We start from the raw sequence: 57671 nt of genomic DNA on the forward strand, positions 1-57671 counted from the left end.
GATTGCCTGTTGCTATTGTAAACCCTGGGGTTATTTTTGGCTTTGGTATGTGGCATGCAAACACGAGCAATTTGTTTGTAAAAATTAGCAAAGGGTTTCCTTTTTACACCAAAGGAGTTACTGGGGTTGTTGCTGTAGAGGATGTCGTAAAAGCGATGGAATTGCTTATGGAAAGTTCGCTAAAAAACATTCGTTTTGTGTTGGTAAATCAGAATTTAAGTTTTCTGCAGCTTTTTACTTTAATTGCTAATAGTTTACAAGCAACACCGCCAAAATTACACGCAAAAAAATGGTTAACGGAACTTCTTTGGAGAATTAATGAAGTAGTTTCTCTCTTAACTTTTAGAACCTATTATAGTGCTTTGAACAAGTATAGCACACGATCTTCTCATCAAAAATCGTTTTACAACGGAACACTTATCAAAAAAAGTGTAGCTTTTAACTACACTCCTTTTGAACATTCTATAAAAACAATTGCTAGTAAACTACTTAAGTCTAACAATTCTTAATCCATTTTCTTTTGTGTTTTCTACCGTATTGATGAATACCGTTTGGTTTCCGTTAATTGGAAATCCATTTTTATGATAATAAAACGCTTGCTTGTATCGGTGTGAAGCTCCAGAAACATCATGTTGTTTTCTTAGCAATACGCGAATTACGGCATCGTAAGTAACAGAAAAACCTCTGACTGCAAATTCACTTGGCAAGGCATTGTTCTTTTTTAAATATTGATTCTCAAAAGTTGATGCTAACAAAGGCTCGTACTCAACTTCATCCGTGGCGTAGGTATATTGTTGTTTAGCCAAATCTACATAAGAAAGTTTGTTTACAAAATTTAGTTTTTCAAACGATAAAATTCTAAAATCTACATTCAACTCTTCATCTTTGGCCAGTCCACTTACATTACTAAACACGTCATTGGTTATTACATTGTTGTTTTCGGCAATTAAAATCCAGTTGGTCTTATTAGGCTTCACTCTTGTAGAAAAATCATCGGGAGTAAAATATCCTCTAGAGGATAGGGTTAACAAAGTTATGTCCTCCTGCAAGTTCATCCCTAAACTGTCTTTTTTAATCAAAGCTTTTTGATACGATTTTAAAGTATTTATATGTTCTTGTTTTCCTACAATAATTAAATGTTCGTCTTTTCTGTGATCTTTGATAAAAGACAACATCTGATCTTTTAGCAAATCTTTACTTGCAGCAGTTTTTATCAAATTAAAATTAGTAAACCCAGATTGTTTACTAGAATACACAGGATAATAAACAGGCGTGCTAGGAAAGTTAGTGGCCACAAACATAGCATTGCCACTGTACAGCGGTCCTACAATTACATTGGGATTTAACGCTTTTAAAGAATCTATTTTTGAATGAATTGCATTTACTGATTTTTCTGTATCAATTACATCCACCTTCAATTTTACACCTTGCTTTCTTAAAGAATCGATGGCCAACTCTGCTCCCATATAAAAATCTGACACAATATTTGGCAAGCTATTAGGACTAGAAAATAAATCATTTTCCTTTAAAGTATCATTTTGTTTTAATTGAAAAGGCAACATTAGCATTAAAGACAAAGATCGATTGGTTACTATAGAATCTTTTAGTTTTTGATGTTCGTCGAATAGATAAAATTCTTTATCAAAGCCTAATAACAAATCTCCTCCATAAAAAAGAATAGAATCTAAATTTGGATTGATAGAACTTAACGAATCCATTGAAACCCGATAATCTTGTAAAATATTGTAAATACTATCTTGTTTGGGTCTGTAAAAATATTTAACAGGCTTTGCTTTGTACATAGGAGCAATGCTGCTTTGCATATACACAGAGGACACTTTGTGATAAGGCAAATCCAAAGCAGTACCTACTACTAGACTATCTAAAACTATCGAATCGTTTGCTCTTAACAATTCTGAAATAGCAACTCCATGTTGCTTGGCAATGCTGTATAGTGTTTCTCCTTTGGTTACTATGTGCTTTTCACCACTTATTTTTATTTTTTTCCGAACCTTGGTTTGTGTTTTTAATTGAGTTTCGGTTACAAAGACTTCTCTTACTGGTATTATTAAAGTTGTTCCTATTTTTAACCCTTCAATTTCTATAGTAGGATTATTATTTTTAATCGCATCTATAGAAACACTGTACATTTTGGAAATTCCATACAAGGTTTCTTTAGGTTGTACTAAGTGTTGCTTTTTTACAACAACTCTTTTTACTTCTGGCTGATGTACTTCTTGTTTTTTGGGAACTTTTAGAACTTGTCCTATTTTTAAACCATCTTTGGCCAACACGGGGTTTAGCTGAATTAAATTTGACATAGATATTCCATATTGTTTGGACAAACTATACAGTGTTTCTTTAGGCTTTACCTCATGCAAACCATATGTTTTTTCTCTAGGCAGTTCTGATAATCGATTTTCTTTATCTTCCCTAAAATCTATGGGTTGTAAATCTCTACTATTTAGTGTAGGTGTTAGCTTAAAAGGTATTTTTAGAATGGTATTTTTTTTAGGTTTTTCTTTTACATCAGGATTGGCTTTTAACAATGCTTTGTAATTTACCTTAAACTTTTCTGCTATTTCTTTTAGCGTTTCTCCCTTTTGTGTTTTGTAATCTTTTGTTTTTTGAGCAACTAAAGAAGTTGTTATAATCGCAAAAAATAAAAAGAATAAAAGTTTAGATTCCTTCATAATTTAAACAAGTTTTCAATTGGCAATATTACATATATTATACCAAATAACAGTATTAGAACGATTGAAACTGATAGGTATTATACAATCAGTAGCTAAAAAAAACACCAACCGAAATTTCGATTGGTGCTGTTCATTTTTTTATTCCCACTCAATTGTTGCTGGTGGTTTAGAGCTAATATCATACACTACTCTATTAACCCCTTTTACACTATTGATAATTTTATTAGAAATTTCTTGCAAAAAAGGATAAGGTAAATCCACCCAATCGGCTGTCATTCCATCGGTAGACTCTACCGCTCTTAAGGCTACAGCTTTTTCGTAGGTACGCTCATCTCCCATTACTCCTACAGATTGTACTGGCAACAGAATAGCTCCTGCTTGCCAAACAGAATTGTACAAACCATGATCTTTTAATCCTTGAATAAAAATATGATCTACCTCCTGTAACATGGCAACTTTTTCGGCAGTAATATCTCCTAAAATACGAATTGCCAATCCTGGACCTGGGAAAGGATGACGTCCTAACAACTCAGGGTCAATTCCCATAGACTTTCCTGCTCTACGAACTTCATCTTTAAAAATCATACGCAATGGCTCTACAATTTTTAATTTCATAAAATCTGGTAATCCTCCTACATTATGGTGTGATTTAATCGTAGCCGACGGTCCTCCATCTGCAGAAACAGATTCGATAACATCAGGATATATAGTACCTTGTGCCAACCACCTTACATCTGTTATTTGATTTGCTTCGTCATCAAAAACATCAATAAATACTTTTCCAATTGCTTTACGTTTTGCTTCTGGATCTGACAAACCAGCCAATTCTTTTAAGAATCTTTCTGATGCATCTACTCCTTTTACGTTTAAGCCCATTCCCTCGTATTGTTTCAATACTCCTTCGAACTCATTTTTACGTAACAATCCGTTGTTTACAAAAATACAGTATAAGTTATCTCCAATAGCTTTGTTTAACAATACTGCTGCTACGGTAGAATCTACTCCGCCCGACAATCCTAAAACGACTTTGTCGTTTCCTACTTTGTCTTTGATTTCTTGAACCGTAGTTTCTACAAAGTTATTTGGTGTCCATTCTTGAGCAACTCCTGCTATTTTTACTAAAAAGTTTTCTAACAATTTAGTTCCATCGGTAGAGTGATATACTTCTGGGTGAAACTGGATTGCATAAGTATCTTCGCCTTTTATATGGTATGCTGCATTCTTTACATCAGGAGTACTTGCAATACACTCGTAGTTTTCTGGTAGATTTAAAATGGTATCAGAATGGCTCATCCACACCTGACTTCCTTCTTTAATTTCATCAAATAATGGATTGGTATGATCTAAGAATGATAAGTTAGCTCTACCGTATTCACGTGTGTTTGAAGCTCCTACTTCACCTCCAAAAAAGTGAGCTAAATATTGTGCTCCGTAACAAATTCCTAATAATGGTTTTTTACCTTTTACTTCAGATAAATCGATTTTAGGAGCATTTTTCCCTCTTACTGAGTGTGGAGATCCTGATAAAATAACTGCTTTGTAATCAGCAAAATTGTATTTTTCGCTGTTGTAGGGGTGAATTTCACAATAAATGTTTAATTCTCTCACTCGACGAGCTATCAGCTGCGTAACTTGAGATCCGAAATCTAGAATAAGTACTTTTTGTTGCATGCACAAAAGTAAACTTTTATTTACGGACTTAAAAGCCTAATTTCTGCAAATAAATCATAAAAAAAAGCTCTAAAAACAAAGCATGTAACACACTAAATAACAACGCATTACAACACTACCTGTTTCGTTTTTAAAAAACGTCAATTTCTTTTTTTCCTTATTACACAAATCTTAACATCCCTATTATTGCCTGTTAACTACCGAATTACTATCTTTTGATTCGTTTTACAGACTTTCTATAAGAATTGTTATGAAATCAATTTTATTAACCTTTTTTGTTTGTATTGTTACTTGCACAACACTTTTTTCTCAAGAGGATCATCCTTACGACAAATTTGAGCTGCTAAACGACTCTTTAACTTCAAGTTCTATAAAACAAACGCTTTTATACTATAATCAACAAAAATTCAACAAACCTTTTGGGCACAAAATATACCACCACATCCCTAAAGGCAAAACTTTTTGGATGCATTTTTCTTTACCTAAAACCGAAGAAAACTACTATTTTACTATTGGAAATTCTTACTTACCACACGGAAAAGTATACAGCTATAGCAATGGTACACTAGATAGTTTAGAAACATTGCATTACATTACCAACAGAGGTTACAAACAGGTTTTTTACCGACAACCTACTTGGTTGTTAAAAGCTAAAAATCATAAAACAGAGTATTTTGTAGAAATAAAGGATGTAGAATCTAAAACTAGATTGGCACCGCAACTGAACACTACAAATGACTTTTTAAAATTGGTAGAAATTGAATATTTCTTAACCGGAGGCACGCTTACCTATGTATGTTTACTGATTTTAATTATTTTGATTTTGTTTCTGGTAGAAAAAAAATATTCTCTTTTATGGTACGGTTCTTTGGTGTTTTTTATGGCAATGGCTATGTTGGCCAACAAAGGTATTGGACCACAATACTTTTGGGGAGAGTCTGAATTTTTAATCACATCTACCAAAAGCTTTTCGCATACGATGATGGCTTTGAGTTCGTGTTTTTTTTATGCCAATTTTTACCCTTTTCCGAAACGTCTTTTTTACTTAAAAAAAATCTTAACCATTTTTGGATATATTTCTGCGGGCTTAGGGGCTGTGTATATTTACAAAATGTTTTATGGAGGTTTGTACGACTGGTACATTGTAGTATGGGCTGTGCTAAAGCCAATGGTGTTTATAGTTGGCATCATCCATATTATTCTTATTTTTCATAAAGTGATTCCATTTTATTTGGGATTTGGTTTTTTAAACTCTATTATTGGAATTTTTATTTTTGTATACAACAACCCCACCTATCAAGATTCTATTTTAAAAAACTTTTTCTTTTCAGAACTATTTAATTTGGGCTTAATTTTAGAAATGACTCTAATGTTAGTTTACATTATATCCTCTAATGCCAATGCTAAAAATTTAGCTTCTAAATTAGAAAACGAAAACAACACGCTAAAAAGATCATTCAATCAAAACTTAAATGAACAAACCAACAACTTGGTAAACGATGTTCACGATACTTTTGGAAGTTATATAGAAGCATTGAACTTACAAATTAAAAACAATAGCGATCATCAATTGCTACAAACAACTATTAAAGCTTTTAGAAACGATTATAAAATATTACTTAATAACAATTTTTTGCCCAATATAGATACTCATAATTTTTATGAAGCTTTGTCTGAATATTGTAAAAAAATCAATCAAATTACAACGGTACATGTTATGCTAGGGTTTTCTAACCCCAACAACACATCTATTCCTAAGCCATTAACACTAGAAGTTTACAAAATTGTTTGCGAGCTAACCACTAATGTTATCAAACACGCCAAAGCAAACACAGCAACTATAAAGGTTTATATTGATGAAAACACTATTGTGTTAAACGTAAAAGATGATGGAATTGGTATGAAAAAAGAACAACAAAAAGGATTTGGTATTAACTCCGTTAAAAAGAGAGTCCAGTTTTTACAAGGTGTTTTTCAGTTAACTTCAGAATTAAACAAAGGAGTTTCCTATAAAATTAGCATTCCAATACAATCTACTGTAACCGAACAATTGTATTATTTATAAGAGCAATCAAATATTCCCATCTATTCTTATAATTTCATCAAAAAAATAAAAAAGAAGCCTAACAATCTTTTAAAGTTAGACTTTATGTTTGATTAAATTATTAACTATCTTCGCATCCATAAATTTTAAAATAAAATGATTCAAATTACTTTACCCGATGGAAGTGTAAGAGAGTACGAAAAAAATAGTACTCCAATGGATGTTGCCAAAAGCATTAGTCAAGGTTTGGCCAGAAACGTGATTTCTGCAAATTTTAATGGAACCACCGTTGAAACCAAAACCCCATTAACTACAGACGGTAATTTAACCTTATATACTTTTGATCAACCAGAGGGAAAAAAAGCTTTTTGGCACTCTTCTGCACACGTATTGGCACAAGCCATTCAAAAACTGTATCCAGGTGTTCACTTAACCATTGGACCTGCTATAGAAAACGGTTTTTACTATGATATTGATTTTGGAGAACATAAAGTTTCTGAAAACGACTTTCCAAAAATTGAACAAAAGTTCTTAGAATTGGCCAGAGGAAAACACGAATTTAATATGCGTGAAGTTTCTAAGGCTGATGCTTTGGCAAAATATAAAGAAGAGGGAAACCCTTTTAAGATTGAACTGATTGAAAATTTAACTGACGGAGATATAACTTTCTGTGACCACGATGATTTTACCGACTTGTGTCGTGGTGGGCACATTCCAAATACGGGTATAATTAAAGCTGTAAAGGTAATGAGTGCTGCAGGTGCTTATTGGCGTGGTGATGAAACCAAACCCCAGTTAACTCGTATTTATGGAATCTCGTTTCCAAAAGCCAAAATGCTAACGGAGTATTTGGAAATTTTAGAATTGGCCAAACAACGCGATCACCGTAAACTTGGAAAAGAATTAGAATTATTTACTTTTTCTCAAAAAGTAGGTCAAGGATTGCCTTTGTGGTTACCTAAAGGAGCGGCTTTAAGACAACGCTTAGAAGACTTTTTAAAACAAGCATTAAAAAAAGGAGGATACGAAATGGTGGTTACACCACACATTGGTCAAAAAGACTTGTACGTAACTTCTGGTCATTATGAAAAATACGGAGAAGATAGTTTTCAACCTATCAAAACTCCTAAAATGGATGAGGAGTTTTTACTAAAACCAATGAACTGTCCGCACCATTGTGAAATTTATAACTTTAAACCTTTTTCTTACAAAGATTTACCAAAACGTTATGCCGAATTTGGTACGGTTTACCGTTACGAACAATCTGGAGAATTGCATGGAATGACACGTGTACGTTCTTTTACACAAGATGATGCACATATTTTCTGTACTCCAGATCAGTTAAAAGACGAATTTAAAGCAACCATCGACTTGGTATTGTACGTATTCAGTTCTTTAGGGTTTGACGATTTTACAGCACAAGTTTCATTGCGTGACCCAGAAAAACCAGAAAAATACATTGGTAAAGATGAAAACTGGATAAAAGCTGAAGCCGCTATTATAGAAGCAGCAGAAGAAAAAGGACTAACAACTGTAGTAGAAACTGGTGAAGCAGCATTTTACGGACCTAAGTTAGACTTTATGGTAAAAGATGCTTTAGGAAGAAGCTGGCAATTGGGAACCATTCAGGTAGACTATAACTTACCAGAACGCTTTGATCTTACTTACAAAGGAGCAGATAACGAATTGCACAGACCTGTGATGATTCACCGTGCTCCATTTGGGTCTTTAGAACGATTTATTGCGGTATTACTAGAGCACACAGGAGGAAATTTTCCGCTTTGGTTAATGCCAGAACAAGTTATTCTACTGCCTATCAGTGAGAAATATCAGAAATATGCCGAAAAAGTTTCAAAATTACTAGAAAATTCCGAAATTCGCACCCTCATTGACGATCGAAATGAAAAGACAGGTCGTAAGATTAGAGATGCCGAAGTTAGCAAGGTTCCTTACATGATTATTGTTGGAGAAAAAGAAGAAAATGAAGAAAGCGTATCTGTAAGAAAACACGGAGAGGGAGATTTGGGAACTTTCTCTATTACTGATTTTATCGAATTGATAAAAAAAGAAATTGCAAAAACTTTGGTTCAGTTTTAAAATAAGAGTTTAATTTTCTTATGTAAAATACCTACATAAGAGCAAAATATAGATAGCCATAGCAATTAAAAGAAGAAGGTCAAGAGGACCAGCAAGAGTCATTAAGGAAAATCCACACAGAATAAACGAGCAAATTCGTTATGTGGATGAAGTTCGTTTGGTAGGAGACAACGTAGAAATAGGTGTATATCCTATTTCTAAAGCCAAACAGATAGCGCGTGAACAAGAATTAGATTTGGTAGAAATTTCTCCCAAAGCAGTTCCTCCTGTTTGTAAAATTATAGACTACAAAAAGTTTCTATACGAGCAGAAAAAACGTGATAAGGTTATGAAAGCGAAAGCAACAAAAGTAACCGTAAAAGAAATACGTTTTGGACCACAAACAGACGAACACGATTATGAGTTTAAAAAGAAACATGCTATTAAATTTTTGCAAGATGGTGCAAAACTAAAAGCTTATGTTTTCTTTAAAGGTCGTTCTATTATTTTTAAAGATCAAGGTCAAATTTTGTTATTAAAATTAGCCCAAGAACTAGAAGAATACGGAAAAGTAGAGCAAATGCCTAAATTGGAGGGAAAACGTATGATTATGTTTATAGCTCCCAAAGTAAAAAAATAAAAAAGGTTAAAAAGTTACAAGTTTGTAAAGTTTTTAAGTAAAACTCTTTTTTTAGAGTTTGACAAAAACCTTACAAACTTTTTAGACTTTACAACTTAAGAAGATTATATCAAGCAAGGAATAAACTTATTAGAGATGCCTAAATTAAAAACAAAATCTAGTGCTAAGAAACGTTTTAAAGTTACTGGTACTGGAAAATTAAAGAGAAAGCACGCTTTTAAGAGTCACATCTTAACAAAGAAATCTAAAAAGCGTAAATTGAAGTTAACTCATGACGGATTGGTACACAAGAGTGATGAAGCTAACATCAAAAATCAATTAAACTTAAAGTAATTTTAAGTTTATAGGGAATATTAAATTATTAACCATGGAGTGGGCAAACAACAATTAACAATAGACAATATAGCAATTACAATAATATTGCTAATTGAAAATTGAAAATGGCCTTACTACAAAAAACATTGAAAACATGCCTAGATCAGTAAATTCAGTAGCTTCAAGAAGAAGAAGAAAAAAAATCTTGAAGCAAGCAAAAGGTTACTTTGGAAGACGTAAAAACGTTTATACGGTAGCAAAAAATGCGGTTGAGAAAGCAATGGCTTACTCTTACCGTGATAGAAAAAACAAAAAGAGATCATTCCGTGCTTTATGGATAACTCGTATTAACGCGGGTGCTCGTATTCATGGATTGTCTTATTCAGCTTTCATGGGGAAAGTAAAAGCTAACAACATCGAATTAAACAGAAAAGTTTTAGCAGATTTAGCAATGAACCACCCAGAAGCTTTTAAGGCTATCGTCGAAAAAGTAAAATAATTAATTAGTAAATAACAACCTTGCTTTATATAAAGCCCTTTGCATTTCTGCAAAGGGCTTTTTTTATGTACTTCATCAACACTCTTCCTAAAAAAAATATTCCTACTACTATTTCATTTTTACTATAAACAAAACATTTTTTTAATCTGTTTATTAACAAACCCTTTCTTTTAAGCAATTTATACTAAGTATATGTGAATTCTATACTGATTTATAACAAATCTGCTCACTATTTTTGGATTGCATTATTATCAATAAAACAACCAAATCACTAAAATATTCAAAACTATAAGATTAAAAAACTAATAAACACGAATTCATCATCACATAAAACTAACGAATCAAAACACCAAGACCAAATTTATTAACTAACGAATCATACTAAATATGAAGAATTACAACTACAAAAGGAACCAATTCCTTGATGCATTCCCTGCAAAAATTAGTTTTTTGTTTTGGGTCTTTAGCTTAAGTACTTTTTTAACTTTTGCTAAAAATAAACCCAAAATACAAAACGAAGCAAAAACAACCATTACTGGTACTGTTTCTGATAAAACAGGACCTTTACTTGGAGTTAACATCCTTGTTAAAGGAACTAGTATTGGTACCCTAACAGATTTTGACGGAAACTATAGCATTGAAGTAGAAAATGCCAGCAGTGCTACTTTGGTTTTTTCGTACGTAGGTTACAAATCAAAAGAAATTGTAATTGGCAATCAAAAAAATATTAACGTAGAACTGGAACAAGAAACTTCTGAATTAGAAGAAGTTGTACTGCTAGGGTATACTAGCAGAAAAAAAGGAGAATTAACAGGCTCGGTAACTACTATTAAAGAAGATGTAATAGAAAAATCATCTAGTAAAGACATTGCAAAATCGTTAGCTGGTAGGGCTTCTGGATTGATAATTAATGACCGTGGAGGATATCCTGGTGCTAATGGAGGTACGTCAATCTTAATTAGAGGATTAAGCACTACAGGTAATAATGCACCTTTAATTTTAATTGATGGAATTCAAGCTGGTTCTTTTTCTCATTTATCTCCTCAAGACATTGCCTCTTTAACAGTTCTAAAAGATGGTGCTGCTGCTATATACGGGTCTAGAGCTGCCAATGGTGTTATTTTAATTACCACTAAAAGAGGAAAACAAGGGGGACCTAAAATAAACTTTACAACATCTTACAGCTCCTCTACATTTTCTAGAACTCCTAGCTTAATGAGTTCTGAACAATACGCTATTTATGAAAATGAAATTGCCGAAAGAATAGGACAACCATTGCCTTTTACTAACGAGCAAATAGCAGCTTACAAAGCAGGTAATGATCCTTTAAACTTTCCTAATACAGATTGGTCTTCGTTGACTTTGGCAGACAATACTCCAGAATCTAGAACAAGTCTAAGTATTTCTGGAGGTGATGAAAAAACAAAATACTTTGTTAGTGGTGATATTTTTGATCAACAAGGATTATATCGCTCTGGCGACTTAGGGTTTAAACAAAAACAAATTAGATCTAATATTGACATCAAAGTGTTTGATAAACTTAAAATAGGAGTAGATTTGTTAGGTAGGTTTGGAAACAGAAAAGAACCAGGAGTAGATGATGGATTTATTTACAAACACATTTACACCAATTTACCAACAGAAGTAGCTGTATACCCTAACGGACTTCCTGGGTTTGGTGGTGAAAATGGTGCAAACCCAATTGTAATGTCTAGTTCAGAATCTGGATATGTAAAAAGAAAAGACAACGATTTAAGAGGTAAATTTTCTTATGATTTAAACCTTGATAAAATTGCCCAAGGCTTAAGTATTAAAGGTTTTGCAGGAATTAGAAAAATGAGTAATGATGAAAAATCTTGGTATACACCATGGACTTACTATTCTCTGCAAGGAGTCGATGATTATGTTCCACAAACAGGTTTTTCTCAAAGAGGACAACAAAGAATTTTAAGAAATTCTTTTTGGAAATACGACGAGACCTTGTTAAACTCAACCATCCACTACTCCAACTCTATAAACGACCATCAGTTCTCTGGATTTGTAGGAGTAGAATCTTTAACTAGTAATACAAGTTCTTTTTGGGCACAAAGAATAGGAGCCTTCCCTACATCAACATCTACAGAACTGCCATTTGGAGATCAAGAGCAACAATCAACCTCTAGTCAATCTACAGAGTTTGCTAGGTTAGATTATTTTGGATCTTTTTCTTACAACTACGCAAAAAAATACTACGTAGATCTTACTTTACGTAGAGATGGCTCAAGTAATTTTTACTCAGGAAACAGATATGGAACTTTTCCTAGTGTAGCTGTAGGTTGGGACATTACCAAAGAATCCTTTTTAGACGATGTAAAAAACTTAGATCAACTAAAACTTAGAGCTTCTTGGTCTATTATGGGGAATGATAGAATTGCTCCTTTTCAATGGTCTTCTGGTTATATATCGGGAAATACCAACTTAAACACAGCGTTGCCTAGATACTACGTTTTTGGAACTTCTGGAAGCTTGGTAAACGCTTTTGGCTTGCCTGTTTTGGCTAACAGAGATGTAACTTGGGAAACAGCGTATATGAAAAATTTAGGGGTAAACGTTACTTTGTTTAACAAACGTTTCAATGCAGATTTAAACTACTTTCATCAAAATAGAGAAGACATCCTTAGACAAAATACTGATGGATTACCAGCTATTTCTGGAATCGCTTCATCTCAAATTCCAGATACAAACTTAGCAAAAACAAAAAGCTGGGGGTATGAATTTGAAATGTCTTGGAATGATCAGGTAGGGGAAGTTACTTATAACATAGGGATGAACTACTCTTTAGCTAAAAATGAAGTACTTGACATTAATGAAGCAGACGGAGTGCCATCTTATCAAAAGCAAGAAGGAAAACCTATCAATTCTTTTTTAGTATATCCAACCAACGGAATTTTTAAAGATCAGGCAGAAGTAGATGCTACTGAAGTAAAGCTAGAAAATACGGTTGAAGGAGAACCTATTTATGTAGACACGAATGGAGATGGTAAAATTACAGGTGCCGATAGAATTAGAGTAGACGAGACAAACATTCCACAAGTACAATATGGTATTTATGGGGGATTGGAATACAAAAAATTTGAATTCAATTTCTTGTTGCAAGGTCAAGCTGGGGCAAAAACACTTGTCTTTTTCGATCAAGTAGGAGCTAAACCCGATTTTGTGTTTCATAACAGATGGACACCAGACAACAGGAACGCAAGTTACCCTAGGGCTTTTGGGCAAGGAGATCCTTTTAGTGGAAATCAAAGTGGTGATGTTGCTAATTTTGAAGGTGCAGACATCTACTTAAAAGATGCTTCTTTCTTACGATTAAAGGAAATAGAACTTGCATACACCTTTACCAAAGAAAAATTAAAATTTGGAAATATTAGAGTGTTTGCTAGAGGTTTTAACTTGCTAACCATGTTTTCTGATATATATGACTTAGGATTGGATCCTGAAGCAACAAGTTTCAACAATTTTAGAGAAGCCACTTACCCTTCTTTAAAAACCTATACTGTTGGAGTAAATGTTAACTTTTAAAAGACTATAGAAATGAAAAATATAAAAAAATACAAATTATTATGCTTAGGTGCTTTTACTTCTGTGCTAAGTTTAACCAGCTGTGAAGATTCTCTAGATACCCTACCTTCGGATAGAACTGATGCAAGTGTGATTCTTTCGGATCCGAAATTAGTAGAAAACCTATTGTTTAAAACTTACAATAGTACCGAAACATGGGGATACAATAATAGCATTTGGTGGTCTAGAAGATACAATTTAGAAAACGGTTCTTTTGAAGCTAAATTCAACTTCAGGGATTTAGATAGACTTAGACTAAGAGCTGGATGGACTCCAACAAACATCGGTGATTTTAGATTAAAATGGGAAAACTATTGGACCTACATAAGAGAGGCAAATGACTTTATTGAAAAAGTAAACGAGAGCCCAGCAATGCAAGAAGATCCTGATGGAGTTGCTGCTTTAGTAGCAGAAATGCGATTCTTAAGAGCCAATACTTATTTTAAATTAATCAATCTTTGGGGTGGGGTTCCCATTATTCAACAAGCATTAGGCTTAGATGACAACTACGATTTGGTAAGAAACAGCTATGAAGAATGTGTAGATTTTATTGTTTCTGAATTAGATCAAGCAATTGTTGTTTTACCTGAAACTAGACCTGATGATGAATTTGGACGAGCTACAAAATTAGCAGCTATGGCTGTAAAATCTAGAGTTTTACTATATGCAGCAAGCAATCTACACGATTCTAGCACCATACCCAACGGTCCTTTGTACGACTACACAAAACCAACCAAATGGCAAGATGCTGCCAATGCTGCAAAAGATATTATTGATGCTGTAGGAGACCGAGATTTGATTTCTGTATCTAATGCACAAGAATACCACAACTTATTTTTATCTGTAAACCAAGACTTACTTTTTGGACGTGCTTTTGGAGGGACTGTTTATGGTTTTGGTACAGATGTTAACTCTCTACCTGATCAGACACAAAGCCCTAGTGGATATGGAGGATGGGCTTTGTCTTCGCCAACACACAACTTTGCTCTTGAATTTAATATGGCCGATGGAAGCACTACAGATGCACCCGCAACAACATATGACCCAACAAACCCTAATGAAAACAGAGAAATTAGGTACTATGCCAACTTAAACTTTAACGGAGCTATTTTTAGAGGTAGACCCGTAGATTATGCCCTTTCTGATGATCCTGATACTCATCCACATGGTTTAGATTCTCCTGAAGGATTAGGTAATGTACTTCACTCATCCAAAACAGGGTACAATATGAAAAAATTCTTAAATGAAAATGTTGGACTAACAGACCCTACCCCTGGTAGACCTTATATACTATATCGTTTAGCAGAAGTATACCTAAACTATGCCGAAGCACAATACCACTTAGGTAATGAACCCCTAGCTAGAACCTATGTAAATAAAGTTGCAACTAGAGCATTACTTCCTGAAATTACTTCGTCAGGATCAACGTTATTAGAGGCTATTAAAAGAGAAAGACGTGTTGAACTGTGCTTTGAAGGACATAACTTTTTTGATGAAAGAAGATGGATGAATACCGAAAACTTAGGATTCGACATCAAAGGGCTTAAATGGAAAAAAGATGCAAGCGGAAATGTTTCTCACGAAGAATATACAGTCGTTACAAGACCTTGGTTTGAAAGACATTATTACTTACCAATTCCACAAGAAGAAATGAACAAAATTCCTTCTTTTGAACAAAACTTTGGTTATGAATAATCACCTTTTTTAGGTTAGGTTTTTTGATTGGTTTGGCACTAGAATATTCTTCTAGTGCCTTTTTTTATTGCATAACGTAAACTTATTTTGACCAACTACAATCCATAATTTCTAAACTCAGTTTAGTTTATTTTTATGCCATATCTTAGTCGTTGGCTTTTCCTTCTTTTATGCTCAACATCCAACATTGGATATGTAAAAAATCAATCAAACCAAAAATGACAAATAAATGAAAACACAAAATTTTGGATACAAAAAACTGTATGTAGATGGACTACTGCTAGATGCATATAGTGGAGAAAAATTAGACGTAATTTGTCCAGCTACAGGAAAATCAATTGCTCAAGTCGCTAAAGCTGGTAAACAAGATACTCAAAAAGCACTGATAGCTGCACAAAAAGGTTTTGCATATTGGTCCAAACTCTCGCTAGCAGAAAGAACACAATGGATGCAAAAACTACGTACTGCTATTCTAGAAAAAGAACAAGAGCTAAGAACTGCTATGGTTCACGAAATGGGAAAAACTTATGCAGGAGCTTATGAAGATATTGAGGCTTTAGTAAATGCCTTGGAATGGTATCCTAATGCCATGAAAAATTTACGTGAAGAGCAAATTCTAGACTATGAAAATACCCATACTCATAAAATGATCTCAAAACCAGCAGGAGTAGCTGTTGCGTATTTGGCCTGGAACTTTCCTTTACTAAACGTAGGCTTTAAACTTGGACCCGCACTTGCTGCCGGATGTTCAATCATTATCAAACCATCTTCGGTATCACCATTATCTGCGTATATGATTGGTGAAATTTTAGCCAATATTAACTTTCCTGCCGGAGTTGTAAACATTTTAGCGGGTTCTAGCAGTGAAGTAGCCACGCCTATGACAACCAGTACCATTCCGGCCGTAATAACCATGATTGGTTCTACCGCTACTGGAAAAAAAATTATTGCAGACAGTACAACGTCTATCAAAAAATTAGGAATGGAATTGGGTGGAAATGCCCCTTTTATTGTTTTTGATGATGCAGATTTTGATAAGGCATTAGACTTAGCTATTGGACTAAAATTTGGGAACTCTGGACAAATTTGTGTTGCTGCTAACAGAATGTTTATTCATAAAAATATTTATGATAAATTCTTAAAAGCGTATATACAAAGAGTTTCAGAAATCAAAATAGGATTTGGAACCAAAGAAAATCCTGATGTGTTTATGGGGCCAGTAGCTAGCTTAGCCGACAGAAACCGTATGTTTGATTTGATAGAAGATGCTATTAGCAAAGGTGCTAAATTAGAATACGGAGGAAAAATTCCAACACACTTACCTAAAGAAGGATATTGGATAGAACCTTCTGTTGTTTCTGGAATAACTGTCGATATGGATTTGTTTAAAAAAGAAACTTTTGGTCCAGTTGCTGGTATTCTTAGCTTTGATTCTGACGATGAAGTTTTAGCCTTAGCAAACAATACAGAATATGGTTTGGCTTCTTATATTTTTACCAACAATCACAAGAGAATTGAACGTTTTACAGAAGAACTTGAATTTGGAGAAATTCAAATTAACGGAGTAAAATATGCTATCTACTTACCACATGGCGGAATTAAGGAAAGTGGAATTGGTCATGATTGTTCTCACTTAGCCTTAGAGGATTACTTGGTTAAAAAAAGAATTTCAACCGCCATATAACTGATAAAAAACACAATACAATTTTACCCTTTCTAACATACCTAGAGAGGGTTTTTTAGTTACATTTGTTGAACAAATTTATATAACAAATGCTACAAGAAATCCTTATACCCCTGTTATCATTAGTATTTTTAGAAGTTGTATTAGGTATAGATAACATTATCTTTATCTCTATTCTTACCGACAAACTTCCTGTAGAAAAAAGAGATAAATTAAGAGTAATTGGTTTGGCTTTGGCTGCCGTAATTAGAATTGGACTATTAACTGTTGTTTCTTGGATTCTAAAACTAGATAACGAACTTTTTGCGTTGTTTGGAGTTAGTTTTAGCGGTAAAGGGTTAATTTTATTAGTAGGAGGTGTATTTTTGCTCTACAAAGCAAGCAAAGAAATTTTCCATCATACGGAACACGAAAAAGATCCTACCAAAGAAATTAAAAAGCCAACTTTTATGAACTTATTAATTGAAATCTTAATTCTAGACATTGTATTTTCTGTAGACTCTATCATTACAGCTGTAGGAATGGTAGACAACCTATACGTAATGTATGCAGCCATTATTACAAGTGTACTTATCATGATTTTTGCCTCTAAACCCATTGTTAATTTTATCAACAAACACGTGTCTTTTAAGATTTTAGCACTGTGTTTTTTAATGATGATTGGTGTTTCGTTAATTGCAGAATCTTTACATTTTGCAATTCCTAAAGGCTATATTTATTTCTCTATGCTATTTGCATTTCTGGTTGACTTGATTCAAATCAAAACCATCAAAACAGATCATTAGTTTTTTGATAATTATAAACACGAAAAAAGGATTGAAAATATATTCGTTTTTCAATCCTTTTTTTATTTTACAACCGCCTGCTCTATGTAATCTTGATATTCGTACCAAAAGAGCTCAAACTGATGCATTGTATCATTAAAAAAATCATAACAAGCCCCCCAAGTATCTTTATTGTAAATACTAAATTTTTGTTGATGCACTACGTAAATTCTTGAGATTTCTTTGCCACTTTCTAGACAATAAGAAGCATCAAAAATAGCTTCGGGCAAATAGTCCGACAACAAAATATTTTTTAGTGACTGTACCTGCTCAAACAACAATGCTCTTTGAACAGCATCAGTACAAGTAATTTCTAAAGCAACCTCGGCATATTTTCTTTCTGCAACAAACTTAAAACCAAAATCTTTTATTTTAGTTTTGTATAGCACCCATTTTCTAGGAAAAGATTTTCCATAACTCACCCAAAATTCCTTTCGTATTCGTGCTGCCTCTTCTCTGCTAAACATCTATCCGTGTATCGATTCTTTGGTTCCTAAATTTCTCATCAACAAAGCTTCGTAATCTAACAATTTTTTCCATTTTTCATCAACTTGTACCCTGTTTCCATACTGCCTTGCAAAATTTAAAAATAAGGTATAGTGATTGGCTTCTGACACCATTAAGTCTCTGTAAAATTTAGCCAATTCTGCATCTTCTAAATGTTCGGATAGCAATCTAAATCTTTCACAACTTCTGGCTTCTATCAAAGCAGCATACAGCAGCCTATGTACCAACTGATCCGTTCTGCTTCCACCTTTTGGAAAAAAAGTAACCAACTGAACCACATACTCATCTTTTCGGTCTCTACCTAAGGGAATTCCTTTAGCAATCAATCTGTCGTGTACCAATTTAAAATGGCTTATTTCCTCTTTTACCAAAGCAATCATTTCTGTTACCAATTCGGTATACTCCGGAAAGCTAACAATCAAAGATATTGCTGTCGATGCTGCCTTTTGTTCACAATGTGCATGATCTATTAGTATTTCATCAATATTTTTTTCTGCAATGTTTGCCCATCTTGGGTCTGTTGGTAATTTAAGGCCTAACATAAATTTTACTATTAAATATCTAATCCAAATGTATTTTTAAGTAACAATACATCTGGATTTTCTTCTGCTAATTTTTGAAACTTATCTTCTCGTGTATAAATAAGCTTTTTCTTCTGAGTCTTATCAACCTTGGTCTGAATCTGAATACCGTAATTGTTTAACGAACTTCTTAAAAACCTTAATAATTTAGGTTTTACGGAACCTAACTGATCTTCCATCAACTTGGTTGGTAACGTAAATAAAATTTGTCCATCTTGCAAAACGGGATCGTTTACGTTGATAACTGATGCTGTGTTTAAATCTCCCTCACTTTTCATCTTAGCACCAAATGATTGCCACTTTTCTATTAACTGAGATTCTGTGAATTTGTCTCTTGGTTTTTTGCTTAAATCTTCTGTTTGTACAAAATCTTTGTCTGTTAGCTTTTCTCTTTTTAATGAAAGTGCAGATTTTCTTCTGTTTACCTGAGTTCTTCTAATAGGTATAGACTCAACCTCTTTTTTTACAGTCTGAACTGCACTAGGCTGTTTGTTATCCGATGCGCTACCCTTTACTGTGTCTTTTTTGATTTCATTTTTTTCTTTAGGCGAATTGAGCCTGAAAAAAGTTGCGGGGATTATGAAATTACTGCTTTTTTTTTTGTCCATCGTGAGTGATAGAAGCCAGCTGCATTAAGCACAATTCTACTAGCAAACGCTGATTTTTACTTGCTCTATAACTTAAATCTGTTGTATTTGCCTTTTCTATTGCTGTTAGTAAAAATGAAAAATCGGCCTTGCTAGCTTGTTCTAAATATTGCTTTTTTGCTGTATCTCCAACCTCTAGTAATTGTATAGTAGCACTGTCTTTAGCTACTAATAAATCTCTAAAATGAGATGCTAACCCATTGATAAAATGTTGTCCATCAAATCCTTTAGACAATACTTGATTAAAAGCTATTAAAACTTCGGGTATCTTATTGGTAATTAGTAAATCGGTAATATTAAAATACACATCATAATCTAACACATTTAGATTTTCTGTTACCGCTTGTCTTGTTAGATTTTTTCCAGAAAAGCTTATCACCCTATCATAAATAGACAAAGCATCTCTCATAGCTCCGTCTGCTTTTTGTGCAATAATGTGCAAAGCATCATCTTCGGCTTGTACACCTTCTTGCACTGCAATATTTTTTAAATGCTCTTTGGCAGATTGAACTGTGATTCTCTTAAAATCAAAAATTTGACACCTTGACAGGATTGTAGGTATAATTTTGTGCTTTTCAGTAGTGGCCAAAATAAAAATTGCATGTACAGGTGGTTCTTCTAAAGTCTTTAAAAAAGCGTTAAAAGCTGCAGAAGACAACATGTGTACCTCATCTATTATATATACTTTGTATTTACCTACTTGTGGAGGTATTCTTACTTGATCTATTAAACTTCTAATATCGTCAACAGAGTTGTTAGAGGCAGCATCTAGTTCAAAAATATTAAATGCAAAATCGTCATCATCTACTCCCGTAGCTTGCTCATTTATTTTTTTTGCTAAAATTCTAGCACAGGTTGTTTTCCCAACTCCTCTTGGCCCTGTAAAAAGTAAAGCTTGAGCTAAATGGTTGTTTTCTATTGCATTTTCTAAAGTATTGGTAATAGACTGCTGCCCTACAACATCTTTAAATGTGGCAGGTCTATACTTACGTGCAGATACTACAAATGGCTCCATAAAACACAAATTTTAGAAAGCAAATATACCTAATTGAAGATAGCGATACAACAAGTTCATGGCATAAAAAAACTCAGCCATAAATTAAAGATTTAATTTACAAGCTGAGCAATTGTGTTTACATTATCTATTACTTAAAATAACATATAAATTTCTACCCCTAAAAATTTAATATGCAATAATGTAATTATAAATACCTACCCCTAAATATTTACGTTTCAAATATACGAACTTATTCGTAGAAACCATATCAAATGTTAAAAAAAAAACAATAATGGGTACAAAAAGATAGTTTTTCTTTTCACCCTACCCTTTGACCCCCTTATTTTACTGGGGTTCCGTACAAATCAAAGTCCCCTGCTTCGTGAATTTTTATGTTGATAAATTCTCCTGTTTTTACATAATTTTCACTTGCATCTACCAAAACTTCGTTATCTACATCGGGAGAATCGTGCTCAGTTCTTCCTATAAAATAAGCTCCTTCTTTTCTATCAAAAATACATCTGTAAACGTTGCCAACTTTTTCTTGGTTTAACTCCCACGATATTTGTGCTTGAACCTCCATAATCTCTGCTACTCTGGCCTCTTTTACCTCCTCAGGAATATTGTCTTCTAGAGTGGCAGCATGTGTATCTTCTTCGTATGAATAGGCAAAAACACCAAGTCTTTCAAAACGCATCTTTGTAACCCATGCTTTTAACTCTTGAAAGATTTCATCTGTTTCTCCTGGGTAACCTACAATTAGTGTGGTACGTATAGCCATTTTAGGTACTGAAGTTCTAAATTCTCTAAGTAGTTTGTTGGTTTTTTCATACGTAGTTCCTCTACGCATTGATTTTAAAATCTCAGTATTGATATGTTGTAAAGGAATATCTAAGTAATTACAAACTTTGGGTTCATTTTTCATAACTTCTAAAACATCTAGAGGAAATCCTGCAGGAAAAGCATAATGCAAACGAATCCATTCAATCCCTTCAACTTTTACCAATTCTTTTAACAAATCGGCTAAGTTTCTTTTTCCATACAAATCCAATCCATAATAGGTTAGGTCTTGAGCTATTAAAATCAATTCCTTTATTCCGTTGGCAGCTAATTTCTCTGCTTCTTGCACCAATTCTTCTATAGGAGTTGATCTGTGTTTTCCTCTCATCAACGGAATGGCACAAAAAGAGCAAGGCCTATCACATCCTTCTGCTATTTTTAAATATGCATAGTGTTTGGGTGTAGTCGTTAAACGCTCTCCTATCAATTCGTGTTTGTAATCTGCTTCTAATACTTTTAATAAATTAGGTAAGTCTTGTGTTCCAAAATATTGATCCACATTGCTGATTTCTGCTTCCAAATCGGGTTTGTATCGCTCCGACAAGCATCCTGTAACATATACCTTATCTACCTCACCATCTTCTTTCTTGTTTGCGTAATGCAAAATTGTATTTACAGACTCCTCTTTTGCTTTACCTATAAACCCACAAGTATTAATAACCACAATGTTTCCCTCATCGTTTTCATCTTCATGAACCACATTCTTTCCATTGGCTTTTAACTGCCCCATCAACACTTCAGAATCATATACATTTTTAGAACACCCAAGGGTTACCACATTGATTTTATTTTGTTTGGTAGATTTAGTACGCATCCATTTCTATTTTAGGTTGCAAAAATACTAAAAACCTATGTATAAACACTATAATACTAGAATCAACCTAGACGATGCCTTACATTGCACCCTCTATTTTATCAATCAATCAAAACCTCCTAACCATCCCCTTTTCTATAAAGTCATTAGCACAAGAAATCTATAGTGATTATTGAAATAATAACCTATGTACTAGCTATGGTCTAAAAACTGTAAATATTATTTTTATAGATATTATTTCGTCTTTTTTGAAACCATATCGAAAGATTCTTTAACCAACTTACATTAAAATCATTTATGCTGTAGAACATTTTCACATAGCAGAAAAAATAATATGGTCCTTATTTTTCTACAATCAATGTTATTTAATATTTACTATAAGTTTAAAACTGAATATTAAATTTCTTAAAACCACTCTCTTTTTTAATAAGCAATAATTCATCTGTTATTAACAATACATTTATTCTCCCATCACACAAACATTTAATGTATTACGTTAACTATCTGTAATACAACAAAAAACATTTAACTCATGGTTTTATTAGTATGGTATATTAATCTTTTTTGATAAAGAACTGTTGACTAATAACTTACAGCATAGTATTTATTGTATTGATAAATACCAAACTAATTTTTAAACCCTATTTATAAAAATGAAAAAAAATCATTTTGGAATTTTACTATTTTACTTATTAGTAATAGTAAACACGAACGCGCAAATTTTTTACGGACCAACTAATACGACAACTGCTCAGGCTGTGGATGTTGGGGAACCTTCAGCACCTGAAAATGGTACAGTACAAACAGCCATCGCTCCACTTGGTCCTGATAACAGAGCGAATGCTAGGACAGCATACCAAAACGCTGGTATTCCTAACTCTATTATTGACTTAGAGAGGTTTTTAGGGAATGGGAAATTTTCTAGGCAGATTTCTGACATGTGGGCTGTTAAACAAACAGCAACCAATGTTAGGAAGGTTACCTCACAACCTTCTAATTTACCCGCTCCATCAAGCAATGTAATCTATATTAGTAGTAGAGCAGAGTTAGATACCAACAGAGCTAACATAGCTAGTAATAACAACTATACTTTTGTTTTTCAGGGATGGATAAACCCAGGGTGGCCAATTAGTGTAGGATCCAATACAACAATTTGGGTAGATGGTACATTAAGCTATGATGGTACAGATGCACCAAGAACCGCTACAGGAGCTGCATTTACACCTAGACCTTCCAAATACGATGGTGTATTTAATATTCGTCCTCAAGGTACTTTTTTAGATGAACCAAGCAGTGCTGCAAATGTAACAAGCAATAAGGATTTGATCAACCAAAAATTCTGCTCAACCTGTAATAACCACTCTATAGAATTTGTAAATATTTTTGGGACAAGAAATGGGCAAATCATAGTTGCTCCAGGAAGTTATACAGACCCCAATGGGCAAACTCTTCCTCAGGTAAATGGTATTACAATTATGAATGCTAATAATATAAACATAGAAGGTGTTACCATTAAAAACTCTTTACAAGGAATCTTTCTATCTTCTTACTCACATAGAGTTAATTTTAGGAACAACTTTATTGACAACACTCTTTATAGAGCGATACACCTTAAAGGAGCTTGGAATCCAAGTTCATTCTGGGGGAACATTACCAACAACTTAATTACCAATTCTAAATTTGACGGGATTGACATAGACTCATACGCAGCTGACTTTATTATTAATGAAAATGTAGTAATAGGTGCTAGAGACAGACTTTTAATATGGACAGAAATTGATGCTAATAACAATCTAATCAATAACAATGTGGGGATTTTATTAGACTCAGCTACCGAAGGAATTCCACTAGGAAACGCAGGTAAAGGTGCTTATCAAGAGAATGGTACAGAAAGTGAAAGGGATCCAAATTCTCCAAATTATGATGGAACAAGCGTAGGATTTAATGGAACAAGCAACAACTCTTGGACCAACAACCATAGCTTTTATGCCGAAAATAGCTCTAGAGGTTTTGATGGTTTTGTAATGCGTAAAGAACGTTACATACAGTTTAACACTGTAACCTTTACCAACAACTATGTTTGGACAACCGATGCTAACATAGCAAAACACAATCCTAAATACGGAGTAAGTAACGATGTTTATTACTTAATTGCCGCTAACAACGATACTCCTTTTTATATTGTTAATAGAGAAACTGGTAAAAAAATAAGACCTTTAACAGATTTAGAGGGCTCTACTATAATCCAAGGAGATGCTTCTCTCACTGGGGACTATGTAAGATGGGATGAAGTACCAACATCGGATGGATATTTTTATCTAAGAAACGTACAAACAGGTATGTATTTTAGACCCTCTGGAAATAATGATGGAGATTTACTTGAACAAAGACCTAACAGTTATTCTGGTAACTATACACAATGGAAAAAAGTATATACAACTGGAGATTATTTCTATTTACAAAATAGAGAAACAGGTAAATACTTTAGACCAATAAGTGATGATAATGATAGCTCTTTAGAACAACGCCCAACAAATTATTCAGGTAATTATACACAATGGTTGTTCCAAAACACGTCTACTACTCCAAGGGTAGATCTTTCTGAGATAAACATGACAACCTCTATATTTGATGTTACAATCACTAGAATAGGATCAACTTCAAAACTTAACGTTCATATTCCGAAATCAGGAATTGCAAAAGTTCAAATTTTTAATACCACAGGAAACTCTGTTCTTTCTAATAGTTATAATTTAAGAGAAGGACACAACCTAATTACAATTCCGAATGTGCCAGTGGGTATTTACATTGCTGTAATACAATATGAAGGAGGCAGAAAAAGAATAAAATTCCACAACTAAATAATTAGGAAAAGAAAAACCAGACAACTAAAGGGTTGTCTGGTTTCTATCTGTTAAATTTAGTAGCTCTTTATTTAAAAAACGAATCTACAAACTCAAATTTATTAAATACTTGTAAATCATCTATTCCTTCTCCTACACCAATATATTTTACAGGAATTTGAAACTGATCAGAAATACCAATCACCACTCCTCCTTTTGCAGTTCCGTCTAGTTTTGTTACTGCTAACGATGTGACCTCTGTAGCTAGCGTAAATTGCTTTGCTTGCTCAAAAGCATTTTGACCAGTAGAACCATCTAAAACCAATAAAACATCATGTGGAGCATCGGGAACTACTTTTTGCATAACACGTTTAATTTTGGTCAATTCATTCATCAAGTTTACTTTATTGTGTAAGCGACCTGCGGTATCAATAATAATCACATCAGCATCCTTAGCTGCTGCAGAGTTTAAGGTGTCGAATGCAACTGAAGCAGGATCAGAACCCATTTCCTGACGTACAATAGGTATTCCTACTCTATCTGCCCAGACTTGCAATTGATCTATCGCTGCTGCTCTAAAGGTATCTGCAGCCCCTAACACAACTTTTAAACCTTTCTTTTTAAATTGAGCAGATAGTTTTCCTATAGTCGTTGTTTTTCCAACACCATTTACACCTACCACCATTAAAACATAAGGCTTTTTGTTTTTAGGAACTACAAAATCTGTGGCATCTTCTTCGTTGGTTTCAGAAAGTAGATTTGCAATTTCTTCTCTTAATATTTGATTCAATTCCTCTGTTCCCAAATATTTATCTTTCTCGACCCTTGCTTCAATCCTGTCTATAATTTTCAATGTGGTATTTACACCTACATCCGAAGAAATTAACACTTCTTCTAAATCATCCAATACATCATCATCTACTTTGGATTTTCCTGCAACCGCTTTGGATAATTTTGAAAAAAAAGAGGCTTTAGATTTTTCCAAACCTTTGTCTAAGGTTTCTTTTTTTTCTGAAGAAAATATTTTTTTAAAAAAACTCATCTGATTCGATTTATCGTTCCAATAATTAAACTGTTAAAATACAAAAAAGCTACTTTCCTTTTATAAGAAAGTAGCCTTTGTATTGTCAAAATTTTGCAAAATTATTTTTTTGCTAAAAAATCTTTTACTTCTGTTGGATCCATAATCGCTTCAACAAATGTATAAGCCCCTGTTTTTGGAGACTTTACCATCTTGATAGCCTTTGATAATCTTTTAGAACCTGATTGTAACGATGCTACTGCTTTCTTTGCCATGATTCAATTATTTTATTTCTTTATGAACTGTCATCTTCTTCAAGATAGGATTAAACTTTTTAATCTCTAATCTATCCGGAGTGTTTTTCTTATTCTTTGTAGTAATGTATCTAGAAGTCCCTGGTTGACCAGAAGCTTTGTGTTCAGTACACTCTAATATAACTTGTACTCTGTTTCCTTTTTTTGCCATCTCTATATATGCTTTTAGTAAGAAAAATTATTTTGTTAAAATACCTTTTTCTCTAGCTTCTTTAATTACAGCAGAAATTCCTTTCTTGTTGATATTCTTTAAAGCAGCAGTAGATATTTTTAAAGTAATCCACTTATCTTCTTCAGGAATATAAAAACGCTTTGTAATTAAGTTAGCGTTGAATTTTCTCTTTGTTCTATTTAATGCGTGAGAAACATTGTTCCCAACCATTGCTTTCTTTCCAGTAAGCTCACAAACTTTTGACATCTCGTATCAGTTTTAATTTAAATTCTAAACGGAGTGCAAATTTAAGAACAAATATCCTTACTAACAAAATTAATTTACTGATTTTTTAATATTTCTTTTAGCATCATTTCTAAAGCCTTGTTTTTTGCTTGTTCTATAACCTTTTCTCTAGGTTGTCCAAAATCAAACCTTTCTACAAAAACTTGATTTTCAGCTGCAATTGAAACATACACAACTCCTAAGGTTTCATCTGTATTATCGGTTGATGGCCCTGCATTTCCTGTGGTTGCGATAGCATAATTAGCTCCTGTTTTTTGTTGAATCCCTCTAGCCATTGCTTTTGCAACTTCTGCAGACACTACAGTGTGTTTTTCAATAATCTTATCCGAAACCCCTAAAAGCTCTCTTTTTAAATTGGCATGATAGGCAACAACTCCTCCAAGAAAAAAACTAGACACCCCACTTTCTAAGGTTATGTAAGAAGCAATCGCCCCTCCGGTACAACTCTCTGCTACTGCAAGTGTTTTTTGTTTTGCAATTAACATTTTTTTTACAAGTGCTACCGTATCTTCAGTTCCTTTTACAATTGAATAATCTTTAAAGACCGACAGTAATTTTTCTCCCAACGTTGCAATTGTTTGTTGCAAAAAAACTTTTTCTTGATGTTTTCCTGTCAACCTCAAAGTCAATCTCCCTGGTTGTGGCAAATAGGCCAATTTGATAAAATCTGGCAAGATATCTTCAAAATCATCCAACATATCTGCTGCACTACTTTCTCCCAAACCATACAAAACATAAGTTTGATATTCTTGATATAAAAATCCACCTATTTTTCTTAACCTAGGCAAAACTTCTCCAAGCATCAACCCTTTCATTTCATACGGTACACCTGGTAGGCTGATTACAATCTTCCCTTCTTTCTCAAACCACATTCCAGAGGGTGTACCTAACAAATTAGGTAAGGTAATGGCTTTTTTAGGCAACATTGCTTGATTTTTGTTCAGTTCAGAAAAAGGAATATTTCTTTTATCAAAAATCGCTTTGATCCGATTCATTACCACTACATCTAGCTCCAACTCATCCTTAAAATACGATGTTAATGTATGTTTGGTAATATCGTCTTTGGTGGGACCTAATCCCCCTGTAATTATTACCAAATCGGACTGAGATAATGCGTGGTCTAGACTATTAACAATAGCCTGTTTGCTATCTGATACCGATACACTCTCTACTAATTCTACTCCAAGCTGATGCAATTCTTTTGCTATCCATTGGCTATTTGTATCTAATATTTGCCCTAGCAGTAATTCGTCTCCTATGGTTACAATACTTGTTTTCATATCTTTTATTTTTCTACAAAAAAAGAGGCAACCAGCCCCCTTTCTTTCTTTCTATGTTTTTGCAAACGTTACCTTACTTTAATATCAATCATTTTCTGATTTTCTACAAAACCTTGCAACACATCTCCTTTTGCTACTGGCCCAACTCCAGAAGGTGTTCCTGTAAAAATAATATCTCCTTTTTTTAAAGTATAAAATTGAGATACGTGAGCAATGATTTCATCAATTTTAAAAATCATCAACGATGTGTTTCCTACCTGAACATCCTCTCCATTTTTTTCCAATCTAAAATTGATGTTCTGCAAGTCTGCAAAATCTTCTTTAGGCAAAAATTGTTCACTAATTACAGCACTTCCGTCAAAGCCTTTAGAAATTTCCCAAGGCTGCCCTTTTTCTTTTAGTTGACGTTGCACATCTCTGGCGGTAAAATCTATTCCTAATCCAATTTCGTCATAATACTTATGTGCAAATTTTTGATCTATAAACTTCCCTACCTTGTTGATTTTTACCAAAACCTCAATTTCATAATCTACTTGATTGGAAAATACAGGAATCACAAATGGATTTTTTCTAGGCAACACTGCTGAGTCTGGCTTAAGAAAAACAACTGGACTTTTGGGTATAAAATCCCTATCAAATTCTTTGATATGTGCCACGTAGTTCATACCAATACATAAAATCTTCATATCTTTTATTTTATAATCCTTATACTGTATAACACAAGCCTCTTTAAACTGTACAATTATTCCCCTGTCTCAGGAAAAACAATCGCTTTGTTATTGTCTACAATAATTTGATTGTTTAAATGACACTTTACTGCCCTTGCCAAAACCATCGTTTCGATATCTGCACCAATGTTTTTTAATGTTTTAGGAGTACTTTCATGGGTTACACGCTCTACATCCTGCTCTATAATAGGTCCTTCATCTAAATCTTCGGTAGCATAATGTGCAGTAGCACCAATCAACTTTACCCCTCTTTCATAGGCTCTTGCATAAGGGTTGGCTCCTTGAAAAGCTGGCAAAAAAGAATGATGGATATTGATGATTCTGTTGGGATAGTGATTGATAAAATCATTAGACAAAATTTGCATATACCTTGCCATTACAATCAAATCTATTTCATTGCTATCAAACAAATCAATCAATGCAGCTTCTTGCTCTTGCTTGGTATCCTTATTAACAGGTTTGTGATAAAAAGGAATGCCAAACATGTCTGCCACAGGTTTTAATTTGGTATGATTGCTTACAACCATACTAATTTCGCAGTTTAGCTTTCCTTCTTTATGACGATGTAACAAATCATATAAATTATGACTGGTATGCGATACCATTACCGCTACTTTCTGTTTTCTATCTCCATAATCTACATGCCAAACAAGGTCGTAGGCAGCAGCCAATCTTGTAAATCGTTCTTCTAACTGTTCTTTGCTTAATACAACCTCTTCGTCTGCTTCTGCACGCAAACGCATAAAAAACATATTGTCTATAGAATTGGTGTACTGTTGTGCACTTAACAGATTAAACCCTTCTTGGTAAAAAAAATGGGTCAACTTAGACACAATCCCTTTTTGATCGGGACATTTTATTAAAAAAGTTACTACTTGTGGTTTCATTCTAATTGTAAATTGTAAAGTTGAAGGTTTATAAAGTTCTATAAAACAAAACTTTTACCCTATTTACTTGTAACATTATTTTATAGAGTTGTAAAGTTTAGCATTTTTAAAGTTAGAAAGTCTACTGATGTTTTGGTGATAAAACTTTATAAACGCTAAACCTTATAAACTTATTAAACAATATACTTTTTGTCAAAATTAGGTTTGCGTTTTTCTAAAAAGGCATTTCTTCCTTCTTTAGCTTCGTCGGTCATATAAGCTAAGCGAGTGGCTTCTCCAGCAAACACTTGTTGTCCTACCATACCATCGTCGGTTAAATTCATTGCAAACTTTAGCATTTTAATAGACAAAGGTGATTTTCCTAACACTTCTTGAGCCCATTCATAAGCGGTATCTTCTAACTGATCATGTGGGACAACCGCGTTAACCATTCCCATTTCAAAAGCTTCTTGAGCGGAATAGTTTCTTCCTAAAAAGAAGATTTCTCTGGCTTTTTTTTGTCCTACCATTTTTGCCAAATAGGCAGAACCGTAACCTCCATCAAAACTTGTCACATCAGCATCGGTTTGTTTAAAAATTGCATGCTCCTTACTTGCCAACGTCATATCGCATACTACATGCAAACTATGACCGCCTCCTACAGCCCATCCTGGCACAACCGCAATTACCACTTTGGGCATAAAACGTATCAAGCGTTGTACTTCTAAAATATTCAAACGGTGCGCACCATCTTCACCAACATAGCCTTGATGTCCTCTTGCTTTTTGATCCCCTCCAGAACAGAAAGAATATACCCCATCTTTAGTAGAAGGTCCTTCTGCTGACAATAAAATTACCCCAATAGAGGTATCCTCTTGTGCATCGTAAAAAGCATCGTACAATTCGGAAGTTGTTTTGGGACGGAAAGCATTTCTTACATTGGGTCTATTGAATGCAATTCTTGCAACTCCATCACACTTTTTATAAGTAATATCTTCGTACTCTTTGGCTGTTTGCCAGTTGATCGTTGACATAGTTTTCTTGTTTAAAATCACAAATGCCAAAGTTATCATTTTAATTTAAATCTAGGGACTTATCCACTGAAAGCCAATCTACTTAGTACAACAAACTTAAATCACTGATTACAAACTATTTTATCGAATAAAAAAACTAAATTTGCATTCCCAAATTTACACCATGAAGAAAAAAGTAGAAATTTTAGCTCCTGCCAAAAACTTAGTTCAAGGAATGGCAGCCATCAATGCTGGTGCCGATGCTGTTTATATTGGTGCTCCTCAGTTTGGAGCCAGATCAAACGCCAACAATTCTATAGAAGATGTGGCAGAAATGGTCCGATATGCACACTTGTTCAAAGCACAAGTATTTGTGGTAATCAACACTATTTTGTACGATAATGAGTTAAAAAAATGCGAGCAAATGATTCATCAACTTTACGAGGTAGGTGTAGATGCATTGATTGTACAAGACATGGCTATTTTTGAAATGGACTTGCCTCCTATTGTGATTCACGCCAGTACACAAGCCAACAACCGTACTCCTGAGCACGTAAAGTTTTTGGCTGATGCAGGAATGAAACGTGTAGTTTTGGCTAGAGAGTTAAATTTGGATCAGATTAAAGAAATTCATCAAACAACCGATGTAGAGTTAGAGTTTTTTGTATCTGGAGCACTTTGTGTTTCTTTTAGCGGAAACTGTTACATGAGTGTGGCTGGGGGTGAGCGTAGTGCCAACCGTGGTTCTTGTGCACAAAATTGTAGATTGCCCTATGAATTAAAAGATGGAGATGGAAATACTTTAATAAAAGAGAGTCATTTGCTTTCTATTAAAGATTTGGATTTAAGCGACCAAATGCCAGCAATGATTAAAGCAGGTGTGATGTCTTTTAAAATAGAAGGACGTTTAAAAGACGTTGTATATGTAAAAAACAACGTGTCATACTTAAGAAAACGTTTGGACGAGTTTTTAAACGGTGAAGGAAAAGAAGACTACATCAAAGCCTCATCAGGACGAACTTTTTACACTTTTGATGCGGAAATGGATCGAAGTTTTAATAGAGGTTATACAGATTATTTCTTAAACCACAGAATAGAAAAAATTGGTTCTTGGGAAAGCCCAAAATCCAAAGGACAAATTATTGGAAAAGTTATTGAAGTAAAAAATAATAAGTACAAAATAGAAAATTCTGAAAAGCTAAACAACGGAGACGGATTGTACTTTTTAAACAACGAAGGTTTTGCTGATGGAGTTCAAATTAACACCGTAGAAAACGGTTGGATAACACCTAATAATTTTAAAGACATCGCAATTGGAACTTTAATTTCTAGAAACTCCGATGCTAACTTTAACAAGCAAGTAGAAAAAGACAACAGTGCCATTCGTAAAATTGGGGTAGAATTAACTTTTAAAGAAACTTCTGATGGATTTGCCTTAACTGTAGTAGATGAAGATGGACATACATATACAGAAGGAGTAATTACTGATAAAGAACTCGCTAAAAAAGAAGGTTTCTTGATTGCCAATTTAGAAAAAAATTTAGTAAAAGCAGGTAACACTCCTTTTATTGTTGATGAAATTCATGTAGATGTAACAGACAATTGGTTCTTACCAATTTCTAAAATCAATGAACTAAGAAGAACTGTGCTGGATAGATTGGTTGATTTAAGAATTGAAGAATACCACAGAGAAGAACAACCAATAGTAAAAACAGAGCATCCTTACCCAGAAAAAAGTTTGGATTATATGTACAATGTATCTAATGAATTGGCTAGACAATTCTACCACAGGCACGGAGTTGAAGAAATTGAAAAAGCTTTTGAGCTACAATGGGAACCAGGAAAAGCTAGAGTAATGACCACCAAATATTGTGTTCGTTACGAATTGGGAAAATGTCCACATTATCAAAAAGAGACCATGGGTCAAAAAATAAAGGAACCAATGACCTTAACACATGGCGAAAATGAATACAAACTAAAATTTAACTGCAAGCCTTGCGAAATGGAAATATGGGAAAAGGATGCAGATTTGATTTTTGAAGAGGACGAGGTATAACTTAAACACTCTCAAATTATTAAGTTTTCATCAACATTCATACTATTGTATGAGCCTGTTTTCTATTTTATTTTTATAATACAACGAATAATTAACCCATTATTCGTTTTTTTTTTCTAATTTTAGCATGCTATGAAAAGAAATATATTCCCCTAATCAATTAATTATTAGAACATTGTTTCTTTTCATACATCATAATCCGCTTAAAAAACGGAAAACATAACTGAGCTTTTGTAAGTATTACTAAGGTTTAAAAGAATGGTTGCTGAAAATTGAAAAATGTTATTAAAAATTCAATTATATATCCTATCCCTGTGGCTTCTATTTCTTTTACTGTTTGTAAACAAAGTTAATATCCCTCTTTGTTTATTCGACTGTGAAGAGATTGAACTCAAACAGCTTGTCATGGACAATTTGATTCCTATCACTTGTCTTGTTTTTATTTGTTCTGGTTTTTTATTCTACTACAAGTTTAAATACATCATAACAGGCTCAAAATCTTTGCCAGAAAAAATTATCAACTTAGAAAATCACAACTGGGAACATTTAACGTTTTTAGTTACCTATATTGTACCGCTACTTAGTTTTGATTTGGATTTTGATTTAGAAAAAGATCGTAACGGATTGATGTTTGTCTTAATTATTTTAATCATTGGAGTTATCTATGTAAAGACCAACATTTTTTACAACAACCCTACATTAGCACTATTGGGATATCATATTTACAAAGTAAATACCTCTAAAAACAAACACATTATTTTAATTTCTAAAGATTCTTTAAAACTAGATGATTTGATTGAAACCAAGCATATTAGCGATAATATCTTTTTTGCCATCAAATCAGACAATCAAACAGAAATTACCACCAATCGAGGTTTGGTCAGTTAAACTTCATAAACTTTTAGACGAATTCCGTTTTCCTCCAAGTCTACCACTTTATTTTTATAAAGTCCACCAATAGCATTTTTAAATGCTTTTTTACTCATTCCTAGTTCATACTTTATAGTTTCTGGGCTAGATTTATCGGTTAAAGGTAAAAAACCGTTGTGTGCTTTTAGAGCATTTAAAACCTGAACCTGGAACTTGGTAATACTATTTCTAAAACCCAATGGTTGTAGAGACAAATCCAGCTTTCCATCTTCTCTAATCTTTTTTACGTATGCCTTTAATCGCTGCCCTTCTTCCAAACGTTGGTAAACTTCATTGGTGTACAACATTCCCTCACAAAACTCATCAACCAAAACGGTAATTCCTATTTTAGAAAAACTTCCTATAATAATCTCTACTTCTTGTCCTACTTCAAATTCTTCCATTATTTATTTTTTAAAATTTTCAAAGTATGCTACCAACACACTATCGTTCAAATCACTAGGTGTAAAAACCTCAAGTAATTTAGGTTTATTTTCTACTTTATAAAAACTTTTTAGTTGCTTACTAAGTTCTTTTTTATTCTCTGCTTTAAGGTAATTAAACCCGTACATTTTTGCCAAATTTTCTGCTGTGAGTCCATGTGGAGTTTCAAAATAAGGCAAAGCTTGTGTTTGTTTTGGACCTGGAAGAATTTTAAAAATACCACCTCCATTATTATTTACTACAATAATTCTAAAATTTTTAGGTATTTCAGAGTTCCACAAAGCATTACTATCGTACAAAAAACTTAAATCTCCCGTAACTAAAACCACTTGTTCTTGTGTCTTTATAGCGTAACCTACAGCGGTTGATGTACTTCCGTCTATACCACTGGTCCCTCTATTACAAAACACTTTTATACCTTTAGAAATATCAAACAATTGTGCATACCTTATAGTTGCACTGTTGGCCAACTGAAGTATAGTGTTTTTTGGCAACGATTGGTTGATACAATCAAAAACAGAAAAATCTGTATACGGAGCTTTTAAAAGATAATTATTATGAGCTGCTTTTCTTTTTTCTTTAATAGACAATCCAAAAAGCTGATAAGTGCTTCCTACCTTTTCTGTTCTCCAAAAAAACTGACTAAAAAACAGGGTTGCAGAATTTTTAAAATGATGAGACAAGCAAAAATACGTATCATAACCTACATGTGGATGCACTACCCAATGTGCTTTAGGAGAGAAAGTTCTTAAATATTGTTTAATCCTTTTAGACACAACCATCCCCCCAATACTTAGTAAAATATCTGGTTTTAATTCTTGTTTTTCCTCATCAGAAAGTCCGGCCAAAAACTGATCAATACTATTCACTACTCCTTGGTTGTCTAAGTTAGAGGTAGTTTCAGTAAAGACCAAAACAGACGGATCTTTTAATAAGTGATTGATTTGTTCTTGCAACAATTCATCTGGTTGGTGTACGCCTACCAAAACCAACTTCTTGTTTGCAGAATTCCATTCTTTAGAAAACGTTACCAAGGTTTGCTCATCTAATAATTCTTCTTGTATCTCTTGAGCCTCTGGTACTAGAATTTCAGGATATGTTTTTAGTTCATTTACCAAATCGTACAAAGGTTCTTCAAAAGGTACGTTAATGTGTACTGGTCCTTTTTGCTCCTTGGCTGTTTGATAGGCTTTAAATAAAAGCTCTTTATTCCATGTTTCATCTTCTTGATTCTGAATTTCTTTCAAATTGGCCTGAAACAAGATGTGATTGCCAAAAACCCCTTCTTGACGTATGGTTTGCCCGTCACCTATATCAATTTTATTCTTAGGTCTATCGGCAGAAATAATCACCAAAGGAATATGGCTATAAAAAGCTTCAGCAACAGCTGGATAATAGTTAAGCAATGCTGAACCTGAAGAACACAAAACAGCCGTTGTGTGATTTGTTTTTTGAGACATCCCTAAAGCCACAAAAGCCGCACAACGTTCATCGACAATACTGTGAGTTTGTATATTTTCTACAGCCGAAAACCCAATAGTTAAAGGTGCATTTCTAGAACCAGGAGAAATAACAACATCAGCTAACTGATTGGCAACCGATGAGGCAATAACTACCTGAGCTAATTTATTTTTAGGATATACCATACCTTATTTTATCAAAGTAAGGATGCAAAATTACAAATAAAAAGATAGTATCTTTACGTGTATAATGTTTCTTTTTTATGGATGAATTAATCGACATTGTAAACCTAAAAGGACAACCTACAGGCAATGCTTGTATGAAAAGTTTTGCTCATCAAAACGGAATTCTACACGGTAGTGTACATCTTTGGTGTTACAATACCCAACAACAGATTTTGGTACAAAAAAGAAAAGCTTCTAAAACTATTTTCCCTAACCTGTGGGATGTTTCTGTTGCTGGACACATTGCATCAGGAGAACTTCCTTTATCAGCCGTAATTAGAGAAACGCAAGAAGAAATTGGCTTATCAATCTCTGCTATTGATTTAGAGTATTTGGGTATTTGGGAAGACAAACACAGCCATGCTAATGGAATAATAGATCATGAAATTCACCATCTTTTTGTAACACAAACCTCTGTTGCTATTAATGAATTAACTTTGCAAAAAGAAGAAGTTGAAGAAGTACAATGGCTACCTATTGATGTACTTAAAGAAAAAATTAGCAGATTTGCTGATTTTGTTCCACATCCCAAAGCCTATTACCAATTTATCTTACAACAAATTCAAGAAAGATTTTAGCTTATGAAAAATAGCTTAGCAGAAAGAATTTTAGACTTTCTAAAAACCTATCCTCCGTTTGACAGTGTTTCTTATTCTGATTTGTACAAACTTGCTGTAGAAACCAAAGTAATTTATGTAGACAAAGACGAAACACTCTACTCGCAAGGAAAACCAGCAAAAGAACATTTTTATATTGTAAATCAAGGAGCCATCCGAATTTACAGACAAGAAGGAGAAAATACCGTTGAAATTGAAATTTGTGATGAAGGAGATGTACTAGGCTTAAGACCTTTAATTGTAAATGAAAACTACAATGTAACTGCCAAAGCTTACGAAGAGTCTATTGTATATGGCATCCCTATAAAAACATTCAATCAGCAATTTGAAAACAATGCTGAGATTAATAAATACCTCATCACACGTTTTGCGAGTAACTCTCCTGCAAGATTTTCTCAGGAAGACAACAATACCATTTTTGCCGATTACAAGCGAACCACCCAAACAGATTATTTTAGTTCTAAGATAGAAAACCTTACTACTCCTGCCGCTTGGTGTTCTTATAAAGACACCGTGCAACATGCTGCACTAAAAATGAGTGATGAAAAAATCAGCTCTATTTTTATTTTGCAAAAAGAGCATCCTATTGGTGTTATTACCAACAAACAATTAATGCACACCATTGCTACAGGCAAACATGATATTAAAGAAAATGTAACCCGCATTATGATTGCTCCTGTTATTACAGCCTCTCCTGATGTATCTATTGCAGAAGCTCAAATTATTATGCTAAAAAACAAGGTAGAGCATCTTTGTATTACACAAGATGGTACGCCAGAAAGCAAAATGTTAGGAATGTTAACCCAGCAAGAAATCGTAGCCTCGTTAAGTAACAATCCTGCGGTGTTGATGAAACAGATTAGCAGAGCGAGAAGTATTTCAAGACTTAGAGATATCCGACAACAGCTAAACCAACTACTAAGACGCTACATAGATCAAAAAATTTCTTTTACACACACTAGCACCGTGGTAGCGGAACTAAATGAATCTATCAACCAAAAAGCGGTAGAACTTTCTCTTAGCGATTTTACCAAAGTGCCTCCTGTAAATTTTGCTTTATTTTCTATGGGAAGTCAAGCTAGAAAAGAACAACTTGTTCCGACTGATCAAGATAATGGAATTATTTTTGAGAACGTAGCGGATGAAAAGTTAGAAGAAACCCGTTCTATTTTTATAGAGCTGGCTAATATCATCACCAAAAACTTGCACACCATTGGTTACGAATACTGCCCTGCAGAAATGATGGCTAGCAACCCTACTTGGTGTTTGTCTAGAAAAGAATGGCAAGAAAAATTTAAAAACTGGATTCACAACCCAACTGAAAAATCCATTTTACTCTCTTCTGTTTTTTTTGATTTTAACTTTGTTTATGGACAAAAATACTTGATTGACGAGATGTCTAACATGGTGTACAGCCACACTCCTAACAACTCAAGATTTTTTATGTTTATGGCTCAAGATGCATTAAAAAACCCAAGCCCTATAGGATTTTTTAGACAGTTTTTAGTAGATCAAGACGGAGCACATAAAGATCAGTTTAACATCAAACAAAGAGCTATGATGCCTTTGATTGATGCTGCTAGAATTTTAACGCTACATCATAATTTAATAGGCATTAATAATACAGCAGAGCGTTATTACAAACTAAGAGAGTTAGAACCTCAAAATGCAGAAGTATACGAAGCTTGTGCTTATGCTTTTAAAGCCTTGCTAAAATTTAAAACAAAAAACGGATTGGCTACATTAGGAGAAGATGACGGGAAATTCATCAAACTCGAAACACTTTCTAAATCCGACAAAGTAAAGCTAAGACGATGTTTTAAACCCATCAAAAGTATACAAGAATTGCTTACTGTACGTTTTCAGGGAATTATATAACATATGCCTATGTGGAAGTCTATTGTAAAAACGTTCAATTATTATTTGAACAGAAAAAACCTACCTCCTTTCTGGAAAAACTATAAAGAAACCCTAAAAGGAATCAAAAAAAAGGACATTCAGCATTCTAAATTTGTAGTGTTTGATTGCGAAACCTCTGGACTTACTCCCAAAACAGACCGCATACTATCTATGGGAGCTGTTACTATTGTGAACAATGAAATAGACATAAAAAACAGTTTTGAACGTTATTTAGAACAAGATATTTATAGCCGAGAAAGTGCTGAAATTCACGGTTTGTTAAGAAATGGAAAATACACCAAACACTCTGAAGAAGAAGTAATTAAAGATTTTTTAAAATACATAGAGGGTGCCATTTTGGTAGGCCACCATGTAGGTTTTGATGTTGGTTGTGTTAACTACGCACTAAAAAGAATGGGACTACCCAAGCTCAAAAACAAAACATTAGATACTGGGGTTTTATTTAAAAAAACGAAGCATGAATTGTATGCGGAACTGCATAATAAAATTTACTCATTAGACGAGGTTTGTGACGAACTAAACATCCAAAAAAAAGACAGACATACCGCATATGGAGATGCTTTTTTAACCGCTTTGGTGTTTTTTAAAATTTTAGGTAAGCTAAATAAAAATAAAGACATGCGATTAAAAGACCTGTTTTATGTTCCTAAAATAAAATATTAAACTTCTGCTGTTTACTTTTTTAAAAATTATAACGTTTTCGTTAAATTTTCTATTTCATAGCCCTTGCAATACATCTAAACCAAAGGATTGGCTGTCTAATCAAAAGAAACACACTATCTTTGCATCCAAAATTTATAGGTTTTAAAAATGCCCAAAACAACGCAAACAATCAAACATTCGGAATTTGTTTTAATTGGAGGTGGAATTATGAGTGCTACACTTGCCATCTTACTTTTTGAAAAATTCCCTGGTAAAAAAATTACTGTTATTGAAAAACTTCCCAAAATGGCTGAAGAAAGTTCCGAAGCTTGGAACAACGCTGGAACGGGACATGCTGGAAACTGTGAACTAAACTACACTCCTGAAAAAGACGGAGCTATTGATCCTGCCAAAGCATTAAAAACAGCTCAACAGTTTTATGAAACTTTAGATTTTTGGAAAGATTGTGCAGACAAAGGATACATTCAAAACCTATCAAAATGTATTTCTTCCGTACCACACATAAGTTTTGTTAGCGGTAAAAAAGATGTTGAATTTTTAGAAAAAAGATATCAGGTATTAAAAGACACTGAATATTTTAAAGGAATGAAATTTTCTACTGATAAAGAAGAAATAGAAAAATGGATTCCTTTAATGACTCAAGGAAGAAGCAAAAGATCTAGCATTGCGGCCACCTTTTTTGAAAATGGTTACGATGTGAATTTTGGAGAAGTAGCCGAGCAAATTTTTAGGTTTTTAGACAAGCAACCTAATGTAAGTTTGATAAAAAACAGCAATGTCATCAATCTACAAAAAACAGACAATAAACGTTGGTTGTTAAGTGTAAAAGGTCAGAATGTAGGTAAACACTGGAAAATTGTTAGTAATTATGTGTTTGTTGGTGCTGGTGGGGGTGCTTTACCTTTGTTGGAAAAATCAGGAATTAGAGAGGCCAGAGGATACGGAGGTTTTCCTATTAGCGGATTGTGGTTGCGTTGTACCAATCCAGAAATTATAGAACAGCATCAAGCAAAAGTATATGGAAAAGCAAAAAAAGGATCGCCACCAATGTCTGTTCCACATATGGATACTCGTGTAATTAACGGTAGAAAAGAATTACTTTTTGGTCCGTATGCTGGATTTACCACTAAATTTTTAAAACACGGTTCTGTATTTGATTTACCAAAATCTGTGGAATTTGACAATATCATGAGTTTGTTAGGAGCTGGATACAAAAACTTACCTTTGGTAGGATACTTAATCAAACAGGTAAAGTTGAGTTTTGAAGACCGTATGAATATGTTACGAGAATTTTATCCTGAGGCCAAAGATGAAGACTGGAAAGTTGTTGTTGCTGGACAACGTGTACAAATTATAAAAAAGGATAAAAATGGTAAAGGGAAATTGGAATTTGGAACAGAAGTTATTGTTTCTAGAGACAAATCTATTGCAGGATTGTTAGGAGCTTCTCCTGGTGCATCAACCTCTTATTCGGTAATGAAAAATGTAATGGAAAAATGTTTTAATTAAAACAAATACACTCAAATAAAAAAGGCTGTTTGAATTCAATTCAGACAGCCTTTTTGTAATTATAACGCAAAAAATTAATTTATTCTGATTTTTTATACAGCTTATACTCCTGATTTTTGTCATTATTAAGCATTAACAAAGTGTCTTGTAGGCTATATTTCCAATGTCCGTTTAACACATACGATTTTTTATTCTGATCATCTACCACGGATTCATTAATAAAAGTGATCGATTTTTCTTGAGAGTTGACAATGTAAGTACCAAACCTTACTGTTGGAAAATCTGGTGATGTTTCACTATATCCAGAAAATTTGGTGTCGAATAGTTTGATATTAACTGGAGCTTTTTTCTTGTTTTCATCAGTAAAAACACCTTTGTATGTTCCTTGTAAATTGCTGTTCTTTTTTAATTCTGTTGCTCTTGTAGCTTTGTTACATCCCGTAGTTAAGAGTATCAAAAAAATAACTCCCAAGTATACATTTATATTTTTCATTCAATCTAAGCTTTAAAAAGTTGTTTTGTATCCTAGCAAAATAAGATTAGCTTATCGTATTACAGGACTTTTTAAAATTGCTTAAAAAAAAGCAAAAAAAGAGAAACAAATAAACAAAATCTAGATACAAACATCTTAAAAACGTACTGTAAAGCATGTATATTCAGTATTTTACTAACACATATATATAGATTTATGGAATTTTGGTTTAAAAAATATACAACCAATCTTGTAAAAACTAATTGACTCAAATTATCTAAAGTGTAATTTTAAACCAAAGCATGGTAACTTTTATTGTTGGTTAAGTTTGGTACAAGTTTCTCTTGTTTCACTATCAAAACTCTAAAACCTGTCTTTATTAGCATCTATCCCAAAAACCTTAACCACTAAATAGCAACACTTTATAAACTATTTTCACTTACAGTACAGCTTGTATTAACTTATTTGTCTGCCAATGATAAAATCTAAATACAATTAAAAAATTGAATTGTCATCTACTTTTTTTCTACTTTTATTTACTGATTTATTAGGGACTTATGGATAAAATCCATACCTACTTCAGTTATTTACGAGTTGTTTAACAACTTAACTTTACCTGTACATCTACTGTTTTTAGTAGAAAATCTTATAGCTCAAGAAATTTATACAGAAAAGCGTTCTATGCTTGTAAAAATGTTTACACAATTCTTCGTATCAAAATAGATCTAACAATAAACAAAAAGCCTCAACTTTGTGTTGAGGCTTTTAAAAATTATTCATGATGTTTTTTAGATTTCGGCACTACTTCTTGCCACAGATCTATCTATTTTTGCAAACAAACCTTGCAATACTTTTCCAGGTCCAACTTCAATTACTTCAGTAGCCCCATCTGCAATCATAGCTTGTGCACATTGTGTCCATTTTACTGCACCTGTTAACTGAGCAATTAAATTTTCTTTAATTTCTGCTGGATTGGTAACTGCCTTTGCTACCACATTTTGATAAACTGGACAAGATGGCTGGTTAAATTGAGTTGCTTCTATTGCTGCAGCCAATTCCTCTTTTGCAGGTGCCATTAATGGCGAATGGAAAGCCCCCCCGACAGGTAATAACAACGCTCTACGAGCACCTTTTTCTGTAGCCAGTTCGCAGGCAGCTTTTACAGCTTCTAACTCTCCAGAAATCACCAATTGCCCCGGACAATTGTAGTTGGCAGCCACTACATCTCCTTCAATTGCTGCACAAATTTCTTCTACTACTGCATCTTCTAAACCTAAAATTGCAGCCATTGTTCCTGCTTGTAATTCGCATGCTTTTTGCATGGCATCTGCACGTTTGGCTACCAATTTTAATCCGTCTTCAAAAGACAAAGTTCCGTTAGCTACCAAAGCAGACAATTCCCCTAAAGAATGTCCAGCAACCATATCTGCTTTAAAATCTTCTCCTAAAACTTTGGCCAAAATTACAGAGTGTAAAAACACCGCTGGTTGAGTTACATTGGTTTGTTTTAAATCTTCAGCAGAACCTTCAAACATAATTTTAGTAATATCAAATCCTAAAATTTCATTAGCCTGTTCGAACAATTCCTTAGCCAAAGGAGAGTTTTCGTACAAGTCTTTACCCATTCCGGTAAACTGTGCTCCTTGTCCAGGAAATACATATGCTTTCATAAAAAATAGTTTTTCTAAATTTTGTGGGACAAAAGTAACAAAAAACGTTCAAAAGGATTGTTGTTCAAACAAAGAGTTCTACTTTTAGCTTTAAACAAGAGATGCAAAATATGACTGAAAAACAAGAGAAACAAGCTGGAATAATTTTTTTAATCCTTGCCTCTATTTTTATCACCTCATTGGTAGTGTGCAATTTAATTTTTCAAAAATTTATTTACTGGAACCCTTTTGGCTGGTATCGTTTTGAAATCTCGGTAGGATTACTTCCCTACCCGATTACATTCCTAATTACAGATACTATTTCTGAAATTTACGGAAAGAAAAAAGCCAATCAGGTAGTGATTGCTGGAATTTTTGCTTCCGTTTTTTCTATGTTGATTATTTGGGTGGCCAATACCGCTCCTGCCATTAGCAACTCTCCTATAGACAATCTTACTTTTAGTAAGGTGTTTGGTCTATCTCCATTAGGGGTTTTAGCATCAATGTTGGCGTATTTGGCTGCACAATTTGTAGACATCCGCATTTATCACTTCTGGAAAAATTACACAAAAGGAAGGCATTTGTGGATTCGAAATAACTTTTCTACATTTTCATCTCAACTTTTAGATACTGCACTAGTTGTAGGACTGTTATGTGCTTTTGAGGTGTTGCAATGGAGTTCTTTTCCTTCCCTAGTTTTTAGTGGTTTTTTATACAAAGTTATTGTAGCCATACTCGACACTCCTTTTTTATATGCCATTGTGTATTATATGAAAAGAAAATTCAACTTAGCCCCCCAACAAGAAATTACTGAATTGCTTTTGTAATGATTCTATAAATCCCCCCACTAAAGCACTAATTAAATAGATTTTTATGAAATCAATCCTTTTTGCTTTTTGCTTTTTAATACACATTTCAGTATTGCACTCTCAAACCAAAGTTTGGAATAATCTCTTACAAAAATTTGTAAATACTAAAGGCGAAGTAGACTATAGAGGATTGTCTAAAGATTCTTCTCAATTAGACTTGTACCTAACTTACTTAGCACAGCTTAATTTTAATAAGCTCCCATCAAAAAAAGCACAAAAAGCCCTTTGGATAAACGCTTACAACGCATACACTATCAAATTGATTTTAGACAATTATCCCTTAACATCAATCAAAGACATCAAACAAAATAAAAAAAACGCTTGGGAAATTCCTTTTGTAAAAGTAGCTAGCAAGACATACACACTCAATTATATTGAACATGAAATTTTAAGAAAGCAGTATAAAGATCCTAAAATTCACGTGGGAGTTAATTGTGCTTCTGTTTCCTGTCCTGCATTGCCCAATGTAGCTTTTACAGAAAATAATATTGATGAATTGCTTACCAAGGGAATGCTAAACTTCATCAACAACCCTCAAAGAAATGTACTTACAAAAAACACGATTAATTTGTCTCAAATTTTTAATTGGTTTTTAGATGATTTTACCCAACATTCAGATTTGATTACTTTTATCAACCAATACAGCAAGATACATATCAATCCCAATGCTACCATTAATTATTTAGAGTACAATTGGACATTAAATTCACAAAAATAAAAAAGCATGCAAAAAACATATTACGATCCAAAAGATTTAAAAGACTTCGGAAAAATTAGCGAATGGGATCAGGAATTAGGAGAAAAATTTTTTGAGTATTACGGAAAGGTATTCGAGGATGGTGCACTAACTGCAAGAGAAAAATCGTTAATTGCCTTAGCAGTATCGCATACCGTACAATGCGCATATTGTATAGATGCCTATACTTCAGATGGACTTAAACGCGGTTTGGAACGTGAAGAAATGATGGAAGCTGTGCATGTGGCTGCTGCCATAAAATCTGGAGCAACGTTGGTACACAGTGTACAAATGATGAAAAAATACGATAAACTATCGTTTTAGAAATTAGTACAGAGTAGTTAGTACAAAACAAACGTACTACAGAAACTCGGTACTTAATACTCAATACTTAGTACTAGAAAATGAAATCACTCGCAAAAAGAAAAGATAGCCTAGCAAATCCTAAAAACCAATTGGCCTTATTTAACAATGGAATTTTTGCCAGCGGTGAACTCCCAACTTTTAAACAAAAAGTTTCAGAAACCCATCAATTTCCCTTAGTGCCTAACAAGCTTGAAATTTTTCAGGTCAATATAGGGTATATGTGCAATCAAGTTTGTACACACTGCCATGTAGATGCAGGTCCAGACAGAAAAGAAATCATGACCCAAGAAACCATGCAATTGTGCTTGGACAAACTAAAAGAGTCTGGAGCCACCACTTTAGATTTAACAGGAGGAGCTCCTGAAATGAACCCTAACTTTAGGTGGTTTGTAGAAGAAGCTAGTAAAATTGGTGTACAAGATTTTATTGTACGATCTAATTTAACCATTATTCGTGCCAACAAAAAATACTACGATTTGCCTATTTTTTTTAAAAAACACAACGTACACGTGGTATCTTCTTTACCTTTTTACAAACGTGGCCAAACAGACAAACAAAGAGGAAACGGTGTGTTTGATGCTTCTATTGAAGCCTTAAAAGAATTGAATAAAGTCGGATACGGAATCGAAGGGTCTGGACTAAAATTAGATTTGGTGTACAATCCATCAGGAGCTTTTTTACCAGGAAATCAAGCTGAATTAGAACAAGAATTTAAAACCGCTTTAAAAGAAGATTTTGGCATTCATTTCAATCAATTATTTGCCATAACCAATTTACCTATCAGTCGTTTTTTAGAATTCTTAGTGGCTTCTGAGAACTACGAAGATTATATGGACGAGCTAGTAAATGCATACAACCCTGCTGCCGTAGAGGGTGTGATGTGCAAAAACACCATTTCTATAGATTGGAATGGAAATTTATACGATTGCGATTTCAATCAACAACTAGACTTAAAAGTAGCTACCAAAGGAAAACACCTATCAGAGTTTAATGCAGATGCATTGAGCAAAAGACACATTGTAGTTTCTCAACATTGCTACGGATGCACAGCAGGTGCAGGTAGCAGTTGCCAGGGTACGTTTGCTTAATTCTTGTTCACAAAATATCAATCTAAATATACAAACTTAACGCCATAAGCTAAAGGCTCGTGACTATCATGAAAAACCAACTCTTAATTATATTCATACGCAAACCTGAACTAGGAAAAGTAAAAACACGTTTGGCTAAAGACACTTCTGACGAAACTGCTTTGGCTGTTTATAAAGATTTATTAGCACATACTCATAAAATTACCAAAAATTTAGAGGTAGACAAATGGGTATTTTATACCGATGAAATTGAATTTGATGACCTTTGGGACGACGGAGGTTTTATGAAAATGATTCAAGCAGAAGGTAATCTAGGACAAAAAATGCAATCGGCAGTTCTTAAAGCTTTTGCTACAGGTTATTTAGAAGTTGTGGTTATTGGTAGCGATGTAGCTACTTTAAATAAGGAAATTTTAGAAGAAGCTTTTGATCAAGTACAACAACAAAATGTTTTAGGACCATCAGAAGATGGAGGCTACTATTTATTGGGGTTGAATGAACCTAGAACAGATGTATTTATCAACAAACAATGGAGCACAGACACTGTGTTAACCGACACTTTAAAAGATTTTGAAAACGACGAAGTTTATTTGTTAGAAGAACTCAACGATATTGATTATTTAAACGACATAGAAGAGGATTCTCCGCTGTTCCACCATGTAAAAAATTATAAATAAAATGACTTTAGAACACATTAGAGAAAGTGTAAACTTTATACACAAACAAGGAATTACAACTCCAAAAACAGGAATTGTTTTGGGAACAGGGTTGGCTAAGTTGGTAGATGAAATTGATATACAAAGAGTCATTAACTACGAAGACATTCCTCATTTTGTAAGTGCTACTTTAGAATCTCATGCTGGTAAACTAATTTTTGGAACTATAGAAAACCAACAAGTTGTGGTTATGAGTGGTCGTTTTCATGCTTACGAAGGTTATAATTTTAACGAAATAACTTACGGAGTTAGAGTAATGCAAGCCTTAGGAGTAGAGCAATTATTAATTACCAATGCTGCTGGTGCTATAAATTTAGGTTTTAACAAAGGAGAGCTAATGTTAATAGAAGATCATATCAATTTACAAGGAGGTTCTCCTCTAGCCTTTAAAAATGCTAAAGATTTTGGGAATATTTTTGTTGACATGTCTGCTCCTTACAACAAAACTTTAAACAACAGAATAGTCCAAATAGCTACAAATAACAACATCAATCTTCATAAAGGAGTTTATGCATCAGTAGTAGGTCCTCAGTTAGAAACTCGTGCAGAATATCGCTATTTAAAAATTATAGGAGCTGATGCTGTGGGAATGAGTACGGTTCCAGAGGTTATAGTTGCCAATCAAATAGGATTGCCATGTGCTGCAATTTCTGTATTGACAGATGAATGTGATCCGGAAAATTTAAATCCTATCAACATTCCTGAAATTTTTGAAATGGCTGCCAAAGCAGAGCCTCAACTAACAATTCTTATCAAAGAGCTGTTAAAAACATTATAAAACATGAATTATTTAGAAACTACCAAAAATGTATACAAAGAAGCAGCACTTACCCCAGACGTAGGTTTATGTTGTACCACCAACCCGATATGGGAATTGCCAGGATTAACCATTCCTAAAATTATGCAAGAAATGAACTACGGTTGTGGTTCTACAGTGCATGCTCGTGATTTGTCTAAAAATCCAAAAATACTATACGTAGGTGTAGGTGGCGGAATGGAATTATTACAATTCGCTTATTTTTCTCGTCAAAAAAGTGGCGTTGTTGGTGTAGATGTTGTTGATGAAATGTTAGAAGCCTCTGCCAAAAATTTTATAGAAGCCGAAGAAAAAAACGATTGGTTTCGCAAAGAATTTGTCGACTTAAGAAAAGGAGATGCTCTAAACTTACCTGTTGATGACAACTCTATTGATGTAGCTGCACAAAATTGTTTGTTCAATATTTTTAAAGCTGAGGAGTTACAAAAAGCAATTGCAGAAATGTACCGAGTGTTAAAACCTCATGGTCGTTTGGTAATGAGTGATCCTACTTGCGAGCAAGAAATGAACGAAACACTTAGAAATGATGAACGTTTGCGTGCCTTGTGTTTAAGTGGAAGTTTACCTATAGCTGATTATGTAAAAGCATTAACAGATGCAGGTTTTGGAACCATAGAAATTAGAGCTAGAAAACCTTATCGAATTTTAGACCCTAAAAATTATCCAACGGATGAATTAATTTACATAGAGTCTATAGAAGTAGCAGCTATTAAAGACCCTATGCCAGAAGATGGACCGTGCATCTTTACAGGAAAAGCTGCTATTTATTATGGCAATGAAGATTTTTTTGATGATGGAAAAGGACATACCTTATTAAAAAATCAACCTTTAGCCATTTGTGATAAAACCGCACAAGCTTTAAAAAATTTAGGTAGAGACGATATTTATATTTCTGAATCTACTTTCCATTACGATGGTGGAGGATGTTGTTAAACGTTGCTCTACTGATACACTACTCCACCTACATCCAATGGATTTGCGTGGAGTATTTTATTATTTGATAAATCCATACGATTCAATCCGTTAACTTCAATAATCATTTCAAAATAAGCAGGAATACTTCCAAACTCAGTCTTTAAGAAGGACTTGATTTCTTTTTGCATCTCTATATGAGTAATCATGCTTACACTATGCGAAGCTCCAGTGTCCCAAATACCACCAAGTAAATAAATCTCGTTGTTGTTTGTTCCCGGTATTTTGGCTATGATAGCATAATCTTTGTGATAGAAATCTGCATCACCACCAGGTTTGTATTTATACTTTTTTTGGGTGTTAGGATCGGTATATACTACACCATCAGTAATGAACTCAATGGCTGAATTTTTAGAGTACTTTTTAAAAAAACGAAAGGTTTTAACCAATCCAACCACAAACAAATTGTAATCTCTCACTTCTTTGGTAGTTACTTCAGACATTTTTCTAATAACAAAATCTTGATCTTGCTCATAAAACAATCTACTGATATCTTTTACCCAATTGACAGCGTTTGTAGATAAAAAAGAATAATTCAGCAACTCATACTCTACATCTTGTTTGGCTTTCTTTTCAAACTCTTTAAAATCTTCGTTTGAATTTACATCTTTATCTCTTAGAACTTTTGCTATTTTATGAAGGGTATCATTTTCTCTTACTAATAAAAAGTCACCAACAATCATCATTGAATTTTTTCCATTGTCAAAAAAACCATCTAACAGAATACTATTAGAAGCTTTTTCTGTTTTTGAGAAAACCAAAGTATAAGATGCTACACTTATAAAAACAATCAAACAAGCAAAAAATCCTATTTTAAAAAAACTCTTATTCTTTTTTTTAGGCTTGTCTCTTTTTATCAATTCTACTTCATAACTTCCTTTGGGGATGTGCAAAATAAAAAGATCGTTTTTTCCTTCATTCTCGTAATATTTTTCTAGCTTTTTTCTAAGATTGTACATATACACCCTTATCAAAGTACTTTGTGAGGGATCAAAATTATTTTTACCAAAAACCTCTGAGGCAATTGTAGTTTCTTTAGGAATTTCTCTTTTTTGAGTACAAGCAACTAAATACTTAAGCAAATTTTCGTAAGTGGTTGAGTTTCCAAAAGAATTACTCTCAAAAATTTTCTGCAAAAAATCAGCCTCTATTTTTTTCATTTTTTTGTTTTTATCAAAGATAGTTTAACTGTTAAAAAATCAAAAAATTAACTGTTAACTGAACTGTTTAACATATCGTTAAACCTTTGTTTTATCAATAAAAATCTAATTTAGTTATCAAAACAACAACGAACTACCTTATACAATGAAAAAAACAATATTTGGAGGAGTTGTAGCTCTTTCACTTGTTCTTTTGTCGTGCAATGAAGATAGCAAGTACAAAACTACGAGTAAACTTCCTGATGAAATTGATTATAACTTTCATGTAAGACCTATTTTATCGGATAAGTGTTTTTTATGTCACGGCCCAGACAAAGCAAAACAGAAAGCAAATTTAAGATTGGACACCTATGAGGGTGCAACCGCTCAGAGAAAAGACGGCAGTTACCCTATCTACCCAAACAAATCTGAAAAAAGTGAAATCATTCGTAGAATGACTACCAAAGACACTAAAATTTTAATGCCTCCTGTAGACTCACACCTTTCCATGACAGATGGAGAAATTGCCATCATTAGCAAGTGGATTGATCAAGGAGCGAAATATGAAAAGCATTGGTCGTTTGCTGCTTTGGAAAAAGTGGAAGTTCCAAAAGTTGATTTAGAAAAATGGCCTAAAAATGAAATTGACCATTTTGTTGCAAAAAAATTAGAGCAAAACGGATTGACTCCATCAGAAAAAGCGAGTAAAGAAACCTTGATCCGTAGATTGAGTTTTAACTTAACGGGGCTTCCACCAACTTTAGAAGAAATAGATGATTTTGTAAACGATACATCTGAAGACGCTTATGAAAAAGTGGTAGATAGTTTACTATCAGATTACACGTATGGTGAAAGGATGACCGCTGAGTGGTTAGACGTAGCTCGTTTTGCAGATTCTGATGGTTATTTAGATGACAAACATCGTGATTTTAGTCCTTGGAGAACTTGGGTGATCAATGCTTTTAACCAAAACAAAAGCTATAAGGATTTTGTAACGGAACAGATTGCTGGAGATTTACTCCCAAATGCCACTCAAGAAACAACTTTGGCAACTGCCTTTAATAGATTACACAGAAAAAATTCAGAGGCTGGAATTATTTTCGAGGAATTTAGAGTAGAAGCTGTTGCCGATAGAACGAACACTTTCGGGAAAGCATTCTTAGGATTAACGATGGAATGTGCTCGTTGCCATGACCATAAATACGATCCGATTAGTCAAAAAAATTATTTTGAATTGTTTGGCTTTTTCAATAGTACACATGAAATAGGAACAGCTGTTTACGGCCCCGGCCAAGTTCCTGGTCCGTCCTTATTATTAACAAGTGATGAAAAACAAAAAGTTTTAGACTATTTAAATAATGAAATAGAAACTCAAGAAGATCAATTACATCAAGAGATTGCAAGTTCAAACCAAACAGCCTTCAAAACATGGTCTCAGAACACAAATCAAATTAAAAAATCGGTACAAAGCGAATATAGAAAGCACTTGATTGCAGATTATCCTTTGAACAACTTTAAAAAATTACCGCATAGTAAAAAGAGTAAATGGGAAAAGAAATCGGTAATTCACACTACTAGTAGCAAACTTCCAAATCAGAAGGAGGCCAGAATTACTCAAGGAATTTTCAAAAAGGAAAAATCTAGGAAAGCTGCATTTATAGACAACTATACTAAAATAACCATTCCTAAGCCTATTGGTAAGTTCGACCACATGGATGCTTTTAGTGTTTCTTTTGATGTGTATTTAGATACTATTTATGAGGAAGCAGGAATTATGGCACATTCCGAAGGACGAAGAAATGGATTGAAAGGGTATTCGATGTTCTTAGAAAACAACAAACCTAAATTTATCATTGCTCGTTCTTGGCCTCAAAATGCTATCGAAGCTTATGCCTTGGATTCGCTTCCAACCAAAGAATGGATCAACCTAACCGTAACCTACGATGGTTCTGCAAAATCAGAAGGAATTCATTTATTCGTAAACGGAAAATCAGTTCCTGTAAAGAGAAATGGACAAAAAGTATACAAAACCTTGAACTTTAAACCAAATATTCACACTTACGGATTTAAGGGTTTTGTTCTAGGAGCTTCTAACGGAAAACCTATCAAAAACGGTGGGTATAGCAACTTAAAAATCTTTAACAAGCAATTATCTCCTTTGGAAGTAGCTTACAATTATGAACCAAATCAGTTGAATACTTTGGTTGCTAATCAGGAATTTGTAGAAGATTTTTATTTAGGTGCTATTGATAATAATAACCTGGCTGTAAATCAAAAATTAAAAGAGTTAAGAACTTCGTTAACCAAAGAGTTAGACTCTATTCCTGAAATTATGGTGATGGGAGATTTACCAGAACCAAGACCTACTTATATTTTAAACAGAGGAAACTACGACAGTCCTGAAGAGGAAGAATTGAGCCCAAATACACCAGAGAGTATTTTAGAATTCGATAAAAAATTCCCTAGAAACCGTTTAGGTTTGACACAATGGTTATTTGATGAAAAGAATCCTTTAGCATCCAGAGTATTTGTAAATCGTATTTGGCAAATGCACTTTGGAAAAGGATTGGTAAAAACTTCGGATGACTTTGGAAACCAAGGAGACTTACCTACACATCCTGAATTGCTTGACTGGCTATCTAAAGACTTTATGGAGTCTGGTTGGGACATCAAAAAATTACACAAGAAAATAGTAATGTCTGCAACCTATCAGCAAAGCTCAAAAGTAAAAGAGGAATTGCTAAAAATGGATAGTGATAACAAATTATTGGCAAGAGCTCCAAGCAACCGTTTTACTGCCGAAATGGTGCGTGACAATGCGCTAAAAATTAGCGGATTGTTAGTAAACAAACTAGGTGGAGAAAGTGTATATCCTTATCAACCTAAAGGATTGTGGTCAGAGTTAACCACAAAAAAATGGAGATACAAATACAAACACGGACAAAATGAAGGACTGTACCGAAGAAGCATTTACTCTGTTTGGAAACGCAGTAGTCCACCTCCTACCATGTTAATTTTTGATGCACCTGATAGAGGAGTTTGTACCGTAAACAGACGACAAACAAGTACACCTTTACAAGCTTTGGTCTTATTAAACGATCCTCATTATTTAGAAGCTGCCAGAGTCTTAGCTGAAAAATTGGTAGGTACTACGGATACCATCGACAGTAAATTAACCAAAGCATTTCGATTGGCTACAGGAAGAACTCCGAATAAAAAGGAATCAGAAATTATTAAAGAATTTTATCAAACGGAATTCGACAAATTCACCAAAACACCAAACGATGCGATTGCTTATTTAAGCACAGGAACTTTGGAAAGAAACAAGGCTTTAGATCCTGTAAAAACAGCTGCTTTGGCCAATGTGATTAACGGAATTATGAACACTACAGAGGGATATACCCTTAAATAAAATAGACAGAAATAGACAGAAATGGACGAATTAAAACAGCTACAATTTTCTGAATCTAGAAGGAGCTTCCTAAAAAAGACTTCTTTAGGTTTTGGTTCCATTGCACTAAGTTCTTTGATGAACCCAACGATGGCTCAGGCAAAAAAGTTTTTAGAAAACCACAATCAAAACTTTGAAAATGGGAACTTAGGGCAACCCATTTTGTCACCTCATTTTCCTGCCAAAGCTAAAAGGGTTATCTACTTGTTTCAAAGCGGGGGTCCATCGCAATTAGAGACTTTTGATTACAAACCCTTACTTCAAAAGAGGCACGGTCAAGAAATTCCACCTTCCGTAAAATCTACTCAGAGAAACTCTGGAATGGTAGCAGGACAAACAAGTTTCCCTTTGGCTGGATCTGTTTATGATTTTAAACAACACGGACAATCAGGAGCTTGGGTAAGTGAATTGTTTCCACATACTGCCTCGGTAGTGGATGATTTATGTGTGATTAATTCGGTATACACCGAAGCGATCAATCATGAACCAGCCGTAATGTTCATGCAAACAGGATCGCAACAAGGGGGTAGACCTTCTATTGGCTCTTGGTTAAGCTATGGATTAGGAAGTGACAACGAAAACTTACCGGGATTTGTGGTATTAGTTTCCAAAGGTGGTGGTGGTCAACCGTTGAGTTCTGCTGCTTGGGGGAACGGTTTTTTACCATCGCATCACCAAGGAGTCCGATTCAGATCTGGGAAAGATGCCGTGTTGTATTTGAGTAACCCTAAAGGAATCAAAAAAGAAGATAGAAGACGTGCGTTGGATTACATCAATCAATTGAACAACGAACAGTTCGATCATTGGCAAGATCCTGAAATCCATTCAAAAATTAGCCAATACGAAATGGCTTATAAAATGCAAAGTTCGGTTCCAGAAGCGATTGATACCCAAACAGAACCTGATCATATTTACGATTTATACGGTGAAGATGCTAAAAAACCAGGAACGTTTGCTGCCAACTGTTTACAAGCAAGAAGATTGGCAGAGCGTGGCGTAAAATTTATCCAATTGTATCATACCGGATGGGATCACCATGGAAATTTACCTGGTGGAATGAAACACAAAGCCAAACAAACCGATCAAGCTGCAGCTGGATTGATTCAAGACTTAAAACAACGTGGGCTGTTAGAGGATACTTTAGTTGTTTGGGGAGGTGAATTTGGTAGAACAAGTTTCTCTCAAGGTAAATTAACTGCTACCAATTACGGTAGGGACCATCATCCAGGATGTTTTAGTATGTGGATGGCTGGTGCTGGTGTTAAACCAGGAATGGTGTACGGAAAAACGGATGAGTTTGGTTACAATGTAGTAGAAAACGGAGTACATGTACACGATTTACAAGCGACTCTATTACATTTATTAGGAATTGATCACGAAAAATTGACTTTCAAACATCAAGGAAGAAGATTTAGATTGACCGATGTACACGGACATGTGGTGAAAGACATTTTATCGTAAATTTTAAAAACATTCTATGGATATTGTTTCATTTTTAGGAAGGTTGCACCCATTAGTTGTACACTTACCTATCGGATTTTTAATGATTGCTTTTTTGATTGATCTCTTTTTTAAAGGAGAAAAAAGGAAAAGCTTAAAATCAGGTGTCCTATTTATTTTAGTCCTTGGATTTCTTTCATCAGTTGGAGCAGCTGTTTTAGGATGGTTGCTGTCTTGGGAAGGTCGTTACGAATCTGACGTACTACAATTACATAAAATCTTTGGGATTATTACCGCTATATTTGCACTCGTTGCACTTTGGAGTCGCTTTTTTGACAAAGACAAAGTATATGCTACCAGTGCAATTATTATTGTTGTGCTGATTTCAATGACAGGACATTATGGTGGTGTGTTAACACACGGTGCTACTTATCTTACTGAACCTTTTATGAGCGCTAACGAAGAAAGTGAAGAAACCTCTAGTTTAGCATCAAATGATTCCATTAAACTTTACGAGCATTTAATTACTCCTATTTTTGAAGAAAAATGTTACAGCTGTCACAACGATGGTAAAATGAAAGGTGGTTTGAACTTAACCTCTTTGGCTCATTTAGCAGAAGGTGGAGATAGCGGACACTACTTATTTACCAAAGCTTGGAACAATGAAATTTTTCAACGTGTGATTTTACCCAAATCTGATGTAAAGTTAATGCCTCCTAAAGGGGAGCGTTTGACTTATCAGGAAATGGCCTTGTTAAAATACTGGATAGAAACTGCTAAAGGAGAAGAATTGATACTATCTGCAGACAATACTCCAGATGAAATTCAATTCGTGTTGTTAGACCAATACAATTTGGATTTAACGCCAAAACCTTTGTACGAAAAAATCAAAGTCACTAAAATTAGTGATGAAGATTATCAAGCTTTACGACAAGCAGGTTGGAATCCTAAACTATTGAGTGAAGAAAATCATTTGATAGAAATGACACCACTTTCTCCAAAAAAGAGACCGTCTTTCCAAACGATTGTTGATTTAGGAGTTCAGGATAAAATCTACAAATTCAACCTCAACAATTTTAACGTTACAGAGAAAGAGTTAGGTATTATCGCTCAATGCAATCATTTGATGTATTTGAATTTAGCGAATAACAATATAGACGATTCACGCTTGAAAAAAATCAGTAATTTAACGCATCTAGAAATTCTGAACATTCACAAAAATGCAGTGACAGATGAAGCTTTGGCTTTGTTAAGCAAGATGCCTTTGTTGAAAAAAGTTTATGCTTGGCAAACACAAATCACTAAAGAAAAAGCTACAGAGATTGCTTCAAAAACAAAATTAACAATCAATACAGGTATTTAAATTCATGGATAAAACCACTAATAACGACTCAAGAAGACAATTTATAAAATCAGCATCTGCATTAGCACTAACAAGTGCTGTTGCACCTTCCATAGCCGCATCCACTTTTGAAATTTTACCTTCTAGACCCAAATTAGAAAGTAAAATTATAGGTCATGGAGATTTTAAATACCGAGTAGAAACCGCTTGGGGGAACTTGGACCCTCAAAAATTCCCTGTAAACAACTGTCACGAAATGGTGATGGACAGCAAAAAAAGAATCTTTTTGTTAACCGATCATCCTAAAAACAACATTATCATTTACGATAAATCTGGAAAGTTTTTAGGAAGTTGGACTTTGGGTTTAAAACGTGCACATGGTTTGACCTTACACGATGAAAACGGAACGGAGTTTTTATACATCACAGATAACGGTGGACGAATTATCAAAACTACCTTGGATGGAAAAATTTTGTTTGAATTAAAAAATCCTAAAACAACTGGTGTTTATGGTAAACACGCAAAGTTTACACCTACCGAGACTGCCATTGCTCCTAACGGAGATATTTATGTAGCAGATGGTTATGGTTCTCAGTTTATGTTACACTACGATAGCAAAGGAAACTTTATTAGAAAATTTGGAGGAGACAGTTTTTTACAGCCTCACAAATTCAAACAAGCACATGGAATTGCTATTGATGATCGTGATCCTAACAACATCACCTTGATTTGTTCTGCGAGAATTAAAAATGCCTTTAAACGTTTTACCTTAGATAGTAAATACATTGAGACTATTTACATTCCTGGAGCTTATGTAAGTAGACCTGTAATTGATGGTGAGAACTTGTATTCTGGAGTGTGTTTTGGAATGGAAGAAGGGAACTTCAACATGACGATGAACAAAGGTTTTGTAACGATTCTAGATAAAAACAACAAAGTAGTTTCCAACCCCGGAGGAACCAAACCAAAGTACAAAAAAGGAAAAATGGAATTGGTGCTGCAAGACGAACCTATCTTTAAACACTGCCACGACGTATGTGTAGACGACGATAAAAACTTATACGTATGCCAGTGGAATGCTGGAAAAGTATATCCTTACAAACTGCATAGAGTGTAATTTTACACTAATATTTCTTCTAAAAGACCTCTTTTTTAAATGGGGTCTTTTTTGTTATTAAACCTATCCTATTTCTAACTCCTTACACCCAAACGCTAATTTGTACAAACTTTAAATAATCATCTTTTTTTAAGTATTTAAAAAATATTGCGACTTAAAAACAGTAAATTGAGATAGACAAACGCTTTACTTATGAAAAACGTCGTAATTATAGGAAATGGAATTGCAGGGGTTACCGCTGCAAGACACATCCGCAAAAAGTCCAATCATAAAATTACCATCATCTCTGCAGAAACAGATTACTTTTTTTCTAGAACTGCATTAATGTACATTTTTATGGGTCACATGAAATTTGAACATACACAACCTTACGAAAACTGGTTTTGGAAAAAAAACAGGATAGAATTGGTAAAAGCCTATGTAGATTCTGTAAATACCGATGCTAAAGAATTAGTATTAGACAACGGAACTAGTTTAAATTACGACGATTTAATCATCGCCACAGGATCTAAACCAAATAAATTTGGTTGGCCTGGGCAAGATTTAAAAGCGGTTACTGGAATGTATTCTAAGCAAGACTTAGATACTATTACCCATTATTCCAAAGATTGTCACCGAGCCGTCATAGTAGGGGGTGGATTGATTGGAATTGAAATGGCTGAAATGTTAGTTTCTAAAAATATTCCTGTTACTTTTTTGGTACGCGAAACTAGTTTTTGGAACAAGGTATTGCCTGCTGAGGAGTCGGAAATGATCAACCGACACATTAAAGAACATCATATCGATTTACGTTTAGACACCAACTTGGTAGAAATTCTATCCGATGAAAATGGAAGAGCCAAAGCGGTGGTGACAGATAAAGGAGAAACCATAGCATGTAACTTGGTTGGATTGACTGCAGGAGTGAGTCCCAATGTATCTTTCTTAAAAGATTCAGGAATTGATTTAGACCGAGGCGTTTTAGTCAACCGACAATTAGAAACCAATATACCAAACGTATATGCTATTGGAGATTGTGCTCAACAACACCAGGCAATTGGGGAAC

The 57671-nt window shown here is 33.9% G+C and carries 47 protein-coding genes and 1 pseudogene (2 of these 48 cut by a window edge); 29 read left to right on the forward strand and 19 right to left on the reverse strand.

Annotated features, from left to right (window positions below):
- Window positions 1-509: the 3' portion of an NAD-dependent epimerase/dehydratase family protein gene (locus FS85_RS0104955; RefSeq protein WP_010134979.1), read on the forward strand. It extends 505 nt beyond the left edge of the window; only the last 509 of its 1014 coding nucleotides appear in the window; the start codon falls outside the window, past its left edge; the stop codon is at window positions 507-509.
- Here FS85_RS0104955 and FS85_RS0104960 read toward each other — a convergent pair.
- The gene (locus FS85_RS0104960) at window positions 486-2693 is read right to left on the reverse strand and encodes a LysM peptidoglycan-binding domain-containing protein (protein ID WP_010134980.1); all 2208 of its coding nucleotides are present in this window, start codon (window positions 2691-2693) and stop codon (window positions 486-488) included. The genes FS85_RS0104955 and FS85_RS0104960 overlap by 24 nt on opposite strands.
- 141 nt (window positions 2694-2834) lie before the next feature.
- The gene (guaA, locus tag FS85_RS0104965; RefSeq protein ID WP_010134981.1) at window positions 2835-4367 is read right to left on the reverse strand and encodes a glutamine-hydrolyzing GMP synthase; all 1533 of its coding nucleotides are present in this window, start codon (window positions 4365-4367) and stop codon (window positions 2835-2837) included.
- 250 nt (window positions 4368-4617) lie between these two features.
- On the opposite strand from guaA, the gene FS85_RS0104970 reads away from it, so the two are divergent.
- From FS85_RS0104970 to FS85_RS0105010, 9 genes are all read left to right on the forward strand, one after another.
- Window positions 4618-6432, forward strand: coding sequence for a sensor histidine kinase (locus tag FS85_RS0104970; protein WP_010134983.1), 1815 nt, complete (start codon window positions 4618-4620; stop codon window positions 6430-6432).
- 135 nt (window positions 6433-6567) lie between these two features.
- Window positions 6568-8508, forward strand: coding sequence for a threonine--tRNA ligase (gene thrS / locus FS85_RS0104975; protein ID WP_010134984.1), 1941 nt, complete (start codon window positions 6568-6570; stop codon window positions 8506-8508).
- A 100-nt stretch (window positions 8509-8608) separates the two neighbouring features.
- The gene (gene infC / locus FS85_RS0104980; RefSeq protein WP_071585700.1) at window positions 8609-9127 is read left to right on the forward strand and encodes a translation initiation factor IF-3; all 519 of its coding nucleotides are present in this window, start codon (window positions 8609-8611) and stop codon (window positions 9125-9127) included.
- Window positions 9128-9262: 135 nt separating this feature from the next.
- Complete coding sequence (rpmI, locus tag FS85_RS0104985) at window positions 9263-9460, forward strand: 50S ribosomal protein L35 (RefSeq protein WP_010134986.1); 198 nt, start codon at window positions 9263-9265, stop codon at window positions 9458-9460.
- Between the two features lie 136 nt (window positions 9461-9596).
- Entirely contained in the window at window positions 9597-9941 is a 345-nt protein-coding gene (gene rplT / locus FS85_RS0104990) for a 50S ribosomal protein L20 (RefSeq protein ID WP_010134987.1), read from the forward strand.
- Window positions 9942-10328: 387 nt separating this feature from the next.
- The gene (locus tag FS85_RS0104995; RefSeq protein ID WP_010134988.1) at window positions 10329-13499 is read left to right on the forward strand and encodes a SusC/RagA family TonB-linked outer membrane protein; all 3171 of its coding nucleotides are present in this window, start codon (window positions 10329-10331) and stop codon (window positions 13497-13499) included.
- A gap of 12 nt (window positions 13500-13511) precedes the next feature.
- Window positions 13512-15233 carry a RagB/SusD family nutrient uptake outer membrane protein gene (locus FS85_RS0105000; protein ID WP_010134989.1) on the forward strand — a complete coding sequence of 574 codons (1722 nt, stop codon included), beginning with the start codon at window positions 13512-13514 and terminating at the stop codon, window positions 15231-15233.
- 229 nt (window positions 15234-15462) lie between these two features.
- The gene (locus FS85_RS0105005; protein ID WP_010134990.1) at window positions 15463-16917 is read left to right on the forward strand and encodes an NAD-dependent succinate-semialdehyde dehydrogenase; all 1455 of its coding nucleotides are present in this window, start codon (window positions 15463-15465) and stop codon (window positions 16915-16917) included.
- Window positions 16918-17006: 89 nt separating this feature from the next.
- Window positions 17007-17702 (forward strand): TerC family protein, encoded by a 696-nt coding sequence (locus tag FS85_RS0105010; RefSeq protein WP_010134991.1) that lies wholly within the window; start codon window positions 17007-17009, stop codon window positions 17700-17702.
- A 62-nt stretch (window positions 17703-17764) separates the two neighbouring features.
- Here FS85_RS0105010 and FS85_RS0105015 read toward each other — a convergent pair whose 3' ends face one another.
- The 4 genes and pseudogenes from FS85_RS0105015 to rimO all read right to left on the reverse strand — a co-directional run bounded on the left by FS85_RS0105015 (window position 17765) and on the right by rimO (window position 22127).
- Window positions 17765-18208, reverse strand: coding sequence for a DUF4268 domain-containing protein (locus FS85_RS0105015; RefSeq protein ID WP_010134992.1), 444 nt, complete (start codon window positions 18206-18208; stop codon window positions 17765-17767).
- On the reverse strand, window positions 18209-18790 hold the full coding sequence (gene miaE, locus FS85_RS0105020) for a tRNA-(ms[2]io[6]A)-hydroxylase (protein ID WP_010134993.1): 582 nt from the start codon (window positions 18788-18790) through the stop codon (window positions 18209-18211).
- Window positions 18791-18801: 11 nt separating this feature from the next.
- A pseudogene (gene dnaX / locus FS85_RS16080) lies at window positions 18802-20491 on the reverse strand (DNA polymerase III subunit gamma/tau).
- A 322-nt stretch (window positions 20492-20813) separates the two neighbouring features.
- The gene (rimO, locus tag FS85_RS0105030; RefSeq protein WP_010134994.1) at window positions 20814-22127 is read right to left on the reverse strand and encodes a 30S ribosomal protein S12 methylthiotransferase RimO; all 1314 of its coding nucleotides are present in this window, start codon (window positions 22125-22127) and stop codon (window positions 20814-20816) included.
- 653 nt (window positions 22128-22780) lie between these two features.
- Here rimO and FS85_RS0105035 point away from each other — a divergent pair.
- The gene (locus FS85_RS0105035) at window positions 22781-24988 is read left to right on the forward strand and encodes an RICIN domain-containing protein (RefSeq protein WP_010134996.1); all 2208 of its coding nucleotides are present in this window, start codon (window positions 22781-22783) and stop codon (window positions 24986-24988) included.
- A gap of 70 nt (window positions 24989-25058) precedes the next feature.
- Here the strand turns inward: FS85_RS0105035 and ftsY are convergent, their stop codons facing one another.
- The 8 genes from ftsY to FS85_RS0105075 all read right to left on the reverse strand — a co-directional run bounded on the left by ftsY (window position 25059) and on the right by FS85_RS0105075 (window position 30670).
- A complete protein-coding gene (gene ftsY / locus FS85_RS0105040; RefSeq protein WP_010134997.1) occupies window positions 25059-26012 on the reverse strand; it encodes a signal recognition particle-docking protein FtsY in 954 nt (317 codons plus the stop codon).
- Window positions 26013-26113: 101 nt separating this feature from the next.
- On the reverse strand, window positions 26114-26266 hold the full coding sequence (locus FS85_RS16355) for a DUF4295 domain-containing protein (protein WP_010134998.1): 153 nt from the start codon (window positions 26264-26266) through the stop codon (window positions 26114-26116).
- A gap of 7 nt (window positions 26267-26273) precedes the next feature.
- A complete protein-coding gene (gene rpmG / locus FS85_RS0105050) occupies window positions 26274-26456 on the reverse strand; it encodes a 50S ribosomal protein L33 (protein ID WP_010134999.1) in 183 nt (60 codons plus the stop codon).
- A 27-nt stretch (window positions 26457-26483) separates the two neighbouring features.
- Window positions 26484-26723, reverse strand: a complete 240-nt coding sequence (gene rpmB / locus FS85_RS0105055) for a 50S ribosomal protein L28 (RefSeq protein ID WP_010135000.1) — start codon at window positions 26721-26723, stop codon at window positions 26484-26486.
- A gap of 74 nt (window positions 26724-26797) precedes the next feature.
- A complete protein-coding gene (locus FS85_RS0105060; RefSeq protein WP_010135001.1) occupies window positions 26798-28042 on the reverse strand; it encodes a CinA family nicotinamide mononucleotide deamidase-related protein in 1245 nt (414 codons plus the stop codon).
- A 68-nt stretch (window positions 28043-28110) separates the two neighbouring features.
- Window positions 28111-28728 (reverse strand): fumarylacetoacetate hydrolase family protein, encoded by a 618-nt coding sequence (locus tag FS85_RS0105065; RefSeq protein ID WP_010135002.1) that lies wholly within the window; start codon window positions 28726-28728, stop codon window positions 28111-28113.
- 56 nt (window positions 28729-28784) lie between these two features.
- The gene (gene purU, locus FS85_RS0105070; RefSeq protein WP_010135005.1) at window positions 28785-29657 is read right to left on the reverse strand and encodes a formyltetrahydrofolate deformylase; all 873 of its coding nucleotides are present in this window, start codon (window positions 29655-29657) and stop codon (window positions 28785-28787) included.
- Window positions 29658-29830: 173 nt separating this feature from the next.
- Window positions 29831-30670, reverse strand: a complete 840-nt coding sequence (locus tag FS85_RS0105075) for a 1,4-dihydroxy-2-naphthoyl-CoA synthase (RefSeq protein ID WP_010135006.1) — start codon at window positions 30668-30670, stop codon at window positions 29831-29833.
- A gap of 163 nt (window positions 30671-30833) precedes the next feature.
- On the opposite strand from FS85_RS0105075, the gene FS85_RS0105080 reads away from it, so the two are divergent.
- Window positions 30834-32705, forward strand: coding sequence for a peptidase U32 family protein (locus FS85_RS0105080; protein WP_010135007.1), 1872 nt, complete (start codon window positions 30834-30836; stop codon window positions 32703-32705).
- A 279-nt stretch (window positions 32706-32984) separates the two neighbouring features.
- Window positions 32985-33593 carry an anti-phage protein KwaA gene (gene kwaA, locus FS85_RS15160; protein ID WP_071585701.1) on the forward strand — a complete coding sequence of 203 codons (609 nt, stop codon included), beginning with the start codon at window positions 32985-32987 and terminating at the stop codon, window positions 33591-33593.
- Here kwaA and FS85_RS0105090 read toward each other — a convergent pair.
- Complete coding sequence (locus FS85_RS0105090; RefSeq protein ID WP_010135009.1) at window positions 33590-34018, reverse strand: S1 RNA-binding domain-containing protein; 429 nt, start codon at window positions 34016-34018, stop codon at window positions 33590-33592. The genes kwaA and FS85_RS0105090 overlap by 4 nt on opposite strands.
- 3 nt (window positions 34019-34021) lie before the next feature.
- The gene (gene menD / locus FS85_RS0105095) at window positions 34022-35704 is read right to left on the reverse strand and encodes a 2-succinyl-5-enolpyruvyl-6-hydroxy-3-cyclohexene-1-carboxylic-acid synthase (RefSeq protein WP_010135010.1); all 1683 of its coding nucleotides are present in this window, start codon (window positions 35702-35704) and stop codon (window positions 34022-34024) included.
- Between the two features lie 77 nt (window positions 35705-35781).
- Between menD and FS85_RS0105100 the strand changes: the two genes are divergently transcribed.
- The 4 genes from FS85_RS0105100 to mqo all read left to right on the forward strand — a co-directional run bounded on the left by FS85_RS0105100 (window position 35782) and on the right by mqo (window position 40452).
- Window positions 35782-36321 carry an NUDIX hydrolase gene (locus tag FS85_RS0105100; protein WP_010135011.1) on the forward strand — a complete coding sequence of 180 codons (540 nt, stop codon included), beginning with the start codon at window positions 35782-35784 and terminating at the stop codon, window positions 36319-36321.
- A gap of 3 nt (window positions 36322-36324) precedes the next feature.
- Entirely contained in the window at window positions 36325-38238 is a 1914-nt protein-coding gene (locus tag FS85_RS0105105) for a DUF294 nucleotidyltransferase-like domain-containing protein (protein WP_010135012.1), read from the forward strand.
- Between the two features lie 9 nt (window positions 38239-38247).
- Window positions 38248-38943, forward strand: coding sequence for a 3'-5' exonuclease (locus tag FS85_RS0105110; protein WP_139062156.1), 696 nt, complete (start codon window positions 38248-38250; stop codon window positions 38941-38943).
- Between the two features lie 147 nt (window positions 38944-39090).
- Window positions 39091-40452, forward strand: coding sequence for a malate dehydrogenase (quinone) (gene mqo, locus FS85_RS0105115; RefSeq protein WP_010135015.1), 1362 nt, complete (start codon window positions 39091-39093; stop codon window positions 40450-40452).
- A gap of 79 nt (window positions 40453-40531) precedes the next feature.
- Here mqo and FS85_RS0105120 read toward each other — a convergent pair whose 3' ends face one another.
- Both FS85_RS0105120 and fabD read right to left on the reverse strand, forming a co-directional pair.
- Window positions 40532-40945, reverse strand: a complete 414-nt coding sequence (locus FS85_RS0105120; RefSeq protein WP_010135016.1) for a hypothetical protein — start codon at window positions 40943-40945, stop codon at window positions 40532-40534.
- Between the two features lie 767 nt (window positions 40946-41712).
- Window positions 41713-42594: an ACP S-malonyltransferase gene (gene fabD, locus FS85_RS0105125; RefSeq protein ID WP_010135017.1), complete on the reverse strand. Its 882-nt coding sequence runs from the start codon at window positions 42592-42594 to the stop codon at window positions 41713-41715.
- 110 nt (window positions 42595-42704) lie between these two features.
- On the opposite strand from fabD, the gene FS85_RS0105130 reads away from it, so the two are divergent.
- From FS85_RS0105130 to arsM, 7 genes are all read left to right on the forward strand, one after another.
- Window positions 42705-43400 (forward strand): queuosine precursor transporter, encoded by a 696-nt coding sequence (locus FS85_RS0105130; protein ID WP_010135018.1) that lies wholly within the window; start codon window positions 42705-42707, stop codon window positions 43398-43400.
- Between the two features lie 46 nt (window positions 43401-43446).
- Window positions 43447-44160, forward strand: coding sequence for a DUF547 domain-containing protein (locus FS85_RS0105135; protein ID WP_010135019.1), 714 nt, complete (start codon window positions 43447-43449; stop codon window positions 44158-44160).
- 6 nt (window positions 44161-44166) lie between these two features.
- Complete coding sequence (locus FS85_RS0105140; RefSeq protein WP_010135020.1) at window positions 44167-44502, forward strand: arsenosugar biosynthesis-associated peroxidase-like protein; 336 nt, start codon at window positions 44167-44169, stop codon at window positions 44500-44502.
- Between the two features lie 80 nt (window positions 44503-44582).
- A complete protein-coding gene (gene arsS / locus FS85_RS0105145) occupies window positions 44583-45632 on the forward strand; it encodes an arsenosugar biosynthesis radical SAM (seleno)protein ArsS (RefSeq protein ID WP_010135021.1) in 1050 nt (349 codons plus the stop codon).
- A gap of 68 nt (window positions 45633-45700) precedes the next feature.
- Window positions 45701-46309, forward strand: a complete 609-nt coding sequence (locus tag FS85_RS15165) for a TIGR04282 family arsenosugar biosynthesis glycosyltransferase (RefSeq protein WP_010135022.1) — start codon at window positions 45701-45703, stop codon at window positions 46307-46309.
- Window position 46310: 1 nt separating this feature from the next.
- Window positions 46311-47126 (forward strand): purine-nucleoside phosphorylase, encoded by an 816-nt coding sequence (locus tag FS85_RS0105155; RefSeq protein WP_010135023.1) that lies wholly within the window; start codon window positions 46311-46313, stop codon window positions 47124-47126.
- Between the two features lie 3 nt (window positions 47127-47129).
- The gene (arsM, locus tag FS85_RS0105160) at window positions 47130-48098 is read left to right on the forward strand and encodes an arsenosugar biosynthesis arsenite methyltransferase ArsM (RefSeq protein WP_010135024.1); all 969 of its coding nucleotides are present in this window, start codon (window positions 47130-47132) and stop codon (window positions 48096-48098) included.
- 8 nt (window positions 48099-48106) lie between these two features.
- Here arsM and FS85_RS0105165 read toward each other — a convergent pair whose 3' ends face one another.
- The gene (locus FS85_RS0105165) at window positions 48107-49297 is read right to left on the reverse strand and encodes a helix-turn-helix domain-containing protein (protein WP_010135026.1); all 1191 of its coding nucleotides are present in this window, start codon (window positions 49295-49297) and stop codon (window positions 48107-48109) included.
- 145 nt (window positions 49298-49442) lie between these two features.
- Here FS85_RS0105165 and FS85_RS0105170 point away from each other — a divergent pair, with 145 nt between their 5' ends.
- The 5 genes from FS85_RS0105170 to FS85_RS0105190 all read left to right on the forward strand — a co-directional run.
- Window positions 49443-52688 (forward strand): DUF1553 domain-containing protein, encoded by a 3246-nt coding sequence (locus FS85_RS0105170; protein ID WP_010135027.1) that lies wholly within the window; start codon window positions 49443-49445, stop codon window positions 52686-52688.
- Between the two features lie 21 nt (window positions 52689-52709).
- The gene (locus FS85_RS0105175) at window positions 52710-54188 is read left to right on the forward strand and encodes a DUF1501 domain-containing protein (RefSeq protein ID WP_010135028.1); all 1479 of its coding nucleotides are present in this window, start codon (window positions 52710-52712) and stop codon (window positions 54186-54188) included.
- A 16-nt stretch (window positions 54189-54204) separates the two neighbouring features.
- Window positions 54205-55530, forward strand: a complete 1326-nt coding sequence (locus FS85_RS0105180) for a DUF2231 domain-containing protein (protein ID WP_010135029.1) — start codon at window positions 54205-54207, stop codon at window positions 55528-55530.
- A 4-nt stretch (window positions 55531-55534) separates the two neighbouring features.
- On the forward strand, window positions 55535-56626 hold the full coding sequence (locus FS85_RS0105185) for an NHL repeat-containing protein (protein ID WP_010135030.1): 1092 nt from the start codon (window positions 55535-55537) through the stop codon (window positions 56624-56626).
- Window positions 56627-56818: 192 nt separating this feature from the next.
- Window positions 56819-57671, forward strand: partial view of an NAD(P)/FAD-dependent oxidoreductase gene (locus FS85_RS0105190; RefSeq protein ID WP_010135031.1) — the 5' portion only. It continues 473 nt past the right edge of the window; 853 of the gene's 1326 nt are visible here — the first part of the coding sequence; its start codon is at window positions 56819-56821; its stop codon lies beyond the right edge, outside the window.

It is taken from the genome of Ochrovirga pacifica, from assembly GCF_000220525.1.
GTDB classification, from domain to species: domain Bacteria; phylum Bacteroidota; class Bacteroidia; order Flavobacteriales; family Flavobacteriaceae; genus Ochrovirga; species Ochrovirga pacifica.

What these genes read in the sequence shown, in the direction of transcription:
- rpmG (WP_010134999.1), bottom strand. Translation starts at nt 26,456, where the DNA reads ATGGCAAAAAAAGGAAACAGAGTACAAGTTATATTAGAGTGTACTGAA.
- FS85_RS0105035 (WP_010134996.1), top strand. Translation starts at nt 22,781, where the DNA reads ATGAAAAAAAATCATTTTGGAATTTTACTATTTTACTTATTAGTAATA.
- FS85_RS0105130 (WP_010135018.1), top strand. Translation starts at nt 42,705, where the DNA reads ATGACTGAAAAACAAGAGAAACAAGCTGGAATAATTTTTTTAATCCTT.
- arsM (WP_010135024.1), top strand. Translation starts at nt 47,130, where the DNA reads ATGAATTATTTAGAAACTACCAAAAATGTATACAAAGAAGCAGCACTT.
- FS85_RS16355 (WP_010134998.1), bottom strand. Translation starts at nt 26,266, where the DNA reads ATGGCAAAGAAAGCAGTAGCATCGTTACAATCAGGTTCTAAAAGATTA.
- kwaA (WP_071585701.1), top strand. Translation starts at nt 32,985, where the DNA reads ATGTTATTAAAAATTCAATTATATATCCTATCCCTGTGGCTTCTATTT.
- arsS (WP_010135021.1), top strand. Translation starts at nt 44,583, where the DNA reads ATGAAATCACTCGCAAAAAGAAAAGATAGCCTAGCAAATCCTAAAAAC.
- FS85_RS0105105 (WP_010135012.1), top strand. Translation starts at nt 36,325, where the DNA reads ATGAAAAATAGCTTAGCAGAAAGAATTTTAGACTTTCTAAAAACCTAT.
- FS85_RS0105155 (WP_010135023.1), top strand. Translation starts at nt 46,311, where the DNA reads ATGACTTTAGAACACATTAGAGAAAGTGTAAACTTTATACACAAACAA.
- FS85_RS0105090 (WP_010135009.1), bottom strand. Translation starts at nt 34,018, where the DNA reads ATGGAAGAATTTGAAGTAGGACAAGAAGTAGAGATTATTATAGGAAGT.
- FS85_RS0105060 (WP_010135001.1), bottom strand. Translation starts at nt 28,042, where the DNA reads ATGAAAACAAGTATTGTAACCATAGGAGACGAATTACTGCTAGGGCAA.
- FS85_RS0105170 (WP_010135027.1), top strand. Translation starts at nt 49,443, where the DNA reads ATGAAAAAAACAATATTTGGAGGAGTTGTAGCTCTTTCACTTGTTCTT.
- rpmB (WP_010135000.1), bottom strand. Translation starts at nt 26,723, where the DNA reads ATGTCAAAAGTTTGTGAGCTTACTGGAAAGAAAGCAATGGTTGGGAAC.
- FS85_RS0105065 (WP_010135002.1), bottom strand. Translation starts at nt 28,728, where the DNA reads ATGAAGATTTTATGTATTGGTATGAACTACGTGGCACATATCAAAGAA.
- menD (WP_010135010.1), bottom strand. Translation starts at nt 35,704, where the DNA reads ATGGTATATCCTAAAAATAAATTAGCTCAGGTAGTTATTGCCTCATCG.
- rplT (WP_010134987.1), top strand. Translation starts at nt 9,597, where the DNA reads ATGCCTAGATCAGTAAATTCAGTAGCTTCAAGAAGAAGAAGAAAAAAA.
- fabD (WP_010135017.1), bottom strand. Translation starts at nt 42,594, where the DNA reads ATGAAAGCATATGTATTTCCTGGACAAGGAGCACAGTTTACCGGAATG.
- FS85_RS0105180 (WP_010135029.1), top strand. Translation starts at nt 54,205, where the DNA reads ATGGATATTGTTTCATTTTTAGGAAGGTTGCACCCATTAGTTGTACAC.
- FS85_RS0104970 (WP_010134983.1), top strand. Translation starts at nt 4,618, where the DNA reads ATGAAATCAATTTTATTAACCTTTTTTGTTTGTATTGTTACTTGCACA.
- FS85_RS0104960 (WP_010134980.1), bottom strand. Translation starts at nt 2,693, where the DNA reads ATGAAGGAATCTAAACTTTTATTCTTTTTATTTTTTGCGATTATAACA.
- FS85_RS0105075 (WP_010135006.1), bottom strand. Translation starts at nt 30,670, where the DNA reads ATGTCAACGATCAACTGGCAAACAGCCAAAGAGTACGAAGATATTACT.
- miaE (WP_010134993.1), bottom strand. Translation starts at nt 18,790, where the DNA reads ATGTTAGGCCTTAAATTACCAACAGACCCAAGATGGGCAAACATTGCA.
- FS85_RS0105140 (WP_010135020.1), top strand. Translation starts at nt 44,167, where the DNA reads ATGCAAAAAACATATTACGATCCAAAAGATTTAAAAGACTTCGGAAAA.
- FS85_RS0105080 (WP_010135007.1), top strand. Translation starts at nt 30,834, where the DNA reads ATGAAGAAAAAAGTAGAAATTTTAGCTCCTGCCAAAAACTTAGTTCAA.
- FS85_RS0105005 (WP_010134990.1), top strand. Translation starts at nt 15,463, where the DNA reads ATGAAAACACAAAATTTTGGATACAAAAAACTGTATGTAGATGGACTA.
- thrS (WP_010134984.1), top strand. Translation starts at nt 6,568, where the DNA reads ATGATTCAAATTACTTTACCCGATGGAAGTGTAAGAGAGTACGAAAAA.
- FS85_RS0104995 (WP_010134988.1), top strand. Translation starts at nt 10,329, where the DNA reads ATGAAGAATTACAACTACAAAAGGAACCAATTCCTTGATGCATTCCCT.
- FS85_RS0105175 (WP_010135028.1), top strand. Translation starts at nt 52,710, where the DNA reads ATGGACGAATTAAAACAGCTACAATTTTCTGAATCTAGAAGGAGCTTC.
- rpmI (WP_010134986.1), top strand. Translation starts at nt 9,263, where the DNA reads ATGCCTAAATTAAAAACAAAATCTAGTGCTAAGAAACGTTTTAAAGTT.
- FS85_RS0105015 (WP_010134992.1), bottom strand. Translation starts at nt 18,208, where the DNA reads ATGTTTAGCAGAGAAGAGGCAGCACGAATACGAAAGGAATTTTGGGTG.
- mqo (WP_010135015.1), top strand. Translation starts at nt 39,091, where the DNA reads ATGCCCAAAACAACGCAAACAATCAAACATTCGGAATTTGTTTTAATT.
- FS85_RS0105135 (WP_010135019.1), top strand. Translation starts at nt 43,447, where the DNA reads ATGAAATCAATCCTTTTTGCTTTTTGCTTTTTAATACACATTTCAGTA.
- FS85_RS0105010 (WP_010134991.1), top strand. Translation starts at nt 17,007, where the DNA reads ATGCTACAAGAAATCCTTATACCCCTGTTATCATTAGTATTTTTAGAA.
- FS85_RS0105165 (WP_010135026.1), bottom strand. Translation starts at nt 49,297, where the DNA reads ATGAAAAAAATAGAGGCTGATTTTTTGCAGAAAATTTTTGAGAGTAAT.
- FS85_RS15165 (WP_010135022.1), top strand. Translation starts at nt 45,701, where the DNA reads ATGAAAAACCAACTCTTAATTATATTCATACGCAAACCTGAACTAGGA.
- FS85_RS0105110 (WP_139062156.1), top strand. Translation starts at nt 38,248, where the DNA reads ATGTGGAAGTCTATTGTAAAAACGTTCAATTATTATTTGAACAGAAAA.
- guaA (WP_010134981.1), bottom strand. Translation starts at nt 4,367, where the DNA reads ATGCAACAAAAAGTACTTATTCTAGATTTCGGATCTCAAGTTACGCAG.
- FS85_RS0105000 (WP_010134989.1), top strand. Translation starts at nt 13,512, where the DNA reads ATGAAAAATATAAAAAAATACAAATTATTATGCTTAGGTGCTTTTACT.
- FS85_RS0105100 (WP_010135011.1), top strand. Translation starts at nt 35,782, where the DNA reads ATGGATGAATTAATCGACATTGTAAACCTAAAAGGACAACCTACAGGC.
- ftsY (WP_010134997.1), bottom strand. Translation starts at nt 26,012, where the DNA reads ATGAGTTTTTTTAAAAAAATATTTTCTTCAGAAAAAAAAGAAACCTTA.
- purU (WP_010135005.1), bottom strand. Translation starts at nt 29,657, where the DNA reads ATGAAACCACAAGTAGTAACTTTTTTAATAAAATGTCCCGATCAAAAA.
- rimO (WP_010134994.1), bottom strand. Translation starts at nt 22,127, where the DNA reads ATGCGTACTAAATCTACCAAACAAAATAAAATCAATGTGGTAACCCTT.
- FS85_RS0105120 (WP_010135016.1), bottom strand. Translation starts at nt 40,945, where the DNA reads ATGAAAAATATAAATGTATACTTGGGAGTTATTTTTTTGATACTCTTA.
- FS85_RS0105185 (WP_010135030.1), top strand. Translation starts at nt 55,535, where the DNA reads ATGGATAAAACCACTAATAACGACTCAAGAAGACAATTTATAAAATCA.